Annotated in this window: 51 protein-coding genes and 7 pseudogenes (1 of these 58 running past the window's edge); 34 read left to right on the top strand and 24 right to left on the bottom strand. The window is 48.5% G+C overall.

The window, feature by feature from the left end; all coding sequences use genetic code 11:
• Positions 1-15 precede the first annotated feature (15 nt).
• A complete protein-coding gene (locus ACLD3P_RS05975; protein ID WP_411006412.1) occupies positions 16-723 on the top strand; it encodes an EAL domain-containing protein in 708 nt (235 codons plus the stop codon).
• Between the two features lie 15 nt (positions 724-738).
• Here the strand turns inward: ACLD3P_RS05975 and sapF are convergent, their stop codons facing one another.
• Genes sapF through sapC form a run of 3 tightly spaced genes read right to left on the bottom strand, consistent with a single transcriptional unit; the run spans position 739 to position 3429 of the window.
• Positions 739-1545, bottom strand: coding sequence for a peptide ABC transporter ATP-binding protein SapF (gene sapF, locus ACLD3P_RS05970; protein ID WP_000230462.1), 807 nt, complete (start codon positions 1543-1545; stop codon positions 739-741).
• 1 nt (position 1546) lies between these two features.
• Entirely contained in the window at positions 1547-2539 is a 993-nt protein-coding gene (sapD, locus tag ACLD3P_RS05965; protein ID WP_001128869.1) for a peptide ABC transporter ATP-binding protein SapD, read from the bottom strand.
• Entirely contained in the window at positions 2539-3429 is an 891-nt protein-coding gene (sapC, locus tag ACLD3P_RS05960) for a peptide ABC transporter permease SapC (protein WP_001146150.1), read from the bottom strand. Before sapC ends, sapD begins: the two co-directional genes overlap by 1 nt.
• Positions 3430-3564: 135 nt before the next feature.
• Between sapC and ACLD3P_RS05955 the strand changes: the two are divergent.
• Both ACLD3P_RS05955 and ACLD3P_RS05950 read left to right on the top strand, forming a co-directional pair.
• Positions 3565-3920: pseudogene (locus ACLD3P_RS05955) on the top strand (Arm DNA-binding domain-containing protein); the annotation flags it as partial.
• A 1104-nt stretch (positions 3921-5024) separates the two neighbouring features.
• A pseudogene (locus ACLD3P_RS05950) lies at positions 5025-5228 on the top strand (recombination protein NinG); the annotation flags it as partial.
• A 15-nt stretch (positions 5229-5243) separates the two neighbouring features.
• Here ACLD3P_RS05950 and ACLD3P_RS05945 read toward each other — a convergent pair.
• Positions 5244-5381 (bottom strand): annotated as a pseudogene (locus ACLD3P_RS05945) (IS4 family transposase); the annotation flags it as partial.
• 179 nt (positions 5382-5560) lie between these two features.
• Between ACLD3P_RS05945 and ACLD3P_RS05940 the strand changes: the two are divergent.
• From ACLD3P_RS05940 to ACLD3P_RS05925, 4 genes and pseudogenes are all read left to right on the top strand, one after another.
• Positions 5561-6064: pseudogene (locus ACLD3P_RS05940) on the top strand (pertussis toxin-like subunit ArtA); the annotation flags it as partial.
• Positions 6065-6083: 19 nt separating this feature from the next.
• Positions 6084-6509: a subtilase family AB5 toxin binding subunit gene (locus ACLD3P_RS05935; RefSeq protein ID WP_080094800.1), complete on the top strand. Its 426-nt coding sequence runs from the start codon at positions 6084-6086 to the stop codon at positions 6507-6509.
• A 58-nt stretch (positions 6510-6567) separates the two neighbouring features.
• Positions 6568-6738, top strand: a pseudogene (locus tag ACLD3P_RS05930) (putative holin); the annotation flags it as partial.
• A gap of 158 nt (positions 6739-6896) precedes the next feature.
• Positions 6897-7196 (top strand): annotated as a pseudogene (locus ACLD3P_RS05925) (recombinase family protein); the annotation flags it as partial.
• A 231-nt stretch (positions 7197-7427) separates the two neighbouring features.
• Here ACLD3P_RS05925 and sapB read toward each other — a convergent pair.
• The 3 genes from sapB to pspF all read right to left on the bottom strand — a co-directional run bounded on the left by sapB (position 7428) and on the right by pspF (position 11131).
• Positions 7428-8393, bottom strand: a complete 966-nt coding sequence (sapB, locus tag ACLD3P_RS05920; protein WP_000583298.1) for a peptide ABC transporter permease SapB — start codon at positions 8391-8393, stop codon at positions 7428-7430.
• Positions 8390-10039 carry a peptide ABC transporter substrate-binding protein SapA gene (gene sapA, locus ACLD3P_RS05915; RefSeq protein ID WP_001241628.1) on the bottom strand — a complete coding sequence of 550 codons (1650 nt, stop codon included), beginning with the start codon at positions 10037-10039 and terminating at the stop codon, positions 8390-8392. The genes sapB and sapA overlap by 4 nt, the downstream gene beginning before the upstream one ends.
• 111 nt (positions 10040-10150) lie before the next feature.
• Positions 10151-11131, bottom strand: a complete 981-nt coding sequence (pspF, locus tag ACLD3P_RS05910) for a phage shock protein operon transcriptional activator (protein ID WP_001747565.1) — start codon at positions 11129-11131, stop codon at positions 10151-10153.
• Positions 11132-11301: 170 nt separating this feature from the next.
• Between pspF and pspA the strand changes: the two genes are divergently transcribed.
• The 8 genes from pspA (at position 11302) to tyrR (ending at position 17537) form a co-directional block, all read left to right on the top strand.
• Entirely contained in the window at positions 11302-11970 is a 669-nt protein-coding gene (gene pspA, locus ACLD3P_RS05905; protein WP_000511000.1) for a phage shock protein PspA, read from the top strand.
• Between the two features lie 59 nt (positions 11971-12029).
• Positions 12030-12254 (top strand): envelope stress response membrane protein PspB, encoded by a 225-nt coding sequence (pspB, locus tag ACLD3P_RS05900; protein ID WP_001274953.1) that lies wholly within the window; start codon positions 12030-12032, stop codon positions 12252-12254.
• Positions 12254-12613, top strand: a complete 360-nt coding sequence (gene pspC / locus ACLD3P_RS05895) for an envelope stress response membrane protein PspC (protein ID WP_000508938.1) — start codon at positions 12254-12256, stop codon at positions 12611-12613. Before pspB ends, pspC begins: the two co-directional genes overlap by 1 nt.
• A 22-nt stretch (positions 12614-12635) precedes the next feature.
• The gene (gene pspD / locus ACLD3P_RS05890; protein ID WP_001097607.1) at positions 12636-12854 is read left to right on the top strand and encodes a phage shock protein PspD; all 219 of its coding nucleotides are present in this window, start codon (positions 12636-12638) and stop codon (positions 12852-12854) included.
• Between the two features lie 75 nt (positions 12855-12929).
• On the top strand, positions 12930-13244 hold the full coding sequence (gene pspE / locus ACLD3P_RS05885) for a thiosulfate sulfurtransferase PspE (RefSeq protein WP_001615721.1): 315 nt from the start codon (positions 12930-12932) through the stop codon (positions 13242-13244).
• A 148-nt stretch (positions 13245-13392) separates the two neighbouring features.
• Positions 13393-14790 carry a YcjX family protein gene (locus tag ACLD3P_RS05880; RefSeq protein ID WP_000825858.1) on the top strand — a complete coding sequence of 466 codons (1398 nt, stop codon included), beginning with the start codon at positions 13393-13395 and terminating at the stop codon, positions 14788-14790.
• Entirely contained in the window at positions 14787-15848 is a 1062-nt protein-coding gene (locus ACLD3P_RS05875; RefSeq protein ID WP_001294472.1) for a TIGR01620 family protein, read from the top strand. Before ACLD3P_RS05880 ends, ACLD3P_RS05875 begins: the two co-directional genes overlap by 4 nt.
• Before the next feature lie 147 nt (positions 15849-15995).
• On the top strand, positions 15996-17537 hold the full coding sequence (gene tyrR / locus ACLD3P_RS05870; protein WP_001235493.1) for a transcriptional regulator TyrR: 1542 nt from the start codon (positions 15996-15998) through the stop codon (positions 17535-17537).
• Between the two features lie 88 nt (positions 17538-17625).
• On the opposite strand, the gene tpx is transcribed toward tyrR, so the two are convergent.
• Positions 17626-18132, bottom strand: coding sequence for a thiol peroxidase (tpx, locus tag ACLD3P_RS05865; RefSeq protein WP_000084401.1), 507 nt, complete (start codon positions 18130-18132; stop codon positions 17626-17628).
• A gap of 115 nt (positions 18133-18247) precedes the next feature.
• On the opposite strand from tpx, the gene ycjG reads away from it, so the two are divergent.
• Positions 18248-19213 (top strand): L-Ala-D/L-Glu epimerase, encoded by a 966-nt coding sequence (gene ycjG / locus ACLD3P_RS05860; RefSeq protein WP_001258061.1) that lies wholly within the window; start codon positions 18248-18250, stop codon positions 19211-19213.
• On the opposite strand, the gene mpaA is transcribed toward ycjG, so the two are convergent.
• Complete coding sequence (mpaA, locus tag ACLD3P_RS05855) at positions 19188-19916, bottom strand: murein tripeptide amidase MpaA (RefSeq protein ID WP_000219104.1); 729 nt, start codon at positions 19914-19916, stop codon at positions 19188-19190. The two genes, ycjG and mpaA, sit on opposite strands and share 26 nt — an antisense overlap.
• Before the next feature lie 189 nt (positions 19917-20105).
• Between mpaA and ACLD3P_RS05850 the strand changes: the two genes are divergently transcribed.
• Positions 20106-21719 (top strand): ABC transporter substrate-binding protein, encoded by a 1614-nt coding sequence (locus ACLD3P_RS05850; protein WP_001216559.1) that lies wholly within the window; start codon positions 20106-20108, stop codon positions 21717-21719.
• 59 nt (positions 21720-21778) lie between these two features.
• Here ACLD3P_RS05850 and ACLD3P_RS05845 read toward each other — a convergent pair whose 3' ends face one another.
• Positions 21779-22708 (bottom strand): aromatic alcohol reductase, encoded by a 930-nt coding sequence (locus ACLD3P_RS05845; RefSeq protein ID WP_220569863.1) that lies wholly within the window; start codon positions 22706-22708, stop codon positions 21779-21781.
• 118 nt (positions 22709-22826) lie between these two features.
• Between ACLD3P_RS05845 and ACLD3P_RS05840 the strand changes: the two genes are divergently transcribed.
• Positions 22827-23732, top strand: coding sequence for a LysR family transcriptional regulator (locus ACLD3P_RS05840; protein ID WP_076935234.1), 906 nt, complete (start codon positions 22827-22829; stop codon positions 23730-23732).
• A gap of 277 nt (positions 23733-24009) precedes the next feature.
• Positions 24010-24879, top strand: a complete 870-nt coding sequence (locus ACLD3P_RS05835) for an aldo/keto reductase (RefSeq protein ID WP_000456772.1) — start codon at positions 24010-24012, stop codon at positions 24877-24879.
• Between the two features lie 90 nt (positions 24880-24969).
• Here the strand turns inward: ACLD3P_RS05835 and bdcA are convergent, their stop codons facing one another.
• Positions 24970-25683, bottom strand: a complete 714-nt coding sequence (gene bdcA / locus ACLD3P_RS05830) for an SDR family oxidoreductase (RefSeq protein WP_020839314.1) — start codon at positions 25681-25683, stop codon at positions 24970-24972.
• 77 nt (positions 25684-25760) lie between these two features.
• Between bdcA and ACLD3P_RS05825 the strand changes: the two genes are divergently transcribed.
• Together ACLD3P_RS05825 and ACLD3P_RS05820 are read left to right on the top strand one after the other, a co-directional pair.
• Positions 25761-26351 carry a TetR/AcrR family transcriptional regulator gene (locus ACLD3P_RS05825; RefSeq protein WP_000208472.1) on the top strand — a complete coding sequence of 197 codons (591 nt, stop codon included), beginning with the start codon at positions 25761-25763 and terminating at the stop codon, positions 26349-26351.
• Positions 26352-26478: 127 nt separating this feature from the next.
• A complete protein-coding gene (locus ACLD3P_RS05820; RefSeq protein WP_001168017.1) occupies positions 26479-26715 on the top strand; it encodes a YgdI/YgdR family lipoprotein in 237 nt (78 codons plus the stop codon).
• A 213-nt stretch (positions 26716-26928) separates the two neighbouring features.
• Here ACLD3P_RS05820 and ACLD3P_RS05815 read toward each other — a convergent pair whose 3' ends face one another.
• Both ACLD3P_RS05815 and ACLD3P_RS05810 read right to left on the bottom strand, forming a co-directional pair.
• Positions 26929-28038, bottom strand: a complete 1110-nt coding sequence (locus tag ACLD3P_RS05815) for a hypothetical protein (RefSeq protein WP_411006436.1) — start codon at positions 28036-28038, stop codon at positions 26929-26931.
• A gap of 391 nt (positions 28039-28429) precedes the next feature.
• Positions 28430-29287, bottom strand: a complete 858-nt coding sequence (locus ACLD3P_RS05810) for a GyrI-like domain-containing protein (RefSeq protein WP_077248414.1) — start codon at positions 29285-29287, stop codon at positions 28430-28432.
• Between the two features lie 296 nt (positions 29288-29583).
• On the opposite strand from ACLD3P_RS05810, the gene zirU reads away from it, so the two are divergent.
• The 4 genes from zirU to ACLD3P_RS05790 all read left to right on the top strand — a co-directional run bounded on the left by zirU (position 29584) and on the right by ACLD3P_RS05790 (position 33990).
• Entirely contained in the window at positions 29584-30429 is an 846-nt protein-coding gene (gene zirU / locus ACLD3P_RS05805) for a two-partner-like secretion system exoprotein ZirU (RefSeq protein WP_411006413.1), read from the top strand.
• Positions 30430-30503: 74 nt separating this feature from the next.
• Positions 30504-32486: a two-partner secretion translocator ZirT gene (gene zirT, locus ACLD3P_RS05800; protein WP_411006414.1), complete on the top strand. Its 1983-nt coding sequence runs from the start codon at positions 30504-30506 to the stop codon at positions 32484-32486.
• A 26-nt stretch (positions 32487-32512) separates the two neighbouring features.
• The gene (locus tag ACLD3P_RS05795; protein WP_316970316.1) at positions 32513-33337 is read left to right on the top strand and encodes a ZirS family two-partner secretion-like system exoprotein; all 825 of its coding nucleotides are present in this window, start codon (positions 32513-32515) and stop codon (positions 33335-33337) included.
• A gap of 95 nt (positions 33338-33432) precedes the next feature.
• Positions 33433-33990, top strand: coding sequence for a redoxin family protein (locus ACLD3P_RS05790; RefSeq protein WP_411006415.1), 558 nt, complete (start codon positions 33433-33435; stop codon positions 33988-33990).
• Between the two features lie 105 nt (positions 33991-34095).
• Here ACLD3P_RS05790 and ACLD3P_RS05785 read toward each other — a convergent pair whose 3' ends face one another.
• Together ACLD3P_RS05785 and ACLD3P_RS05780 are read right to left on the bottom strand one after the other, a co-directional pair.
• Complete coding sequence (locus tag ACLD3P_RS05785) at positions 34096-34434, bottom strand: antibiotic biosynthesis monooxygenase family protein (RefSeq protein ID WP_063916796.1); 339 nt, start codon at positions 34432-34434, stop codon at positions 34096-34098.
• A gap of 27 nt (positions 34435-34461) precedes the next feature.
• A complete protein-coding gene (locus ACLD3P_RS05780) occupies positions 34462-35148 on the bottom strand; it encodes a B3/4 domain-containing protein (protein WP_411006416.1) in 687 nt (228 codons plus the stop codon).
• A gap of 43 nt (positions 35149-35191) precedes the next feature.
• Here ACLD3P_RS05780 and ACLD3P_RS05775 point away from each other — a divergent pair, with 43 nt between their 5' ends.
• Positions 35192-35794, top strand: coding sequence for a helix-turn-helix domain-containing protein (locus ACLD3P_RS05775; RefSeq protein ID WP_000163368.1), 603 nt, complete (start codon positions 35192-35194; stop codon positions 35792-35794).
• An 85-nt stretch (positions 35795-35879) separates the two neighbouring features.
• Here ACLD3P_RS05775 and ACLD3P_RS05770 read toward each other — a convergent pair whose 3' ends face one another.
• Positions 35880-36911: a mechanosensitive ion channel family protein gene (locus tag ACLD3P_RS05770; protein WP_000493666.1), complete on the bottom strand. Its 1032-nt coding sequence runs from the start codon at positions 36909-36911 to the stop codon at positions 35880-35882.
• Positions 36912-37149: 238 nt separating this feature from the next.
• Between ACLD3P_RS05770 and ACLD3P_RS05765 the strand changes: the two genes are divergently transcribed.
• Complete coding sequence (locus tag ACLD3P_RS05765) at positions 37150-37404, top strand: DUF2534 family protein (RefSeq protein WP_000605645.1); 255 nt, start codon at positions 37150-37152, stop codon at positions 37402-37404.
• A gap of 54 nt (positions 37405-37458) precedes the next feature.
• Here the strand turns inward: ACLD3P_RS05765 and uspE are convergent, their stop codons facing one another.
• The 3 genes from uspE to ogt all read right to left on the bottom strand — a co-directional run bounded on the left by uspE (position 37459) and on the right by ogt (position 40020).
• Complete coding sequence (gene uspE, locus ACLD3P_RS05760) at positions 37459-38406, bottom strand: universal stress protein UspE (protein ID WP_001262138.1); 948 nt, start codon at positions 38404-38406, stop codon at positions 37459-37461.
• A 150-nt stretch (positions 38407-38556) separates the two neighbouring features.
• Positions 38557-39309 carry a fumarate/nitrate reduction transcriptional regulator Fnr gene (gene fnr / locus ACLD3P_RS05755; RefSeq protein WP_000611914.1) on the bottom strand — a complete coding sequence of 251 codons (753 nt, stop codon included), beginning with the start codon at positions 39307-39309 and terminating at the stop codon, positions 38557-38559.
• Between the two features lie 195 nt (positions 39310-39504).
• On the bottom strand, positions 39505-40020 hold the full coding sequence (gene ogt, locus ACLD3P_RS05750; RefSeq protein WP_023203164.1) for a methylated-DNA--[protein]-cysteine S-methyltransferase: 516 nt from the start codon (positions 40018-40020) through the stop codon (positions 39505-39507).
• A 257-nt stretch (positions 40021-40277) separates the two neighbouring features.
• Here ogt and smrA point away from each other — a divergent pair, with 257 nt between their 5' ends.
• The 4 genes from smrA to dbpA all read left to right on the top strand — a co-directional run bounded on the left by smrA (position 40278) and on the right by dbpA (position 45395).
• Positions 40278-40841 (top strand): DNA endonuclease SmrA, encoded by a 564-nt coding sequence (gene smrA / locus ACLD3P_RS05745; RefSeq protein WP_001046799.1) that lies wholly within the window; start codon positions 40278-40280, stop codon positions 40839-40841.
• A gap of 410 nt (positions 40842-41251) precedes the next feature.
• Positions 41252-42406 carry a methyl-accepting chemotaxis protein gene (locus ACLD3P_RS05740; protein ID WP_411006417.1) on the top strand — a complete coding sequence of 385 codons (1155 nt, stop codon included), beginning with the start codon at positions 41252-41254 and terminating at the stop codon, positions 42404-42406.
• A gap of 145 nt (positions 42407-42551) precedes the next feature.
• Entirely contained in the window at positions 42552-43535 is a 984-nt protein-coding gene (gene zntB / locus ACLD3P_RS05735; protein WP_000387373.1) for a zinc transporter ZntB, read from the top strand.
• Positions 43536-44021: 486 nt separating this feature from the next.
• A complete protein-coding gene (gene dbpA / locus ACLD3P_RS05730; RefSeq protein WP_411006418.1) occupies positions 44022-45395 on the top strand; it encodes an ATP-dependent RNA helicase in 1374 nt (457 codons plus the stop codon).
• Positions 45396-45438: 43 nt separating this feature from the next.
• Here dbpA and ttcA read toward each other — a convergent pair whose 3' ends face one another.
• Positions 45439-46374, bottom strand: a complete 936-nt coding sequence (gene ttcA, locus ACLD3P_RS05725; protein WP_197905891.1) for a tRNA 2-thiocytidine(32) synthetase TtcA — start codon at positions 46372-46374, stop codon at positions 45439-45441.
• Positions 46375-46660: 286 nt separating this feature from the next.
• On the opposite strand from ttcA, the gene ACLD3P_RS05720 reads away from it, so the two are divergent.
• Positions 46661-48205: a P-loop ATPase, Sll1717 family gene (locus tag ACLD3P_RS05720; protein WP_411006419.1), complete on the top strand. Its 1545-nt coding sequence runs from the start codon at positions 46661-46663 to the stop codon at positions 48203-48205.
• A 140-nt stretch (positions 48206-48345) separates the two neighbouring features.
• Here ACLD3P_RS05720 and ACLD3P_RS05715 read toward each other — a convergent pair.
• Positions 48346-48497 (bottom strand): annotated as a pseudogene (locus ACLD3P_RS05715) (tyrosine-type recombinase/integrase); the annotation flags it as partial.
• Between the two features lie 429 nt (positions 48498-48926).
• Here ACLD3P_RS05715 and ACLD3P_RS05710 point away from each other — a divergent pair.
• Positions 48927-52349 carry a DUF4765 family protein gene (locus ACLD3P_RS05710; protein ID WP_411006420.1) on the top strand — a complete coding sequence of 1141 codons (3423 nt, stop codon included), beginning with the start codon at positions 48927-48929 and terminating at the stop codon, positions 52347-52349.
• 274 nt (positions 52350-52623) lie between these two features.
• On the top strand, positions 52624-52962 hold the full coding sequence (locus tag ACLD3P_RS05705) for an SMR family transporter (RefSeq protein ID WP_000159237.1): 339 nt from the start codon (positions 52624-52626) through the stop codon (positions 52960-52962).
• A 52-nt stretch (positions 52963-53014) separates the two neighbouring features.
• Here ACLD3P_RS05705 and uspF read toward each other — a convergent pair whose 3' ends face one another.
• The 3 genes from uspF to ACLD3P_RS05690 form a co-directional block, all read right to left on the bottom strand.
• Positions 53015-53449 carry a universal stress protein UspF gene (gene uspF / locus ACLD3P_RS05700; protein WP_001082296.1) on the bottom strand — a complete coding sequence of 145 codons (435 nt, stop codon included), beginning with the start codon at positions 53447-53449 and terminating at the stop codon, positions 53015-53017.
• A 481-nt stretch (positions 53450-53930) separates the two neighbouring features.
• The gene (nifJ, locus tag ACLD3P_RS05695; RefSeq protein ID WP_079841725.1) at positions 53931-57455 is read right to left on the bottom strand and encodes a pyruvate:ferredoxin (flavodoxin) oxidoreductase; all 3525 of its coding nucleotides are present in this window, start codon (positions 57453-57455) and stop codon (positions 53931-53933) included.
• A 60-nt stretch (positions 57456-57515) separates the two neighbouring features.
• On the bottom strand, positions 57516-57671 hold the 3' end of the coding sequence (locus ACLD3P_RS05690; protein WP_366540699.1) for a reverse transcriptase. The gene runs 156 nt beyond the window's last position; only the last 156 of its 312 coding nucleotides appear in the window; its start codon lies beyond the right edge, outside the window; the stop codon is at positions 57516-57518.

Genomic DNA, 57671 nt, shown 5'->3' with positions numbered 1-57671 from the left:
AAGTGGAGTGGTCACATGCGCTATTTTTTTATGGCAGAGCCGATAAGGGCAATGGAGGGGGATTTACTGGGTGTCGAAATCACTACCCATTTTGCATCGTCGCCCGCTCGTCCGCTACACCCTGAGTTTGTTATCTCGTCATGGGACAATTCGCAGAAGCGCCGTTTTCTGCTTGATCTGTTGCGGACAATCGCGGCCAAACATGGCTGGTTTCTACGCCACGGCCTGTTCTGTATCGTAAATATCGATCGGGGTATGGCGCAGCTTGTCCTTCAGGACAAAGATATTCGCGCATTACTACACGCCATGCTATTTGTGGAGCTGCAGGTCGCTGAACATTTTTCATGTCAAGATAACGTCTTAGTCGATCCTTTAATACACGCGCTTCATAAACAACCTAATCCATTATGGCTGGGCGACCTGGGCGTAGGGAACGCAACCGCTGCGCCATTAGTTTGCGGGTGTTTTAGCGGCGTAAAACTTGATCGCAGCTTTTTTGTCTCACAAATTGAAAAAATGACGTTTCCGCTGCTTGTCAAACATATCCGGCGTTATTGTGACAAGATCGTGGTGGTTGGCCAGGAAAACGCACGCTATTTGCCGGCGTTAAAAACGGCAGGCATTTGGGCAACCCAGGGCACGTTATTTCCTTCCGTTGCGTTAGAAGAGGTTGAAACATTGCTGTTGGGCAGTCGCATGAACACCCTCAGAGAATCGAACTGAGGGTATTTGTTTCGCTTAGCGATCCTTTCGCCATGCGTCAGCGGTCAGCGCCTCGCCAAAATGGCCTGCGATTAAACGACGGGTAAGCTCATGTAGCGGAGAGGCGAGCACATCGGCGGTGCTGCCGCGTTCAACCACTTCCCCCTGATGCATCACTAATACCTGATCGCTAATATGTTTCATCATGCCGATATGCTGCGTGACATAGATATAGGAGATGCCTTGTTTTTCCTGCAATTCAAGCATCAGATTGATGAGCTGCGAGCGCATGGACATATCAAGCGAAGCCAGCGCTTCGTCCGCGATAATGACTTTAGGGCGTAAAATCAGCGCGCGGGCCAGGCCCAGACGCTGTTTCTGCCCCGGCGCCAGCATATGCGGGTAGTAGCTCACGTGATCGGGCAATAGCCCCACCATACGCATCGTCTCGACAATCTGTTTGCGCCGCTGTTCCGGCTCCAGATCGGTATTAAGGCGCAGGGGGAAGTCAAGGATCTGTGAAATACGTTGACGTGGATTCAGTGACGTTGAGGGGTCCTGAAAAATCATTCGAATACGTTGGCTTCGAAACGAATAGTCGCCGTAATGCAGGGGATGATCGTCAATAAGAAGCTCGCCGCTGGTGGGTTCAATCATGCCGGCCAGCATCTTTGCCAGCGTGGATTTGCCGGAACCGTTTTCGCCAATAATGGCCAGGGTCTGACGCTCACGAAGCGTAAAGCTTAATGGTTTCACGGCGTCGACGGTCTGGCGGCGAAACCATCCTGTCCGGTAGCGAAAGGTTTTACTCAGGTTGCGCACTTCAAGCAGAGTTTCCACCATATCACTCTCTCTCCATATTCAGCGGAAAATGACAGGCATAGAGATGATTTTTCGCGCCGGTTAAGCGTGGCGTGATAATGCATTCTCGTTGCGCGTAAGGGCAGCGCGGCCCCAGACGACAACCTATCGGTAACTGCTCCAGTAGCGGGATCGCGCCCGGCAGCGTATTCAGACGGCTTTTATGCGGCATCGCGCTGCCAAAATCCGGAATCGCGCGGATAAGCGCCTGCGTATAAGGATGATGTGGCGTCGTCACCAGATCTTTACTTGGCGCGGTTTCTACCGTCTGGCCGCAGTATAAAACGTTGATTTTGTCAGCCCACTGACTCAGCATTTGCAGGTCGTGGCTAATCAACAGAATGGTGGTATTACTGTTTTGATTCAGTCGGGTCAGCAGGCGAAAAATTTGCGCCTGCGTCGTTGGTTCCATTGAGTTGGTGGGTTCATCAGCGATCAGGAGTCGCGGTTGATTCGCCAGCGCGATAGCGATCATGACTTTCTGACACTCGCCATCGGTCAGTTCATAGGGAAAACTGCGCATCGCGTCTTTATGATCTTTAATTCCCACCCGGTGCAGTAATTCAATTGCACGCCGTTTACGCCAGCCTAAACGCTGCCACCAGCGGCCTTTATAGGTCCAGGCGGGAATATTTTGCATTAACTGGCGGCCGACGCGTTCGGAAGGATCAAGGCACGACTGCGGCTCCTGGAAGATCATCGACACATTATGCCCGACCAGCTTACGTCGTTCACGAGAGGAGAGGCGCAGCAGATCGATATCATCAAAACGCATACGGTCGGCAGTGACTCGCCAGTTGTCTTTCGCGACACCGCAAATAGCTTTAGCAATCAAGCTCTTTCCGGAACCCGATTCACCTACCAGGCCGCGAATTTCGCCTTCGCTTAATGTCATACTGACGCGATCGACCGCTTTTACCCAACCTTCGCTGGTTTTAAATTCAATGGTGAGATTGCGGATATCCAGTAACGGCATTATTCCACCCCCGCAATAATCGCACGACGAATCCCATCTCCGAGCAGGTTTACCAGTAAAACACTGAGCGTTATCGCCGCGCCGGGTAGCATAACGGTCCACGGCGCGACATAGATTAACTCCAGCGCATCCCCCAACATGGCGCCCCATTCAGGAGAGGGAAGCTGCGCGCCGAGATCTAAAAATCCCAGCGCGGCGATGTCCAGAATCGCCATCGACAGCGCCCGGGTAATTTCGGTGACCAGACCGGCGGTAATATTCGGTAAAATGGCGAACCACAGAATATTCAGCGTTGTCGCGCCATCCAGACGGGCGGCAATGACGTACTCTTTTTCCAGTTCATCATGCACCATGCTATAGACGGAACGTACCATTCGCGGCAACAGGGCCAGCCAGACGGCAAACATCGCGTGTGACAGATGTGGGCCGGCAAATGCCACGACGATAATCGCCAGCAAGAGCGAAGGGATGGAAAGCAGCGTGTCCAGAATATGGTTCAGCACGGCAGAGCGTAAACCGTGCGTCGCGCCTGCCACTACGCCGAGGACTAATCCACATAGCGTAGCCGCCAGCGTTACGATAAACGCGCCGCCGACCGTGGGCGCCGCACCGCTTAACAGGCGGCTCAGCACATCGCGCCCCAGATCGTCAGTCCCCAGAAAAAAGGAGACTTCGCCATAGCGTGACCAGGAGGGCGGCAGTAGCTGATAGCCCAGAAATTGCTGATCGATACCATAGGGCGCGATCCAGCCGCCAAAAATACACAGCAACGCCAGACCGGCGCATCCATACAGGCCCACCATCGCAGGCGCGTCGCTATAAAATTTACGCCAGGCAGTGCGCAGGGTGCCTGGCGGGCGCTTTTCGCTGTAGACGCTATCGTAAGGCATATTTACTCGTTTTATTTTTGTTTACCATGCTTTATGTCTTTTGAAATATTCAAACATTATCAATTCGTTATCGAGCGTTGGTGTTTTAATTTTGTGCACTTTGAGGTTATCAATTTATGCAAAATGTGTACACTAATGTGCATATCCTCTCATGGAGTGTACACATTGCTTGCCGATACAAAATTAAGAAAGGCTCCTGGCAAAAAAAGAGACCAAATCAAGGTCATCTCAGACGCTCATGGTCTCAATGTCAGGCTCTCTACATCCGGCAGTATAACATTCTTTTACCAATACAGATGGAACGGGAACGCTGCTCAACTGACGATTGGCGATTATCCAACCATATCACTATCTCATACCAGGGAACGCCGTCAGTACTTTAGATCATGGTTAACTGAGGGACTCGATCCTCGTCGCCAGATGGTACTGGAGAAGAAGAAAAAAACAGAAGCGTTAACCGTAAAAGAACATACGACTACTGGGAGAAGTTTTAGCACTGTACGGAATTTGGGCCAGGGTCATTAAGACCGACAGTGGCGGCTGGCGCCAGTTTGGAGTATGGCGCGATCAGGATGTTGCGGCATTAGTCTCTGGGAGGTTCACAATAAGACAGATCGGAATACTCCGGCATGAGGTGTTGCGTCTTAAACCGCTGCAGCGGGTCAGCAGGGGGAATTATATTTATTAGCTCAGATGTGAGCTGACAGTTACCGATTATTTATACAGTAACTGTCAGTTTACAATATCGTAAAAATATTAACAAAAATATAATTTTGATGATAACCCCTTGATCTACCCAAAAGTAATAGAGCTGAGTTTATGATTTAATCTATAGGACTTTCCAGCGTTACTCTTACGGACTTTCTTTTTACAGTGATAGTTGGCGGGATCGTCGTGCTTCTAAGATGTGTAAATGGGATTTCACCAGCATAAAATACACCAGCACCATGATAACCAGAAACTTTGACATCTGTGTAGCCTCGACTCCAGATCTCATTAGCAACCCTCTCTATAAAAGTATCACGTTCTCCAAACACCATTCGTTCGAAGAAACCAGCATTTCTATTCGCTTTATCTATGTCCTCCTTTTTAAAACTATTAGGCTCTCTTTTATCTGCGGAATAACAGTTGTCCCAGCATATGCAGGCAAGCCGATTTGTTGAAGCCTTTCTCTCCCGTAACTAACAAGAAACCACTTTTTTGCTCAACCTGTGAAATATTATAAGCAATATTAGCTACCCTAATAATATCTTTGGCTAGGTTAGTTGCGCCATTTCCGATAGTGGCAGTGCCGGGGCTGCCCCTCTAATATTGAGGATCGCGGCAGAAATAGGTTCCATCATATTCACCTCTCATGTAGTGATAATGGTTATTATGTGATATTTACTTTTTAATATTTATTTGTTATCACTTATCTACTGTCCAGTCAATATTAATACATGATTACGCCTATTTTTACATTAATTTTACTGGTGCGGGATTGTATGATCTTGTTATTACTCAATGTAAGCCTCTGTTTATATATAATAAAATTGGAGAAATCTGTTGACTGTATTTTATTTACATTAATATAGATATGCTATGAATTATTACGCATGCATAATCTAACGTTATTAGATGCTATATCCGTAACCGGGTCTGAGGTGAGCATGGCTAAATTACCGCGCCGTAAATACAAAGTTTGCCGGGAATGGTTTTCTCCTGCTTACAGCAACGTTGTCTGGTGCTGTCCTGAACATGGCGCTATCTACGCGCTGGAACTGCGTGCCAGGCGTATCAGGGATAAACACCAGGCGGATAAAGCCGAACGCCAGGCGAACGGTTGCATGCTTAGAGAGCGTCAGGCAGTGTTGTATACACTCAGCAGGAAGATGTTCCGCAAACATCTGCGCTGAAGGCGGTGGCATAAGGGGATGATCGCTGAAATCGAGCAGGTCATTGAGAAGTGGCATAACAAAAAGGCTCCCTGTAGGGGAAGCCGTTATAGTGCCGCAGTTTAAGGATAGGCATTGTGCGATTACGGGGATTTTCGTGCCCGTAAACCGGGGAGGTTTGTTTTTCTAATTTTATCCAGCGAGACGTAAAGTATGACTGAGCTATGGTTAGCACTCGGTTTAACACATTAGGTGGTTTGCCTGATAGTTTCTGTGGGAGAGGGTATGATAAAAAAGTAATATTATTTTTAGTGTTTTTCTGGTTATGCAAGTACCGTTGGTTTTGTATATCGTGTTGACTCGAGACCTTCAGATGTGATTTTTCGGGATGGTTTTGCTTCTCACGGTAATAACAGGAATCTTCAGCAACATATAAGAGATGACTCCTGTGCATCCGGTAGTCGAGACAGTACTATATTGCGACCATCTCAGATATTAATGGGTCTTATAATATAGCACGATTATATTACTCCAGAGCAACATTTAGCGGCAGGTTGTACAGATACAGAATCCGTGCAGACAATAGTTTCTACAGCCTTCCGCCGTCTGTTGCTTATATTGAATTATGTGGTATCCAGTTTGGTCATTTTGAGCGAGTGATGATGCGGTTACAAAGTGAGTATGTATCTGTAAATTCTATCCCAATTGAAAATATACATGAGGCAGTTGAGCTTGTTTACGATAGAAATACAAGTATGGTAAATATTGTTGGAGTGGATTATGAAAAAGAAATTAAAGGTTTTGACTCTTGCTCTTGCGTCATTATCCAGTGTTTGTTATGCAGCTATGGCTGATTATGATACGTATGTGAGTAATGTTCAGATTAACAACCTGTCTTATGGTGTGTATACGTCAGGGGATAAGGAAACTCAGTTTTTTTGTATCGGACTGAAGCACGGGAGTGAAGCTATTAGTATCAATGCCATGTGTAAAGTGGATGTGTATGGGAATCATAAACAGGGGTTTGATAACATGCTAAATATAGCAAAGTATTATTATACAACAGGGGGGGATGTAAGGATATATTATAAAGAGAATGTTTGGCGCGACCCCGATTTCAAAAGTGCATTCTCTTCCAGGGAATTAATTGCGATAACTACTTGTAGCTCATCAAGTTATTGTATGGGGCCTACGGTGACAAATTAAATGTTGCTGGGTATTAAACGCTCTAAAGAACAGGCTTAATCTTGTTGGTGAGACGATTATGTCTGAACCTTTATCAGGTTCCTGTATGGCTGTAGCGATCTGTGGGGCAACGATATTCAGACTGTTTACTGGAGCGGATTTTGGGATTGTATTTTGAGCATTTGCGGGAACGTTGTTCGTGGCAACAATGCCGCAGATACTGTCACCCCAAAGCACTCCTTCAAGCTTCTGACAATTGTGGGTGGTTTGTTTGATGGAGTGCCTCTTAAGATTAGAACTCTCACCATAAAGGCTACGCATTTACGTGGCCTTTTTCGTATTCAGCCTCACGGGAAACACTCACTACGCGCTTTGTTGGATAAATCCAGCCCGTGAAGCCTGCTCCTTTTAGTCAGGACGTTATCAGAAGGGGACACACTGGTTGTATGGAAGCTTGATCGCCTTGGTCACAGTATGCGTCATCTGGTCGTTCTGGTAGAAGAATTGCGCGAACGCGGCGTTAATTTCCGCAGCCTGACCGACAGCATAGACTCGTCGACGCCAATGGGGCGATTCTTCTTTCATGTCATGGGCACACTCGCTGAAATGGAACGTGAATTGATTGTGAAAAGAACCCGCGCTGGACTGGAAGCGACAAGGGCGAGGGGGTGTAATGGTGGCCGACGACCGAAACTAACATTGGAACAATAGGCGCAGGTCGGGCGTTTGATTGGGGCAGGAGTACCGCGACAGCAGGTAGCGATACGCAGTGAAACCCGGAGGCGCTGATAGAGAAGATAAATCTCCGGCAATCATCATCGAAGCATGGACTGCCGGAGAAAATAGAAAACAATATGTATATATTTGTGTACTAAAAAACGAACTTATCACAAAAATAAAAGCATAACTTTTTGATTTAATAATATTTTTTATTGTTTCTTATCGTAAGGCATACCATTCCTTATGTTTCAGAGGGTTAGCCATAGCACCCAAAATATCGGAAATCACATTGACCACAATAACCAGCGACCCAATGACCATCACGCCAGCGGAAATAGCGGCATAGTCCTGCTGACGAATGGCGTGAATTAACCATCGTCCCAGCCCTGGCCAGCTGAAAACCATTTCGGTAATCATCGCCAGCGTTAACATGGTTGAAAACTGCAGGCCAAGACGGGGAATGACCGGCGGCAGCGCATTATGCAACACGTGACGACGTAAAATCGTAAAGCGCGACAAGCCGCGCGTGGCCGCCGCTTTAACGTAGTTCTGATCGTAGACCTCAATAGTGCTGATTCGCATCAGGCGGATCACTTCTGTGGTCGGCGCGACGGAAAGCGTGAGCACCGGTAAAACCATATGTCGTATGGCGCTCATCACCATTTCATCACGCCACGGCGAATCTGAAATCCAGGCGTCAATGATGGCGAAACCGGTAACCGGTTTAACTTCATAAAGCAGGTCAAATCGCCCGGATACCGGCAGCCACCCCAGCGTGAGCGAAAAGAACAGTGTGAGCAGAAGCGCCAGCCAGAAAACCGGAATTGAGAAACCTAATAGCGCCAGCGCGCTGATAAAACGATCCGGCCATTTGCTACGCGTCACGCCAGCCAGCATCCCGACCGGGATGCCGACCATTAGCGCAAAACCAAAGGCGAGAATGCACAGCTCCATCGTGGCGGGAAACACCTCTTTAAGCTGTTCGGAGATCAGTTGGCCGTTAATGCTGGACACGCCAAAGTCCCAGTGCAGCAGACCGTTGAACCAGAAAACCCAGGCATTCCATAATGATGCGCCTTGTAGCGGCGCGTGCGGCGTAAAATAGCTCAGGCTAAAGCCGATAAAGGTCAGGAAGAATAGCGTCACCAGCAACAGCAATAACCGACGCAGGGTGAAGATAATCATGGTTTTTTCACCTCTTCGTGTTTTTCGCGGGAGACGCCGGCAAAAGACGCATTGCCGAAAGGGCTTAACACCAGCCCTTTAATATCGTAGCGGTAAGCCTGCAGGCGTAGTGATGATGCCAGCGGCAGTATCGGCAGCTCTTTCTCCAGGATATTCTGCGCTTCCTCATACGCTTCTATGCGCGAAGCCAACTGCTGCGACGACAGTGCCTTACGCAGCACGCTGTCAAATTCAGGGTTACACCAGTGGGCGAAATTGGTTTGCGAATTGATGGCTGCACAGCTTAACAGCGGTCTGAAAAAGCTATCCGGATCGTTGCTGTCCGTGGCCCAGCCGGATAAGGTCAGATCGTGATTCATATCCATCAGGCGCGCCTCCTGAAAACGACCTTCAACCGGCACAATGACCACTTTTACGCCAACCTGCGCCATATCCGCCTGAATAAGCTCCGCCGTTTTTAGCGGACTTGGGTTCCAGGCCTGAGAACTGGTCGGCACCCAGAGATGCAGCGTAAGATTCTCAATGCCCAGCGCTTTTAGCTGTTCGCGCGATTTTTCCGGATTGTACTCCGTAATTTTGGCATCGTTATCGTAAGCCCATGAGGCTCTCGGTAAAATGGAGGCTGCGGTTTCTGCCGTGCCGTAATAAATCGACTGCATCAGGCGCTGGTTGTTGATCGATAAGGCCAGCGCATGGCGCACTGCGGGATTATTCAACGGCGGCTTATCGGTGTTAAAGGCCAGATAGGCGATATTCATCCCCGGGCGCAACGTCAGCCGCAAACGCGGATCGTCGCGTAAAATAGTTAGCTGGCTGGCGGCGGGCCAGGCCAGAACATCGCATTCACCGGTCAGTAATTTTGATAAACGCCCGGTACCGCCGGAGCCTAAATCCACTACTACTTGCGGCATCAGCGGTTTGCCGCGCCAAAAACCATCGTGGCGCTGGAGACGAATAAACTGCCCGGCACGGTACTCCGAAAGCTGGAAAGGCCCGGTGCCGACCGGTTGGCGGTCTAGCAGTTCCTGACGATCTTTTCGGCTAAGCTGCGCGGCGTACTCAGCGGACATGACGGAAGCGTAGTGTGTGGCCAGATGCCATAAAAAGGAGGCGTCTGGCTGCGTCAGGCGAAACTCAACGGTGTTATTGTCCAGCTTACGCACGCTTTTTACATTGTCGGCGAACTGTAGGCTATCAAAGTAGGGGAAGCTACTGCCGTTGATGTTATGCCACGGATGCCGACGATCGAAAATCCGCTGAAAGGTAAAGACGACATCATCAGCATTGAGTTTTCGGGTCGGCGTAAACCAGGCGGTTTTTTGAAAGGAAACGTCGCGGCGCAGGTGAAAACGGTACGTTGCCCCGTTATCCAGCACTTCCCAGCTTTCTGCCAGCTCTGGGACTAAACGATAAGTATAGGGATCGACATCCAACAGGCGGTCATATAACTGGGCGGCCAGGGTATCGACGATGAGGCCGCTGCTCGCTTTTTGCGGATTAAAGGTGTTGACCTGCCCGCTGACACAATACACAAAGCCGCTATCGCGAATATCTGCACTCGCAGTTTGTTCGGGCGCAGTCGCAGCCGTAGCCTGACTACTCAGTAGACCCGCTATCACGATCAGAGACGATAAAACCAGGCGCATAATAGTTAAGTTTTTGAAGTTCAATTTGCAAAGTGTATCGCACTTCGGCCCGCCACGTAAAAATGTCGGTGGATAACTGGCGTAAATGTCGTCAATTAGCCGGAGAAATAGCTAAAGCTGATGCTTTTTAAGCAAGGCGCGAAACTGGTGGTAGGTGAGTGCCAGCAAATCGGCGGCTCGTTTCTGGTTAAATTTCGCCTGCTGTAAGCTACGTTGCAGCAGCGCTTTTTCCTGTTGCAGTTGAAACTCCCGCAAGTTGAGCGGCAGGTCAGGCGTGGCGGATGCCGATGGCAGGGCGGGCGTGGGCGGTTCGGCGGGATGGCGTTGAAAAGGATCGATAACAATTTCATCCAAAGGATGTTCACTGCTGCCGTGGCGATACACTGAACGTTCGACTACGTTTTTCAGCTCGCGGACATTACCCGGCCAGGCGTAATGCAACAACGTTTCTTTTGCCCGATCGGTAAAACCGGGAAATAAGGGCAGACGTAGTTCACGACACATCTGAATAGCAAAATGCTCGGCCATCAGCATGATATCGCTCTGGCGTTCGCGCAGCGGCGGCAGTTGTACAACATCAAAAGCCAGCCTGTCGAGCAGATCGGCACGAAATGTCCCTTCCTTCACCATGGCGGGTAAATCGGCATTGGTGGCGCATACTAATCGCACATTAACCTGTAACGGCTGGCTGCCGCCGACGCGCTCTAGCTCGCCATATTCAATCACCCGCAGCAGCTTTTCCTGTACCAGCATCGGCGCTGTCGCCAGTTCATCCAAAAACAGCGTGCCGCCATCGGCGCGTTCAAAGCGACCGGGATGACGTTTTTGCGCCCCGGTAAAAGCGCCCGCTTCATGACCAAACAGTTCGGAGTCCAGCAGATTTTCGTTAAGCGCTGCGCAGTTAAGCGAGATAAGCGGCCCCTGCCAGCGTGAAGAGAGATAGTGCAGGCGATTGGCGATAAGTTCTTTACCCGTACCGCGTTCGCCAATAATCAGCACTGGCTTATCCAGCGGCGCGAGCCGGGAGACTTGTTCCAGTACTTCAAGAAAACGGTTTGCCTCGCCGAGCAGGTTATCTTTAAATTCAGCCATGATGAAAATCGCCACTTGTTAGTGTTTTTCACCACTTTATCCTTTTTTGCTGGCGAGGTAAAACGAAACAATTTCTTTATTATCAGTGGCATGAAAAGTTGGCACGCAAATTGTATTAATCATGTAGCAGGGCATTGCCCGTTATCAGAACATTATGTGAGGATTGAATTATGGGTATTTTTTCTCGTTTTGCCGACATCGTGAACGCCAATATCAATGCGTTGTTGGAAAAAGCGGAAGATCCGCAGAAGCTGGTGCGCCTGATGATTCAGGAGATGGAAGATACGCTGGTGGAGGTTCGCTCGAACTCCGCACGTGCTTTAGCGGAAAAGAAACAGTTATCCCGTCGTATTGAACAGGCCACGGCTCAGCAGACCGAGTGGCAGGAAAAAGCGGAACTGGCTCTGCGCAAAGATAAAGACGATCTGGCGCGCGCCGCATTGATTGAAAAACAAAAGCTGACCGATTTAATTGCTACGCTTGAACAGGAAGTCACGCTGGTGGATGACACGCTGGCGCGCATGAAGAAAGAGATTGGCGAGCTGGAAAACAAACTCAGCGAAACACGCGCTCGCCAGCAGGCGCTGATGCTGCGTCATCAGGCGGCGAGTTCTTCCCGTGATGTCCGTCGTCAGCTTGATAGCGGCAAACTGGATGAAGCCATGGCACGGTTTGAATCCTTTGAACGTCGTATCGATCAAATGGAAGCGGAAGCGGAAAGCCATCGTTTTGGTAAGCAGCAATCGCTGGACCAACAGTTTGCCAACCTGAAAGCCGATGATGAAATCAGCGAGCAGCTGGCGCAGTTGAAAGCCAAAATGAAGCAAGATAATCAATAATGACAATGGCGGCGCCGGTACGCGCCGTCGCTCATCAGCTTTAGGTGTAAGGAGAACGCATGAGCGCGCTATTTCTGGCCATCCCGTTAACCATTTTTGTGTTGTTTGTGTTACCGATTTGGCTGTGGCTGCATTACAGCAACCGCGCCGGTCGGGGAGAACTTTCGCAAAGCGAGCAGCAACGCTTACTGCAACTCACAGACGATGCGCAACGTATGCGCGAGCGCATTCAGGCGCTGGAAGACATTCTTGATGCAGAGCATCCGAACTGGAGAGAGCGCTAATGGGTGGAATCAATCTGAATAAAAAACTATGGCGTATGCCGCAAAAGGGCATGGTGCGTGGCGTTTGCGCCGGGATCGCCGACTACCTTGATGTACCGGTAAAACTGGTACGTATTCTGGTCGTGCTGTCGATTTTCTTTGGGCTGGCGTTTTTTACCGTAGTGGCCTATATCGTTCTGTCTTTTGTACTGGACCCTATGCCGGATAATCTGGCCGCAGGCAAACCGCAGCCGACCAGCGGCGAACTGCTGGATACCGTAGACCGAGAGCTTGCCGCAGGCGAAAAGCGTTTGCGAGAAATGGAACGCTACGTCACGTCAGATACGTTCACACTGCGTAGTCGTTTCCGTCAACTTTAAGTGTTATATCGGGGAGGTGAAGATGAATACTCGCTGGCAACGCGCCGGGCAGAAGGTGAAGCCCGGCTTCAAAATAGCAGGTAAGCTGGTTCTGTTGACCGCGTTACGTTACGGGCCTGCCGGCGTGGCGGGATGGGCGGTAAAATCCGTCGCCCGTCGTCCGCTAAAAATGTTGCTGGCGTTTGCGCTGGAGCCAGTACTTCGTAAGGCGGCGAATAAAATTTCGCAGCGTTACAAATAGCGAGTCTGGTCATAATATTTCGTTAAGCTCTGGCGTATAGTGTGTGCGAAATACATTACGTGTCAGGACGGAAGTATGTTGAAAAAAGGAATATTTGCGTTAGCGTTATTCGTAGCCATGCCGCTTTATGCCGCAGAATACTGGATAGATGTCCGCATTCCGGAACAATATCAACGTGAGCATATTCAGGGCGCGATTAATATCCCATTGCAGGAGATTAAATCTCATATCGAAACGGTAGTTCCAGACAGGAACGATACGGTAAAGTTATATTGCAACTCCGGGCGACAGTCGGGCATGGCAAAACAAATGTTGCTTGATATGGGGTATACGCACGCGATGAATATGGGCGGTATCAGTCGTCTTGATATGCCGAAAGTAAAAAAATAGATAATCTATTGCTCAATACTCATACTAACCGCGGCGCTTAATGCGCCGTTGTTGATCTCTCCGGGTAGTTGATAATAACGTTTTTGCACATATCTATAACGCAGGCTCGTTATTATTTTCTCTTCTCTTCAGGCTCAACAGGATGTCAATGAAGCGACTTAAAACTGAACTCAACGCGCTGGTCAATCGTGGGGTAGACAGGCATTTGCGTCTTGCCGTAACCGGGTTGAGCCGCAGCGGTAAAACAGCGTTTATCACGGCGATGGTTAACCAGTTGCTTAATGTCCACGCGGGCGCGCGCTTACCGTTGCTCAGCGCGGTACGCGAAGAACGCCTGCTTGGCGTAAAGCGCGTGCCTCAACGTGATTTTGGTATTCCCCGTTTTACCTACGACGAGGGGATACTTCAGCTTTATGGCAATCCTCCCGCATGGCCCACACCAACGCGCGGCGTGAGTGAGATTCGGCTGGCATTGCGCTATCGCTCAAACGACTCGCTGCTGCGCCATTTTAAAGATACCTCGACATTGTATCTGGAGATTGTGGACTATCCAGGGGAATGGTTACTCGATCTGCCCATGCTGGCTCAGGATTATTTAAGCTGGTCCCGTCAGATGAACGGCTTGTTACAAGGACAACGCGCTGAGTGGGCCGCAAAATGGCGGCAACTTTGCGACGGGCTCGATCCGCTGGCGCCCGCCGATGAAAACCGGCTGGCGGAGATTGCCGCCGCCTGGACGGATTATTTGCATCAGTGTAAATCGCAGGGATTGCACTTTATTCAGCCTGGACGGTTTGTTTTGCCGGGCGATATGGCGGGCGCGCCAGCGTTGCAGTTTTTCCCGTGGCCGGATGTGGACGCCTTCGGCGAGTCAAAACTGGCGCAGGCGGATAAGCAGACCAACGCTGGAATGCTGCGCGAACGCTTTAACTACTATTGCGAAAAAGTGGTCAAAGGGTTCTACAAAAATCATTTTCTACGCTTTGATCGCCAGATTGTGCTGGTGGACTGTCTGCAACCGCTTAATAGCGGGCCGCAGGCGTTTAATGATATGCGTCTCGCTTTAACGCAGCTGATGCAAAGTTTTCACTATGGTCAGCGAACTCTGTTTCGCCGCCTGTTTTCGCCGGTGATTGACAAATTGCTGTTCGCCGCGACGAAAGCCGACCATGTCACCCTCGACCAACATGCCAATATGGTGGCCTTGCTCCAGCAGCTTATTCAGGATGCGTGGCAAAATGCCGCGTTTGAAGGCATTAGTATGGATTGCCTGGGGCTGGCGTCGGTACAGGCGACTACCAGCGGCGTGATTGAGGTCAACGGCGAAAAAATCCCGGCTTTACGTGGAAACCGTTTGAGTGACGGCGCGCCGTTAACCGTGTACCCCGGCGAAGTGCCTTCGCGTTTGCCGGGACAAGCGTTTTGGGATAAGCAGGGTTTTCAGTTCGAAGCCTTTCGTCCGCAGGTAATGGATGTTGATAAACCATTACCGCATATTCGTCTGGACGCTGCGCTGGAGTTTTTAATAGGAGATAAGCTGCGATGAGCGAACCGTTAAAACCGCGTATTGATTTTGCAGAACCGCTAAAGGAGGAGCCTACGTCGGCCTTCAAAGCGCAGCAAACTTTCAGCGAAGCGGAGTCGCGTACATTTGCGCCTGCAGCTATCGATGAGCGCCCGGAAGACGAAGGCGTGGCAGAAGCGGCGGTCGATGCCGCGCTGCGTCCCAAACGCAGCCTGTGGCGTAAAATGGTGATGGGAGGGCTGGCGCTGTTTGGCGCGAGCGTGGTCGGGCAAGGCGTACAGTGGACAATGAATGCCTGGCAAACTCAGGACTGGGTCGCTTTAGGCGGTTGTGCCGCAGGCGCGCTGATCGTTGGCGCTGGCGTGGGATCGGTGGTCACGGAGTGGCGGCGATTATGGCGCTTGCGCCAGCGGGCGCATGAACGCGATGAAGCGCGTGAACTGTTACATAGCCATAGCGTCGGGAAAGGTCGCGCATTTTGCGAAAAACTGGCGCAGCAGGCGGGGATTGATCAATCACATCCGGCATTACAACGTTGGTATGCCGCTATTCACGAAACGCAAAACGACAGGGAAATCGTCGGTTTGTATGCGCATCTGGTACAGCCGGTACTTGACGCGCAGGCGCGACGTGAGATTAGCCGTTTCGCCGCGGAATCGACTCTGATGATCGCCGTCAGTCCGTTAGCGTTGGTGGATATGGCGTTTATTGCCTGGCGTAATTTACGCCTGATTAACCGTATCGCAACGCTGTATGGCATTGAACTTGGTTATTACAGCCGCCTTCGTCTGTTCCGTCTGGTGTTGCTGAATATCGCGTTTGCGGGAGCCAGTGAGCTGGTGCGTGAAGTCGGTATGGACTGGATGTCTCAGGATCTGGCCGCACGCCTGTCCACGCGCGCGGCGCAGGGGATTGGCGCAGGTCTCCTTACCGCTCGACTGGGAATAAAAGCGATGGAGCTATGTCGACCATTGCCGTGGATCGACAACGATAAACCACGTCTCGGTGATTTTCGTCGTCAGCTTATCGGTCAGCTAAAAGAGACGCTGCAAAAGAGTAAGTCGTCGCCTGAGAAATGACCTTCCACAGGGCGCTGATTGCCTGGCTTTACGCTGCAGCGCCCGTTTTTGCGCCATGCTGTCAATATTTGTTGACAGAATCCTTCCTGCCAGCCGAATAGTGGCTTATCATCTATTTAATGGTTCATTATTCAGGTGAAGGTTCCCATGCGTCTGGAAGTCTTTTGTGAAGACCGACTTGGTCTGACCCGCGAATTACTTGATTTACTGGTGTTACGTAGCATTGATTTACGCGGAATCGAGATTGATCCCATTGGGCGAATTTATCTTAATTTTGCTGAGCTGGAATTCACCGACTTTAGCAGCCTGATGGCCGAAATCCGCCGTATTTCCGGCGTAACGGATGTCCGTACCGTTCCCTGGATGCCGTCCGAACGTGAACATCTGGCCCTGAGCGCGCTGCTTGAGGCGTTGCCGGAGCCGGTGCTCTCATTGGATATGAAGAGTAAAGTGGAGATGGCGAACCCGGCGAGTTGTCAGCTTTTTGCCCAGAGCCAGGAGCGAATGCGGCACCATACCGCCGCACAATTAATCAATGGCTTCAATTTTCAGCGCTGGCTGGACGGTAATCCGCAAAGCTCCCATAACGAACATGTCGTGATCAACGGGCAAAACTTCCTGATGGAGATTACGCCGGTACATTTACAAAACGAAAATGACGAATACGTGTTGACCGGGGCGGTCGTGATGTTGCGTTCCACTATTCGTATGGGGCAGCAGCTACAGAATTTGTCCACGCAGGATCTGAGCGCGTTTAGTCAGATTATTGCCGTGAGCGCAAAGATGAAGCACGTCGTTGAGCAGGCGCGCAAACTGGCGATGCTCAGCGCGCCGCTGCTGATTACCGGCGATACGGGAACCGGCAAAGATCTTTTCGCCTATGCCTGTCACCAGGCAAGCCCTCGTTCAGCGAAGCCGTATCTGGCGCTCAACTGCGCTTCAATCCCGGAAGATGCGGTAGAAAGCGAACTATTTGGCCATGCGCCGGAAGGTAAAAAAGGCTTTTTTGAACAGGCGAATGGCGGTTCGGTGCTGCTGGATGAAATTGGCGAAATGTCGCCGCGTATGCAGGCGAAGCTGCTACGTTTTCTCAATGATGGTACGTTCCGTCGCGTCGGCGAAGATCACGAAATTCATGTTGATGTCCGCGTTATCTGCGCCACGCAGAAAAATCTGGTGGAGCTGGTGCAAAAAGGACTGTTCCGCGAAGATCTCTATTATCGACTTAACGTTCTGACGCTTAATTTGCCGCCGTTGCGCGATTGTCCGCAGGATATTATGCCGTTGACCGAACTGTTCGTGGCGCGTTTTGCCGACGAACAGGGCGTTCCGCGACCGAAACTGTCTGCCGATCTGAGTACGGTTCTCACTCGTTACGGCTGGCCGGGTAACGTTCGCCAGCTTAAAAATGCGATTTACCGGGCGCTGACGCAACTGGAAGGGTATGAGCTGCGTCCGCAGGATATCCTGCTGCCTGACTACGATGCCGCGACGGTGGCAGTCGGCGAGGATGCGATGGAAGGTTCGCTGGATGACATTACCAGTCGTTTCGAACGTTCTGTCCTGACCCAGCTTTATCGTAGCTATCCGAGTACGCGTAAACTGGCGAAACGGTTGGGGGTATCGCACACCGCGATTGCCAATAAGCTGCGTGAATATGGTCTGAGCCAGAAGAAGGGTGAAGAGTAGGAAAAAGAAGGCCTCTGGATAGAGGCCTTCTTGTGACAAAAGAGCACCACCTGTAGCACTGACAAACGTAGCACCAGCAGGCGCTGGCTTATGCCTTCAGGACATTAAGCGCGGCGTCGTAATCCGGCTCGTGGGTGATTTCATCCACCAACTGGCTGAAAATAACGTTGTCGTTTTCGTCAAGCACGATGACTGCGCGCGCCGCCAAACCTTTCAGCGGACCGTCAACGATTTCGACGCCGTAGTTTTTCAGAAACTCGTTATTACGCAGAGTGGAAAGCGTAATAACGTTGCTCAGGCCTTCCGCGCCGCAAAAACGCGACTGTGCAAAAGGCAGGTCAGCAGAAACGCACAATACGACGGTATTCTCCACTTCTGTGGCCAGTTGATTAAACTTACGAACTGATGCGGCGCATACGCCAGTATCAATGCTTGGGAAAATATTCAGCACTTTGCGTTTGCCTGCATATTGGCTGAGGGAAACGTCAGACAAATCTTTTGCGACAAGAGTAAAAGCCTGTGCTTTGCTACCAGCCTGCGGAATAACGTTGGCAACGGTGACCGGGTTACCCTGGAAATGTACAGTCTGTGACATAATTATGTTCCTATTTACTTATAGTTAACGTCGAAATCCAGTTTAAGTCATTATTCATTAACACGGCAAATACTATTTGTAGCAAGCCGCGTCCGGCGCTATCAGAGGGGAAGAGATGAGATCTGTTAAGGTATATGAGGAAACCTGGCCGTTACATACGCCTTTCGTTATTGCGCGTGGTAGCCGAAGCGAAGCGCATGTTGTCGTTGTCGAACTGGAAGAAGAGGACGTAAAAGGCATCGGGGAATGTACGCCATATCCACGTTATGGTGAAAGTGATGCCTCGGTCATGGCGCAAATCATGAGTATTGTGCCTCAGTTAGAAAACGGGCTGACTCGCGAAGCATTGCAGAAACTGTTGCCGGCAGGCGCGGCGCGCAACGCGGTGGATAGCGCCTTATGGGATTTGCAGGCCCGCCAGCGGCAGCAAAGCCTTGCCGGGCTGCTCGGCGTGACGCTGGCCCCGGTTTTTACTACCGCGCAAACGGTAGTGATAGGCACGCCGGAACAGATGGCAGCCAGTGCGGCGGCACTATGGGAAAAAGGGGCGACGTTGCTGAAAATCAAACTTGATGCTCGTCTGATTAGCGAACGTATGGTGGCGATCCGCTCGGCGGTGCCGGAGGCGACGCTCATTGTGGACGCCAATGAATCGTGGCGCCCAGAAGGGCTGGCGGCGCGTTGCCAGTTACTGGCGGATCTGAATGTCGCGATGCTGGAGCAACCGCTGCCCGCGCAGGATGACGCCGCCCTGGAAAATTTTATTCATCCGTTGCCTATCTGTGCAGATGAGAGCTGCCATACTCGCAGTAGTCTGAAAGCCCTGACGGGGCGCTACGATATGATCAACATTAAGCTGGATAAAACCGGCGGTCTGACCGAGGCGCTGGCGCTGGCAACGGAGGCGCGGGAGCAAGGATTCGGCCTGATGCTGGGCTGTATGCTCTGTACATCAAGAGCGATTAGCGCCGCGCTGCCGCTTATGCCGCAGGTGAGCTTCGCCGATCTTGATGGCCCAACATGGCTGGCGGTTGATGTTGAGCCCGCGCTACGCTTTACGACGGGTCAACTCCATCTTTAGGATGCCAGCGGAGCAGATTCGACATAGCCAGCAAGTATTTTTCGCTGGCTTCATCGGCGGAAACAGGGGGAAACTCGGCGGTGATGCAGTGCAGGTTGAGGTCGGCGCACCAGCTGCCAAACGAACCGGGCGTTTCGTAACCTACGCTGGTTACCAGCGGCAACGCAAACGCATCGGCCAGCCACTCGCCTAGCTCGCTGCGACGTGGATCTTCAATGCAGGCTAGCGGATCGTGAAAAGAGACGACCCAGGCGGGTTGGAGTCGATGTATTAACTGGCAAAGCGCCTGGGTTTCCGGTTCTGAGCCGGGATGGTCGCCGGTTAGCAGCACGACATCACGCTCTTGCGCGCGGCTATTCCAGCGATAAACTGTCTCACCCGCTTTCCAGTTGGCGGCGGGAAAGTTACGGTTTAAATCAATGCCATTCGCATTTGCCCTTAACCCCAGTTGACAGCCATCAGGATTAACGGCAAGTACGACATGATGACGGCGAAGGGAAGGATTTAAGGTGCGTAACGCACAGGAGAGCGTCACCACGGATGAGGTTTCATCCCCGTGGGTGCCAGCCAGTATCAGGCCGCTTTCGCGATCGGCGGCAGGCGCCGGAAACCAGATTAGCGGTGCGCCTAGTAGCGAACGTCCATAATGTTCAGTGCCTGGCGGAAATGCGCCGCGCTCGGCACGGGGGCGGGTGACAGTCATACATGTTTCCCGAAGCTGAGACCAGTAGGGTAATCATCGTAGTGTTGTGTAAAACCCGCCGATTATCAAATGGTTTCTATTTACCCTCTTGTATGGCGCAATATCAACTTTCTGGCGGAAGATAATTGCATTTCTTTCTGCTGAAACAAATAATTACGTTGTTATTTAACTCATCTTTGAGGAACTTCTATGAGGCATTCTGTTTCAGTAACCTGTTGTGCGCTGTTGGTTAGCAGCTTTTCCCTGGCATATGCTGCGGATGTTCCCGGTGGAACGGTACTGGCAGAGAAACAAGAACTGGTGCGTCATATCAAAGATGAGCCCGCTTCGTTAGATCCAGCGAAAGCCGTTGGGCTGCCTGAAATTCAGGTGATCCGCGATCTATTTGAAGGGCTGGTTAACCAGAACGAAAAGGGTGAAATTATCCCTGGCGTCGCCAGCCAGTGGAAGAGCAATGATAATCGTATCTGGACGTTTACGTTGCGGGATAATGCGCAATGGGCCGATGGAACGCCGGTGACCGCCCAGGATTTTGTCTATAGCTGGCAACGTCTCGTTGATCCCAAAACGCTTTCCCCCTTCGCCTGGTTTGCCGCTCTGGCTGGCATCACTAATGCGCAAGCCATTATCGACGGTAAAGCCACGCCGGATCAGCTTGGCGTCAGTGCCGTGGACGCGCACACTTTGCGTATTCAGCTTGACAAGCCGTTGCCCTGGTTTGCCAGTCTGACCGCCAGTTTTGCCTTTTATCCGGTCCAAAAAGCGAATGTTGAAAGCGGTAAAGACTGGATGAAGCCGGGAAAACTGATCGGCAATGGCGCGTATGTGCTTAAAGAGCGCGTGGTAAATGAAAAACTGGTGGTCGTGCCTAATACGCATTACTGGGATAACGCGAAAACGGTACTGCAAAAAGTGACATTTTTACCCATTAACCAGGAGTCGGCTGCGACGAAACGTTATCTTGCCGGTGATATTGATATCACCGAATCTTTCCCTAAAAATATGTACCAGAAATTATTGAAGGATATTCCAGGGCAAGTTTATACGCCGCCGCAATTAGGGACTTATTATTATGCGTTTAATACGCAGAAAGGGCCGACGGCGGATTCCCGCGTTCGTCTGGCGCTAAGTATGACCATTGATCGCCGTTTGATGGCGGAAAAAGTCTTAGGTACCGGTGAAAAACCGGCCTGGCATTTTACACCGGATGTCACGGCAGGATTTAAGCCCGATCCTTCACCGTTTGAACAAATGAGCCAGGAAGAACTTAACGCCCAGGCGAAAACATTGCTGCGTGCAGCAGGCTACGGATCGCAGAAGCCGCTTAAATTAACCCTGCTTTACAATACCTCAGAAAACCATCAGAAAATCGCGATTGCGGTGGCGTCAATGTGGAAGAAAAATCTGGGGGTGGATGTGAAATTGCAAAACCAGGAGTGGAAAACGTATATCGACAGCCGGAATACCGGTAATTTTGATGTTATTCGCGCCTCCTGGATGGGTGATTACAACGAACCGTCGACTTTCTTATCCTTATTAACGTCCACGCATACGGGGAATATTTCACGCTTTACTAATCCGACTTATGACAAAATCCTGACGCAAGCGACGATGGAAAATACCGCCGAAGCGCGTAACGCGGATTACAATGCAGCGGAGAAAATTTTAACGGAACAAGCGCCTATAGCGCCTATTTATCAGTATACCAATGGCCGGTTAATTAAACCGTGGGTAAAGGGATACCCCATTACTAACCCGGAAGATGTGGCCTATAGCCGTACGATGTATATTGTGAAGCACTGATGCGTACTGGTTGCCTTTTGATGAAAGGTAACCACGCCCGCCGCCTGATGCCGCCGTTCTCATTGCTGTGTTTTCAGCCAGGCGGCAATATCCTGTGTCGGCAGATGATGTTGTGCATTCCAGGTGTCACTCATCGGCCACCACATACCGTCACCACGCGCGAAGGCGACGCGATAGCGCAGCATTGGGTCATGCGGATGTAAACGGAGCTGCTCCTGTAAGTCAGGTAGCGTCAATACGCCTCGGGTAAAAGTTTGCTGCGTCACGCGTTCGACCGTTTCCGCCAGTTTTGCATAAGAGGTCGTTTCCCCCGCAACAAAGACGACTTCGTTAGTGATACGCGGCTGATGCAGATAAATTTCAGTGGTCAGGCGACCAATATCCGCAGGCGACGTGACGGTGACCTGCATTTCCCATCCGCCGAGGGCATTGATGGTTTTTTGGGCTAAGTTGACCACATCAAAGGCCGGTTCGAAGAGAAAAGAGGTAAATATACCGGTTGAAACAATCACCCACTCTGTGACGTTTTGCTCGCGCAAAAACGTCCTGACGTCATACTGTTCGTCCCACACCGGCTGGCCGCTGCCTTTGCCGACCACATCGTAATTCACGCCAAACTGCCAGGGGAAATAGCGCTTAACGCCCGCCTCCAGTACCGCGCGGGTGATTTTTATCTGGGTACCCGCACCGGCGACAAACCCCATACAATTGATGATCGTATCAAAAACGCGGAATTGATCTTTTAACGCTGCAACCGAACTGCCCGCGATGTCGACCGGGATAAACCGCGCACCGGCATCTGCCAGTTGTTGATGAATGCTGGAACGTCGTTTGCTCTGTTTATCCCTCGATCGCCCTGACACAATAACGCAAACGGAACCATTACGCTGTGTGACCGCCGGAACCAACGACGCCAGCACTGACGCCCCCAGTTGTCCCGCGCCCAGCACCAATACTTTTTCACCCACCTGATTATTGGATTGTTTCATTTGCCCCTCTCTGTGTTGATTCACCTGTAGATAGAGATTACGTCAGGGATCTGCGTTCGATAAGACGCCGAAGACGGGTTAGACTGTTCTGATAAATGGGATAATTGGCGGGGGGAAAATGGACAAGCTGGAAGCGATGCAGGTCTATGTTTGCGTAGTGGATACTCATAGTTTTATCAGAGCCGCCGAAGTGCTGGGCGTGCCGCGCTCAACGGTATCGCGGGTGGTTAAAGAACTGGAATCCTGGCTTAAGATTCAGCTTTTGCAACGTACAACTCGCAAACTTAGTGTGACCGCAGAGGGGCGGCGTTACTACGAAGAGTGCAAAAGAGTGCTGGCAGATATCGCGGCCATGGAGTCGTCATTTCCCGGCCGGGCGGCACAACCCAAAGGGCGTTTTAAAGTGGGGATGCCGCAATCTCTCGCCCGGCATTGCATTATTCCCATGCTCCCGGCCTTTTTGCGCCAGTATCCGGAGCTGGAGCTGATACTTTGTTCCAGCGATAGCGTGGAGGATATTATCCTGCAAGGGTATGACTGCGTAATTCGGGCCGGCAGGATCGATGATTCCACCACGCTGGTTGCCCGTCCGCTCGCCAGTTTTAACTGGGTGATAGCAGCATCGCCCACTTACATTGAGCGTTACGGTAGCCCTGAAAATTTAGATGATCTGCAAAAACACCATGCGGTCGGCTACCTGAACCACCGCACCGGGCGTACCACCGACTGGTTTTTTACGCGTGAGGGGGAGGATTACGCGATGCGGATGCAGGAGACGCTGGTTGTCGATGATACGGACGCTTATATTCAGGCCGGAATACAGGGGCTGGGGTTAATTCGCGTCGCCAGCTATCTGGTTGCGCCGTATCTGCACAGCGGGGCGCTGGTGACCTGCATGGACAACCATTCTTATGATTTGCCGCTTGCGCTGGTCTATCCGCAAAACAGGTTTCTGCCGCCTGCGGTACGCGCTTTTTATGACTGGTGCAAAACGGCGCTGAGCCAGCCGGAGCCTCTTCGCTAAAAAATATTATTCCGGATATCGCATTGCCTGTTCAGAAAACTTTTTCACAGACGGTCAAAATGACGGTACTGGTTTTTGACGCATAAGTAAAAGGCATTATCAAACAGGGGGCTACACGGCGAGTATATAGCAAGCACTGAACGTTTGGATGCAATAAAAAATCTGTACAACTGTTATTAATGAACTTTTTGTATAAATATAATCGGATTTAACAATACTCATTGTACCTGTCTTTTGCTCTTATCATGGCGTCTTTACGACGAAAGGGTGCTTTAGCGTGGAATATTCAATATTAAGTAACAACCTTAAAATGCCTATGGTGGGTTTTGGCGTTTTTAAGGTAACCGACAAAGAAGAATGTCAGCAGTCAGTGTTAAGCGCTATTCGCAGCGGTTATCGTCTTATCGATACCGCTGCGGTATACGGCAATGAAGATGCCGTTGGTGACGCTGTTCGTGAAGCCATCGCGACAGGCCTGTGTACCCGTGAGGAGTTATTTATTACTTCTAAACTGTGGGTGCAAGATATGGCTAACTACGATCTGGCCAAAGCAGGTATTGAAGCGTCGCTGAAAAAATCCGGGTTAGATTATTTTGATCTCTATTTATTGCATCAGGCAATGGGCGATTATTTTAGTGCGTGGCGCGCGCTGGAAGACGCTTATGAAGCCGGTAAACTAAAAGCCATTGGCGTGTCCAACTTCTATGCGCATGTGTTAGCCAACTTCTGTGAAACCGTCAGAATTACGCCAATGGTAAACCAGGTCGAATTGCATCCATACTTTGCACAACCCGCTGCGCTGGAAACCATGAAGCATTATAACGTTCAGCCTGAAGCGTGGGCGCCGTTAGGCGGCGGGAGACATAAACCGTATGAAAATGAAATGCTTCAAAGGATTGCCGATGCCCATCAAAAAACCATCGCGCAGGTTGTCCTGCGTTGGAACGTGCAGCGTGGCGTCACGGTTATTCCTAAATCCACTCGACAGGAACGTATTGAAGAGAACTTTGCCATCTGGGATTTCTCACTAACGGATAACGAAATGGCTCAAATCAACACACTTGATTTAGGCTATGTTGGCGAAGCGGTGAAGCATTTTAATCCCGAATTTGTTCGCGGTTGTCTTGGCGTTAAAATCCACGATTGATCCCGGCGCTTGCGGATGTTTTCTCGCATGAACAGCTTCTAACACGGTTGCCGGAGCGTAGACGGCAACCGTATGATATTCGCCTGGCCGTCAGGCGCCGAAGGCACCATCGATGGTGTGCATCGCGCCGGTGACGAAAGAGGCTTCCGGACCGGCAAGCCATGCCACCATTCCAGCCACTTCTTCAGGTCTTCCGTGTCGTTTGATCGCCATGAAACTGTGCATCAGCTCTTTCATGGGGCCATCTTCCGGATTGATGTCGGTATCAATGGGGCCTGGCTGCACCACATTTATCGTAATCCCGCGGGGGCCAAAATCACGGGCCAGGCCGCGCGCCAGCCCTTGCAGGGCTGATTTACTGGCGGCGTACGCGGCCATTCCCGGTACGGGCATCCGATCGCCATTCACGGAACCGATAATAATAATGCGTCCACCTTCCGGCATGTTGCGGGCTGCTTCGACTGACGCATGGTAAGGCGCATGGATATTAATGCGGAACAAACGATCTATCGCATCGCTATCTTGTTCCAGCGCATCGCCGAAGAGAGCGACGCCCGCATTGACGACCAGAATATCCAGCGGTCCGTACTCACGCACGAGGCTGATGACGGCATCACGATCGGCGCTATCCGTCTGGATGGCGGTGCTTCCAGTTTCCGCTGCCAGTTTTTCGGCGGCTTCACGCGATCCGGCGTAGCTGAAAACGACCGATGCGCCGTCAGCGCTAAAGCGTCGTACAATAGCCGCGCCGATACCACGACTTCCCCCTAAAACCAGTACAGATTTGTTGCGAAATAGCGTCATCAGGATGTCCTTTATGATATTGTAGTAGTCACTACAATATGCGTAATGAAATCATGCCGTCAAGGAGTTATGTAGTAATGACTACAAAACATAGCCGAACGCCGGGTCGCCCTCGCCAGTTCGATCCGGAGCAAGCCATTGAAACCGCTCAACACTTATTTCATTCGCGCGGCTACGACGCGGTGAGCGTAGCGGATCTGACAAAAGCGTTCGGGATCAATCCTCCCAGTTTCTATGCGGCGTTTGGTAGCAAGCTGGGGCTGTATACTCGCGTATTAAAACGTTACAGGATGACCGACGCGATTCCGCTCGGGGCGCTTCTGCGTCACGATCGCCCGACCGCGAAGTGCCTTATCGATGTGCTAATGGAAGCGGCAAGACGTTACGCTGCCGATCCTGATGCCACCGGATGTCTGGTTCTGGAGGGCGCTCATTGTAACGATAAACCGGCACGAGAGGCCGCCTGCGAGTTTTACATCGCTGCTGAAAACCTGATTCGCACTTATGTCGCCATGCGGTATCCGCAAGAGGCTGACCGGATGACTGACTTTATGGGGACGCTAATGGCGGGACTTTCCGCCAAGGCGCGAGCGGGGTATAGCCTGGAGCGTCTTCAGGAGAGTGTACTTCTGGCTGGAGATGTGCTGGAGCGATTACTGCCGGATTAACGCAGCGCATCAAAAAACCTGAGCCAATCAGTACGGGCAAACAGGGAGCAATAGCCCTAATCATCCATCTTGCCGTTGCGGTATTCGGTAAAGTACATCAAAAATAGAGGTGTCAGGGAAACGAGAGATGCAAAAATGTAGTCTTATTACGGTACTTAGCTTATCAGTGTTGATGCTAGCCGGATGTACAACGACCTATACCATGACGACCCGGACGGGAGAGATTATTGAAACGCAGGGTAAGCCGGAGGTTGACACCGCAACCGGAATGACGAAATACGCTGATGTTTATGGTTATCATCGCGTTATTAAAACCAGTGAAATAGTGCAGACGACAGAAGGCGCATCGAAGCTGGACTGGTAATGCGCTAAAGCAGTTGGGAGGCCGTGTCCAGTATGGGTACCGGACTGTTTCTGGGCCAGAATTGAATAGAGCGCCTGTATAGCCGAATTCCGGGTATCGGCTTGATTTGTGTTGTCAGTTATTTGGTTGTTCCCTGTATAGTGAAGATAAACAGTACTCATGGCTAACGGTCTGTTTTGGATTGCTAACTATCCCGGATTCTGCGCGTTTTATTTAGTCACAACCATGGTTAAGAATATTTTGGGTCAGACTTACACGCCGGGTATTAAGATAATCCGTCGCATAGAGAGCTTGATCGGCATCATTCGGTTCAAGAAGAAATGGCGTGACTTTAGGTATGAGATCAGCAAACAGGTTATATTGATCCACAGAAGCAAAATGCTGGGTAGCGCTGGCCCAGGGAATTCGCATCAGCTCCGCGTAAGAAGGGGATAGTTGAACAGGCAAATCAAATTCTTTCAGATTAGCAAGCATCTCCTTACTCATATAAAATGTGACCCTGTTTCGCGAAAAGGTGTTAAGCACTGCCTTCAGTCGTTTAACTTTTGCTTCTTTACTCATGCTATTATCAAAAAAACGTGGTGAAAGCATAATAGCAATCGATGCGTTTGATGAAATAACATTATGTAGTGGTTTCAGGGCTACAACAATCTGATCGTTTGTGAAGATACGCTGCGTACCAAAGGAGGTAGTATAGTTTCCACCCAGCCAGATCACATAATCTGTTGTTTTGAGGGGAAGGGCTTTTTCCGGTATATTACCCCTGTCAGGTGCCACTGTTTCAATTGCTAGTGAGTCTTGTCCCCAGACATTATTTACTTTAGAACTCAAAAAATTATATTCTGAAATGTTCCTTAGTTTTAGTAGAGTTATCTGCGAGCGGGTAAAAAAGAGATTGAATCTCACTTTGTTCTGCAATTTCCGAAGTAATCTGAGCGTGTTCTGATCGATCAGATGAGTATAAAGACCAACAGTTTTTCCGGAAAGTATTGCTGAGGCATTGTTCGCATGAAGCATCTCTTTTATAGCTCCTTGCCCAATAATCAGTACGCAACGGTATTTTTCTGGTCTGATTTTATCTATGGGGATATCGGTAAGATTGACCAGGTCAGGAGTGCCATGCCGCCAATTATCATGAATGACTGTGGCTCCGGAGGCGTCTCCTCCGGCTCCCCTGGTGATAATAAGAGGAGGGTGGGTACTGGCATGTGCGATATACGAAAAACAAGCTACCATTGCTAGCGTTGTGTTTCTGATGGTTGTATACATATCGTCTGCCCTGATTTCGAAAATATGAATAATGTCTCCTCTTATAATGTACATCAAAAAGAGAGCATTTTAATTAAACGTTATCTCAACGAGATAAAAGGTTAGCACAGTAAAGTATAGAGAGAATGTAATCATACCAACATTGTAAATGTGGGAGCATGAAGGCCCCGCAAGCCGCCCGGCCAGCATACTCCCATTAATAGTTAAAGTATGGACTTTGCTTTTACCGTAAACTGTAGCCAATATTACCTGATCACTACACCGTACAGTACTGTCAGTAATCTGTCTCCGGTGTCGCGTGCACGCAATTTATTTTTTTTCAATTCTTTCAAAACGTTAACTATATTAATAGTCACTTATTTTACCAGAATCAATACTGAGAGTTTTATTACCGCTCTGAAAAGAGAAGGCTTTTCAGATGAAATGCGTGGATGGTACGAAGTCATTACAGTACAGGGATGTAATAATAAAGATCGACAATGGATTCATTATTCTGTTGCTTTTGGACGGATGCCAAATGGAAGTATTCAATATCTTCTCCTTCTCTCCTGATAAGATTCAGTTTTGGCAATATACACATATATATTGTATTGGAAAATTGTTGATATTGTTCCTTATGACCAACGAAATGGAATTTTGCATATTTACCACATTTTATTACCCTCGACATGGGTATTTTGCCTCCATCGACGGAATTATGTTCCATACCAAAAAAACTGCTTACGGCGATGACCTGGTCTTTGGTATTATCCGGCTTAAAAGACGAGAGACAATACACATTTTCGCCCCACGTTCTGAGCGTCTCATGAATGATTTTCCATTTTATAGGCGACGCTTTTTTAGGAAGGTCATTTGTTGCGATCTGATGAGATGTTTGAAATCCGAAAATTTCTTTTGACGTAAGCTGACAAATTTCGAACTGATAATGCTCATCACAGTCAAGCCAGTAGGGAGGCCGTAGGTTTCTGAGATCCCAGAAATCAGCCTTGCGATAGTTATTGGGATTGACGCCAAATGTTTTTTTGAACTCTCGACTATAGGACTGCACTGAATCAAACCCCATTCTGAACGCGATATCTGTGACCGACTGAGAGGTCAGCTTTAGCAGAGTGGCGCTTCTGCTCAACTTGCGTTGTCTGATATATTTTCCGATAGAGACGCCACACTTTTCTTTAAAAAAATCCTGCAAACTCCTTCGCGAATAACCTGTTATAACAACCAACTTTTCAATATCAATCCTCTCTTCAAGATTTTTTTCTATTTGCTCTAATACTGAGACTATTATGGCTCTTTTCATCATCATTCCTCTTTATTGAAGCCGAAAATATAAACATTTAAGGTGTTTGACATACTGTGTTATTAAACCAGTGGGGGGTTGTTAGCTTTTCTGGCAAAACAAGAAAGATTTAAATTGCTTGACGTTTCTGAATAAACTTTACACTTGGAGATCGGCTTTTGCCAGTAAAGCTAAGTAATTGGCATGGCGAAGGGCATAATTTCACAGGCGGTTAAAATGATTGAATAATCCTGAATTTTTAGCCCGTGAGATTATAAATCTCATAATTATTTCTAATGATTTAATAAAAGGGATGAATTGTTTTGTACTTCAAAAAATCTTTATTAGCTTTAGCGATTTGTGCATCCGTGGTCTCAGTAGAGGCGGTGGCGAATATCAGAGCCAATGATATGGCTTCTTCTGCTACGCCTGCTTCTGTTGGTCACCGTCCTGTGGCAACTACTAATGCAAAAAAGATAGAAGTGTCTGGGGAACTGACGACCGGTTCAATCCTCCAGATAGCGGATGTTTTTATTGAGGATGAGGATGGGGATCCCTTATCGCTGGATAAAATGAATAATGCCGACGATATTAAATGGTATCTGGTGGATAATGAGGCCGCCGATCCTTCTGGAACCCCGGTGGCAACCGGGACGGCTTTTACCATTCCTGCTGATGCAGGCGGTAAAAAAATTAAAATCGTTTACCGAATTAAGACGGCAACGGGGACGCCGGATAGTGCATTCTTGCCTGCCACTGTCTTATTAACTTCTGCATCTTCTGGGGTGGGCGGCGACTCCGCCGCAGACGGTACAATTTCTAATAAGCTACGTTCTGTCACTATCAATGTGGTGAATGAAAGTGGTAAACCAACTGATGAACTCAACGGTACCAATGACGCCAACACCCCAGTGGTGGGCGGCACCCTTGAAGCGGTACTGGAATGTGCCGCCACAGCGGCGGCTGAGTGTGAGGTCAGTAATTATAACTTTACCTGGCAGATGGCGGATGCCGGGACACCAGATAAGTTCACCGATCTGAATAATACCAACGCTGAAAAACATAAATATATTATTAAGGGAACTGAGCAGAATAAACTGTTCCGTGTCCACGTTACGCCTAAAACGACGAAAGCCACGCCGGAGAATAAACGCGCTATCCGTCGCTGATGGTTATCGCCAAATAAACATCTTATTTAAATACTCCCTCTGCCAGGCAGGGGGATATAGCAGGAGACAATAAAGTGGTTTTTTCTAAAAAACCCATTACTAAATATATAACCTGGGCCATTGTTACCAGTCAGATTTCACTCCCGGTCATCGCTGATAGCGATAATGAAATTCAGTCATGGATTGCAGGAACGGCATCGTCTATTTCTCCGCATCTGCAGGAGGGGACGCTGGAGGATTATGCCAAAGGAAAAATAAAGGCATTACCAGGGCAAGCCGCTAATCATTTGGTGAACGAGGGGATGAAGAGCGCTTTTCCGGAGATTATTTTCCGTGGTGGCGTCAATCTTGAAGATGGCGCGAAATATCGTTCATCAGAGTTCGATATGTTTATTCCCGTCCAGGAAACGACATCGTCTTTACTCTTTGGCCAGCTTGGCTTTCGCGACCACGACAGCAGCAGTTTCGATGGCCGCATCTATGCTAACGTTGGTGTGGGTTACCGCCAGGAGGTCAATGGATGGCTGCTCGGCGTCAATACGTTTCTGGATGCCGACATCCGTTATTCCCACTTACGTGGCGGCATTGGCGGGGAAGTCTATAAAGACAGTCTGGCCTTTTCCGGCAACTATTATTTCCCTCTCACCGGCTGGAAAACGTCAGCAGTTCATGAATTACATGATGAGCGTCCGGCATATGGCTTTGATCTGCGAACAAAAGGCACGCTCCCCGATTTTCCCTGGTTCAGTGGCGAGCTGACATATGAACAGTATTACGGGGATAAAGTTGATCTATTGGGTAACGGTACATTAAGCCGGAATCCCCGCGCCGCAGGTGCGGCTCTGGTCTGGAATCCTGTCCCCTTGCTTGAGGTCAGAGCAGGATATCGGGACGCCGGTAACGGCGGATCGCAGGCTGAGGGCGGTCTGAGAGTCAACTATTCCTTCGGTACGCCGTTACATGAACAGCTTGATTACCGCAACGTTGGGGCGCCGTCAAATACGACTAATCGGCGTGCCTTTGTCGATCGTAATTACGATATCGTCATGGCGTATCGGGAGCAGGCCAGTAAAATCCGCATTACGGCAATGCCAGTGTCAGGCCTGTCCGGGACGCTGGTGACATTAATGGCGACGGTAGATAGCCGTTACCCGATTGAGAAGGTTGAGTGGTCGGGTGATGCGGAGCTTCTCGCCGGACTCCAGCTTCAGGGGAGTCTGGGCAGCGGCCTTATCCTTCCACAACTTCCGCTGACGGCGACCGACGGTCAGGAGTATAGCCTTTATTTAACGGTGACTGACAGCCGGGGTACTCGCGTGACCTCCGAGCGTATCCCGGTAAGGGTGACACAGGATGAGACCAGTTTCCGTTCATGGATAAATGTTATCAATGACGATGTTCAGGTTGAGGACGGCAACTTTGTTATCAGTACGCCGCTTCCTGCCGGAGAAGAGGGGAAGGTTATTGAGTGGCACTACGTGCGCGAGCGTTCTGAAGAGGAGTGGGCGTCGCTCAAACCACGTAATATTAAGTATCAATCAGATACGCCGGGTCTGGCATTTAAAGCGCTCGGTGGTAGAGAGCGTGACGGCCATTGGGTTGAACGGGTTCTGGTGACCCATATTGGCGATGATGCCCGCTCGCTCAAATTACATATTGAAGCAAGCGGACCAGACGATAAACATCCGGTGAAGGGTACCGTACTACTACAAGCGCAGTCAGACAGTATTGCGCAGAAGGTCACTTCTGTGGAGGTGCTTTTTACGCCGGGTACTGAAGAAGCCAACGGAAGCGTTACTGCGCCAGTCGTCGGAACAGAAATGCGAGCCAGAACGCTTTGTGTAAATAACACGGACTGTACTGATGCGTTTAATTATCAGTGGGAAATCTCGGATGAAATGAAATCCTGGCAATCCGTACCGGGGGCGACAAAAGCCACCTGGCTTCTTCCTTATAGTCTTAATGGGGAATCGCTTCAGAATAAATATATCCGGGTCAGAATTATTTCTGATAAGGAAAATGCTAAGGGTAATACCGCAGCATCTGATGCGAATTAATGTTTTAAAAAGGATCAACAGTGCGTATGTCGAAACATAATCTTATTATCTATAGCCTGCTTCTGGCGACTGTGCCGATAAGCGTCTTGGCGGATTCGTCGACAACGTCCGCGGCAACCGTCGGGATGTTTTCTCCACCTACGGCGCCGAGCGTTGGGCACAGGCCTAGCTCGCCGATGAGTGATTATGGGTTGGAATTGAATGGATATTATGGATATTTTGAATCATATATACCTATACCAGGCATGCTTTTAAAAGCAAGAATGGTTGGGAGAGTCAGTGATCTTGATGCTGAAAAATATCAAGCTAATGAAACGGCTACCACAGTATGTACGTATTATCGCGTTGAGAAAGATGACTCACAGCATGAGCTTCTACGTGAAAAACCGTGTAAATATGAAATTGTTATCAGCGAGGATAATGTAGGTTCGAAGATAAGAATTGAGCATTATAACGAAACAGATATGGTCTCAGCACCAGGATATACGCCTGTGCCGATGGTTTCTGAACTCCATTCTATTGAAACAAAACGTATAGTTAAATTGAGTAAAGATTTATCTGTCATTAGTGCAGATAAATCTTTACTGATGCCAGGAGAGAGTGCTGTTGTGAAAATTATTGTTAAAGATATAAATAATAACCCCATATCTAATCTCAATCTCCAGTGTGGGCATTTTTCAACAGGAAGTTGGAATAGTCGATGCGATATCAAAGCCGGGGGTAATCCCGGAGAGTATCTGCAGACGGTAACTTATAATGGAGGTTCAAATGGAGAGTTGAAATTGACATATAAATATTTTGGGGAATTGATTAAAGATAAATTTACTATCTCCGGGACAATAAAAAAGTAGAGTAAAAACAGCAATGAATAATGGGTTGGCTTTTATCTCACTGCTCTTATTATGGATGTTCACTTGGTTCTTTTGTAGATTGCTAAATAATTATTATGGCTAAAATAATACAAACATTAAAAGGAGAGGTTTTTATGACACCAGCAACAACACAGGATTATATCTCATTGGGTCAGGAACACGCTGTGACCTTTGGCAAAACGCAGCTGACCCTCAAACCCGGTATACTGGCTGAAGGCGAACCATTACCCTGCACAAAGGGGCTGGTGAGCCATAATTTATTACCGGGTTACTGTATCCCGGGGATAAAAAAGCGGATTATTGTCGTTCCGTCACTGGATACGCCAGTTTGTGAATGGCAGGTAAAAGACTATAGTGACCGCCTTAAATCAGCGGGTAGCCACTCAAACCGGGCGGTATATGTGCTGAGTATGGATACGCCATTTGCTCAGGCCCGTTTTATTCGGGATCATGATATTCATCCCGGCATAACCTTTGTTTCTGACTACGCTTGCCGCCAGTTTTTGGATAATTCCGGGCTGAAAATTAATGAGCTCAGTATTTTTGCCAGAGCGTTGATAGAGTGCGATGAAAATAATGTGGTTACGCGTGTTATTGTACCACGAGATATCACTCATCTTCCTGTTTACTAATCACTTATATCAGCACCGTCCCTGCACAGAGAACCGAATAACCGGCAATGCAGGGGCGCAGGCATCCTCTTGTGTGCCCCCACATTTAATACATATACTATTGCATCACGCATAAGGAACTGAAAATGATGCCAGCGGATGGGACAGGTTAACGTTATGGCACCCCTGAATTTCTGCAATAATCGTCTGGTAACCGGAAAGCCACTTATGACTTTGTGATTTGGCCTGCTGGTGCTGTAAATTATTTATCAATAGCTCCATTGATTCGCGGGTCTGCCAGTAATAATTATTAACCATTCTTCCGCTGGCGGCATCGGTATAGCTTTCCATCCCAATATAGCCATCAATAGACTGCGTATAGCGCTCAATCCAGCCATCCAGTTGATAAAACTCTTCGTCGTACTCTTTTTTTTCGAAAATAAAACTTGTCAGAAACAGCGACATGGTATTTCTCCTGTTACGCAATATCAATCAAACACCCATCAACGTGGATTCAAAACGTAAACCTGGCATCATTTTTTCAAGGCCGTCAGTCAGCATGTTTCCTGCCGCGTACAATTCATCAACCGGCATTTCCGGCAAGCTTTCAAGGATAAACCACATCGCTTTATCTGAAACGCTTAGTCGGGTACGTACTCCCTGGCGCCAGTTCCAGCGCCGACAGGTGACGCCTCTGTCATCGCGCCAGATAACTTCGCCCGGTTCTGGCGACTCGGTGACGGGTTGTCCTTCTTTCAGGGTATCAAATGTTTCACTTCCGTCTGCGAAAACCAGCCGCGGCGATCCACAATAAGCCGCGCTATTTTCGCCGCCTACCGGTACGGCATAGCGCAGGCTCACGGCGTTATAAAGATCAACGACCGGGTCCAGCGCCGCCATTGTTCCATCCTTCAACACGCGTTTTCGTAGCGCTTCAGCCGAGCAGGGGGTGCGCTTTGGTTTTGCGCCGAATGCTTTAAACACCACATTCCAGGCGTCTATATGCGCCTGTGCCCACGCCGGTTGTCCGTTGATTACGGCCTGACAGGCCTCTTTTAACGCGATTTCTCCGACCTGCGCATCGCGAACCGGAGCGGCAATAACATTAATACTTAATGCACGAAAGCCGGGAGCGATACGGGCCAGTTCCGGGCTGATTGACGGTAACATAGAAGACATCGCATAATCCTGTAATGACTATTTTCTTCTATGATATCGACCAATGACCAAAAAAGTCAACTTATCGACCACGGCGGGCGCCGACGTCAGCACGATAAATGAAGCTGTTTCCCAACGTATCAAACAATTTCGTAGCCAAAAAAAGATGTCGCTGGATGAGCTTGCGCGGCGTTCCGGCGTCAGTAAAGGAATGCTGGTGGAAATTGAAGGCTGTAAAGCCAATCCAAGCATTGCGCTGTTATGTAAGATCGCGGCGGCAATGGGAGTGTCCGTGGCGGATTTTGTCAACGTCGCCAGCGAGCCGATGGTCCATCTTATCGACCGGGATGCTATTCCGGTGTTGTGGCGCGGCGAGAAAGGCGGCAGCGCAAAACTGATGGCGGGAACCAGCGGGCCGGATATGCTGGAACTCTGGCAATGGATAATGCATCCTGGTGAACAGTTTGAATCGGCAGGGCATCCGGCAGACACCTGTGAATTACTGTTTGTTAATCAGGGAACACTGACATTAACAGTCAACGGTAGACGCTTTATTATTCGGGAGGGCTGCTCCGCTGTAGCCAGAACCGACATGCCTCATGCCTACGTTAACGACACTAATGAGGTGCTTGAATTTACCATGACGGTGAATGAAAAGAGCCGTTGATCACCGTGAGGAAGGCGCTAACAACCCGTCATCCGGACAGAGAAGCCTCGGTGCCCGATAAGCGTTATCGGGCACCGGCTATCTTTTATTTTGTCGCAGGCGCGGTCTCCGGGTCATCGATATAGAGCGTCTGGCTTGGGAAGGCGAAGTCAGCGCCGTTTTCCTGGACAATCGCAATAATTTTCAGGTAAACATCCTGCTGTACGGCAAGCCATTCCTGCCATACTGTTGTTTTGGTAAAGCAATACACCATAATATTCAGCGAAGAGTCGGCGAATTCATTAAAATAGACCAACAGCGTCTGTTTCTGATCGATATCTCTGTGCGCCTGCAACATGTTTCTGATAGCGTCAACAATGAGGCCAATTTTGTCGGCATCTTCGTAACGTAATCCAATAACCGTTTTTATTCGACGGTTGGTCATCCGTCCCGGATTCTCAACGCTAATGGATGAAAAGACGGAATTAGGCACGTACAACGGGCGGTGGTCGAATGTGTTAATTCGCGTAATTCGCCAGCCGATTTCGGCGACCGTACCTTCGATATTTCTGTCAGGAGAACGAATCCAGTCTCCGATACTGAAGGGGCGATCGAAATAGAGCATAATACCGGAGAAAAAATTGCTCAGGACATCTTTGCCCGCCATACCAACAGCGATACCGCCGATACCGCCAAAGGTCAGCAGACCGGACAGACTCATGCCAAAATGTTCGCCATACAGTAAGACAATCGCGACAATAATGGTTATTTTTATGACCCGTGCCAGAATACGGGTACTGGTGACATCTCTACCTTTATTGACCTGTGCTTTTTCAAATTGGTTAATAATCAGGAAAAGTTTTATCGTCAGAATAAGCGCAATGAGCGAGGTGCAGATAAAATCAATGACCCCGGAAGAGATAAAACGCAAATTATAATCTTCAATAGCATTATTCAGGATGCTCCCGATGGTCCCAATAATAATCGCGTAAATAAAAAACTGTGCCGCATGGAACGTGAATCCTTTCTTCCACTGTACGTTACGACTGAGCCAAAATCTCACGACCAGCAACGCCATACCGCAACTGAAAAGTATCGCCAGATTAAATGCGTTTTTGAGAAAAAATTCAGTGAACATTATTGTTTTCCGCTCCTTCCTACGATAACAGCTCAGAATGACCTGATTAACAGGTATTTTACCCAGGATAAACGCGTAGATCATCGATAAGTAAAAAGAAGAAATAGTGCTATTAGCTTTAATCTCAGCGGTTTACTTTTTATGTAAATACAATGTCACGTTTTATGGAGCAGACATCGCGTGATTGTCATGGTATTGTTGCTATCAGGTAACAAAGTCATCTGTAAAGGACAATACTATGATCATGATGAAGCTGAAATCGGCGAAGGGGAAAAAATTTCTGTTATGCCTGCTGGCAGTGTTTATCGTTGCGGCATCGGTGGTAACGCGCGCGACTATCGGCGGTGTGATTGAGCAATATCATATTCCACTGTCCGAATGGACAAGCTCTATGTATGCCATTCAGTCGGCAATGATTTTCGTTTACAGTCTGGTGTTCACTATTCTGCTGGCGATTCCTTTGGGGATCTATTTCCTCGGCGGAGATGAGTAACAGGAATAGGGTATTGGCCGGATGGCAGTGCCATCCGGCAGGACGCAAGAGGGATTAATCGTCCTCGTCGTCCAGTTCAACCGGTGTTTGATACTCATCAGGCTTAATGACTAACAGGTCGCAGCGCAGATGGTCAATGACCTGTTCGGCCGTGTTCCCCAGAAACGCGGCTGAGAGTCCGGTACGTCCAACGGTGCCAAGCACAACGATCCCCGCCTGGAGATGTTCGGCAAGATCCGGGATAACTTCTTCCGGCAAGCCTTTTTCTACATGCGTAACTTTTTCATCAATGCTGAATTTCTGGCGCAGCGCTTTCATCGCCAGTAAATGCTGGCCTCTGATGGCGTCGTTATACACGCTGGGATCAAATTCCGGCAGCTCAATGGCGATATTGATTGGCGTAACGGGGTAGGCGCCGACCAGGTGTACTTCGGTATGATTAACCTGCTCCGCCAATTGTAAGGTCTCTTTTACCAGCTTTTCGTTGAGAGCATTGTGATAGGGCTCTTCGCTTGCCAGGTTCACGGCGACCAGGGCTTTGCCGCCTTCTGGCCATGGCTGATCTTTGACCATCCACACGGGGCTTGGGCATTTACGCAGCAAATGCCAGTCGGTAGGGGTAAAAATGACCGCTTCCAGTCGATCGTGCTGATGCGCCATTTTCAACACCAGATCGTGACTGCCGGCGATAACCTCCTGGATGATGGCCTCAAAGGGACGATTGTGCCAGACCACTTTAATTTCAATGGGGACACCGGCTTCAAGATAATATTTCGCCTGCTCACGTATCCAGGCTGTGCGTTGGCTTATTACGCCCTGACGCATTGCGGTGCGTTCGTCAGGAGAAAGCAGGGTGGTCATCTCATACGAGAAATCGTAAATAGGCAGGAAAGCTTTAATTTTGCCGCCAATCCGTTGATGCAAATAAACTGCTCGCCGTAATGCGGGTTGGTCGTCCTGATTGGGATCGATGACCACCAGCATATTTTGATACATAGCCATACAGGGTCTCCTTACAACTGTCATCGCAGTTTGTAACTAAAGAGTAACTCAAATATGGTGAATGAAACAGAGGAAGCGCTTCTGCCAGATCAATAAATGAGAAAAATTTAACGATATGGCAGAAGATAACATCAATGGTTTAGCTGACGTTTAAGCGACGTTGCGGGTATGACCGGCGAGGGCCGCCAGCGCATCGCTGTTTTCAATAGTAATATACTTACCTTTCACCGCCAGCATACCGCTTTTCTGGAAACGCCCCAGCAGACGGCTAATGGTTTCGACTGTTAAGCCCAGATAGTTGCCGATATCGCCACGGGTCATCGTCAGGCGGAATTCACGCGGTGAAAAACCACGCTGCGCAAAGCGGCGGGACAGGTTGTAAATAAACGCAGCCAGACGTTCTTCGGCGTTTTTCTTCGACAATAACAGGATCATATCCTGATCGCCTTTAATTTCACCGCTCATCAGACGCATCATTTGCTGACGCAGGTTAGGCATTTTGCCGGACAGGTCATCCAGCGTCTCAAAGGGGATTTCACATACCATTGAGGTTTCCAGCGCCTGAGCAAAGCTCGGATGATGACCGCTGCCAATAGCGTCAAAACCCACCAGGTCGCCTGCTAAATGGAATCCAGTAATCTGCTCATCGCCTTGCTCGGTAATGGTGTAGCTCTTAATCGTTCCGGAGCGGATAGCATAGAGCGATTTCAATTCATCACCTGCTTTAAACAGAGTTTGCCCTTTCTGAATGGGCTTTTTGCGCTCGATGATATTATCAAGCTGATCAAGCTCATGCTCGTTAAGTGTGAACGGGATGCAAAGCTGGCTGATACTGCAATCCTGGCAATGGATAGCACAACCGCCAGACTGAATGCGCCGTATAATTCGCTTTTCCGGGATCATAGGTCTGCTCAAGCCGTAATTGATATTTGTCAATTTTAACATCTTTTTGGTGAGCGCGTAAGTCTGAGCTATCCCGGAGAAGGAATAATTCAAGTATAAGTTTGATGAATATTTTTATCTATTTGAAAATACGAAATTTATTTGTTGTTGCTTTACATAAAAGTGTGACCGATAAGGCACTTTTTGCCTGTATATTCATAATAAAAGATAGCCTTCATGGCGTAATAGCCACTCTTTTCGCTGCACGCCACCGGCGTATCCGGTCAGAGTGCCGTTACGCCCGATGACGCGATGGCAGGGAACAACAATACTGATGGGGTTCGCGCCATTCGCAGCACCGACTGCGCGTGCGGCGCCCGGTCGTCCCAGTTGCGCCGCCAGTTGACCATAGTGCATCACCTGCCCGCAGGGGATAGCGCGCAACGCCTGCCATACTTCCCGTTGAAAAGGTGTGCCCCCCGTGGCGGTTTCCAGGGTATCAATTACGGCGAGATTGCCTGCAAAATAATCTGCAAGCTTATCGCTGAGTCCACCGGGGTTAGTCGCAGAAACGCGTTCATAGCCTTCGTGACGGTAGTGGATATTTAGCAGTTGCTCCATACGATTGCGGTACTGTTCCCACTCAATGGCCCGCAGTCGAAACTGCTCATCGCAAACCACCCATAACGGTCCTAATGGCGTGGCTATCTTCTCTTCAAGTAATCTCAGCATCCGTTCTCTCACATCGTCTTAATCTAACGTAAGAGACAAGATATCATGCCAGGAATACCCGCAACCATACTCCTTAAAAGATAGTCAGGGATAACACATTTAGCGACAGTAATATCGTTGGCGGAGAAAAAGAGAGCCGGGCGAGGCGGTTAATTGCCTTACATTGTCGCTGTTATTGGAAATAACTGTAAACCGTTGTCGCTATAACAGGGCACGGTTATGATAACGGCAGTCGCAAAAACGCTGGAGGATGAACCATGAACCTTGACGATAAAGCGCTGTTTCTTGACGCCATGGAGGATGTCCAGCCGCTGAAACGCCATACTGATGTACACTGGCAGCCAACGCGTAATCTTAAAACGCCCCAGCGTATCGACACGCTTCAGCTTGATAATTTCCTGACGACGGGCTTTCTGGATATTCTGCCGCTGAATGAACCGCTGGAATTTCGTCGGGAAGGATTGCAGCAGGGTGTCATCGACAAGTTACGCAGTGGGAAATACCCTCAGCAGGCCAGCCTCAATTTGTTACGCCAGCCGGTCGAAACGTGCCGAAAAATGCTGTTTCGTTTTATCCTGGAGGCGCAGAAAGAGGGGTTGCGTAATGTCCTGATCATTCATGGTAAAGGGCGAGAGGCGAAGTCGCATGCCAATATCGTCCGAAGCTATGTGGCCCGCTGGTTGACAGAGTTTGAGGATGTACAGGCTTATTGTTCGGCGCTGCCGCACCATGGCGGCGGCGGGGCATGTTATGTCGCGTTACGTAAAACGGTGCAGGCTAAACAGGATAACTGGGAGCGCCATGCGAAGCGTAGTCGGTAAATCGTTGCCGCTGGCGGACAGGACCGCCAGCGCAAGCTCGCGCGAACCCGATTTTATGCCTGACATAACGCCTCATCCAAATGTTCAGGATTCTGCAAGAGAACGGGCGATAACGCTGTCCGCGGTAATAATACGGAGAAACAGTCATTCGCTTATTTAAGCGTCTATTAAAATATACTAGCTTTCGACTTAACTGTTAAGCAGAAAATGGTGACAAGTACATCACTTGTCAATATGGATGGATGAATATCCTGGCATAGCGAATATAGGTGATTTTATCTGTTGCACTAAGGGAAATGGCGATGGTCTGGTATTGAATATGGAGAATGTCAAAGAAACGAATGGCAATAGGTATCTGAAATGCTATAAAAATAAAACCTGTCTCCTATCCTGGTTGTAGGCCGTCAAAAATGTTGAGAAATATCAGCGTCAGGACATGCATTATTCTATTCATGGTATGTACGTTTCTTTTGGTGGATACTTTACAAATAGCTTTTCTGCACGATCTCCCTATTTTAATTACGTGTAATATCATTTATCTGATCTCGGCATTACTGCTTTGGTGGTATATGACCTGCTATCTGGTAGTGCCAATTAATACCGTGAAGAAAAGTATTGAAGAGGTCGCAGCAGGAAACTTGTCTATTCATATCTCCGAATTTGGCAATAATTGCGCCGGGCGACTCATCCCCGGGATTAATAGCCTGTCGGAGAATATTTCCGCGCTGGTACGTGAAATCAGATCCTCTTCGCAAACGGCAATGACCCTTTCCGAACAACTGGCGGCGCGCAGTATGTCGCTATCCGTAAAGACGGAACAGCAGTCGGCCTCGCTAATTCAAACTGCCGCCAGTATGGATGAAATGGCGGCGAGTACCAAAAACAATGCGGATAATACCCGAATGGCGAGCATACAGGCGGATTGTGCAACCCAATGCGCCCGTAAAGGCGGGGAGTTAATGGGGCGGGTTACAGAAAATATGCGTTCTATTACCGACTGTGCCTCGCAGATGACGGAGATTATTTCATTGATTGACGGTATCGCATTCCAGACTAATATTCTGGCGCTTAACGCGGCGGTAGAGGCTGCGCGGGCGGGCGATCATGGAAAAGGTTTCTCCGTGGTGGCCGGGGAAGTGCGTAACCTGGCGCATCGTAGCGCCGAGGCGGCAAAAAATATCAAGGCGCTGATCGACGTTACGCATGACAATGTGCGGCAGGGGGCCGCCATAGTGCAGGAGGCTGAAAAAAATATGCAGGAGATTGTTGGCGGCTCCGGGCAATTAAACGTGCTGATGAGTGAAATTTCCACCACCACGCGGGAGCAGGAAAAAGGCATTAACCAGATAACACTGGCGTTGAGCGATCTGGAAAGCGCAACCCATAGCAATGTCTTAATGGTTGAAGCGCTATCTGCTTCTTCGGATGTTTTAAAGGCGCAGGTGATCGAGTTACAGACTAAAACCGACAAATTTCGTTTAAGCCCGCCGGGTTACAGTGAACATGCGCTGTCGCGCTCTCATGTATCACCTCTTTCGACCATCACCAGGCGCGGCCAGGCCTGATAATACATGTTTGGTAAGCGCCTGTTGCTAAGGTACTTTTTTCGCACGTTCCCGTCATTCTTTTTGCGCAATGAGAAAATGAGAGATTGCTTAACCTTTCCCGAAAGCTAGACTAACGGCATGAGAGTTGTAACGTGGAGGCGCTGTGGAAGCCATTAAGGGATCGGATGTGAACGTGCCGGATGCCGTTTTCGCATGGCTACTGGATGGTCGTGGTGGAGTAAAACCGCTCGAAGATAATGATGTGATCGATAGTCAGCATCCCTGTTGGCTACATCTTAATTATACCCACCCGGACAGCGCCCGCTGGTTGGCTTCAACGCCTTTACTCCCCAATAACGTGCGTGATGCGCTGGCTGGTGAAAGCTCGCGCCCGCGCGTAAGTCGTATGGGGGAAGGGACGCTCATTACGCTGCGATGTATTAATGGCAGTACTGACGAACGCCCGGATCAATTAGTAGCAATGCGTTTATATATGGACGAGCGATTCATTGTGTCTACCCGTCAGCGAAAGGTTCTGGCGCTCGACGATGTGGTCAGTGATTTGCAGGAGGGCACCGGGCCCGTAGATTGCGGCGGCTGGTTAGTGGATGTGTGCGATGCGTTAACCGATCACGCCAGTGAATTTATTGAAGAGCTACACGATAAAATTATCGATCTGGAAGATAATCTTCTCGACCAGCAAATCCCACCGCGCGGTTTCCTCGCATTGCTACGTAAACAGCTAATTGTTATGCGCCGCTATATGGCGCCGCAGCGCGACGTCTATGCCCGGCTTGCGAGTGAACGGCTGCCGTGGATGAGCGACGATCACCGGCGCAGAATGCAGGATATCGCCGACAGGCTGGGAAGGGGGTTGGATGAAATTGACGCTTGTATCGCGCGTACTGGCATCATGGCGGATGAAATTGCCCAGGTGATGCAGGAGTCTCTGGCGCGCAGAACTTATACCATGTCGCTTATGGCGATGGTTTTTCTGCCCAGCACCTTCTTAACGGGGTTATTTGGCGTTAACCTGGGCGGTATTCCCGGCGGCGGATGGCGGTTCGGCTTTTCTCTGTTTTGTATTCTGTTAGTTGTCCTGATCGGTGGTGTTACTTTATGGTTGCATCGCAGTAAATGGTTGTAACAAAAGCGCTTTTCAGGCCATTTCGTATGAAAAAACGCCGAGAAATTTGAGCGAAGTCAATAAACCATCTACCTATTCGGGGCAATATCTCTCTCGCAGGTGAATGCAACGTCAAGCGATGGGCGTTGCGCTCCATATTGTCTTACTTCCTTTTTTGAATTACTGCATAGCACAATTGATTCGTACGACGCCGACTTAGATTAGTCGGCTTTTTTTTGCCTGTAGGATATCAGCGTCTACCCTTTAAGAGTCTGATTGACAATCTGGAGGGTAATATGAGCTGTCTTTTGACCTTATTATATCTACACTCGTCCTTGTCGGACCCGGTTCCGACTGACCCTGTTCCCATTCCTGAGCCGCTTCCCCGTCCTCAGCCGATGCCCGACCCGCCGCCGGACGAAGAACCGATTAAAATGTCGCATCAAACGCCCGGATCTGCGAGGATACGCGCCTGCTGACTATGAGTCGTTACCGCGAGAGTAAATTGTGACCGCTTTTTCAACCCTGAATGTTTTGCCCGCCGCCCAGCTCAATAACCTTACTGAGCTGGGCTATCTTGAGATGACGCCTGTTCAGGCCGCAGCATTACCCGTCATTCTGGCGGGAAATGATGTGCGTGTGCAGGCCAGGACCGGTAGCGGCAAAACGGCGGCGTTTGGTCTTGGGCTCTTGCATCGAATTGACGTCACTCTGTTCCAGACACAGGCGTTAGTGCTGTGTCCGACGCGGGAGCTGGCGGATCAGGTTGCCGGAGAGTTACGTCGCCTGGCCCGTTTTCTGCCAAATACCAAAATTCTGACCTTGTGTGGCGGGCAACCCTTTGGCGCACAGCGCGACTCGCTTCAGCACGCTCCGCATATCATTGTCGCGACGCCGGGGCGCCTGCTGGATCATTTACAAAAAGAAACCGTATCGCTGGATGCGCTGCACATTCTGGTAATGGATGAAGCAGACCGAATGCTGGACATGGGATTCAGTGACGCCATTGATGAGGTGATCCGCTTTGCGCCTGCGACGCGCCAGACGTTATTGTTTTCAGCAACCTGGCCTGAGGCCATTGCGGCGATTAGCGGTCGTGTACAGCAGCAGCCAATACGTATTGAAATCGATACGCTAGATGCGCTACCGGCTATCGAACAACAGTTCTTCGAAACGTCTGCGCATGAAAAGATTTCGCTGCTACAAACGTTGCTTAGCCAGCATCAGCCAGCGTCCTGCGTGGTGTTTTGCAATACCAAAAAAGATTGTCAGGCCGTTTGTGATGCGCTTAATGCGGTAGGACAAAGCGCGTTGGCGCTCCACGGCGATCTGGAACAACGCGACCGCGACCAGACGTTGGTGCGTTTTGCAAATGGTAGCGCGCGCATTCTGGTTGCCACCGACGTTGCCGCGCGAGGATTAGACATTAAATCGCTCGAACTGGTGGTTAACTATGAACTGGCCTGGGACCCGGAGGTGCATGTCCATCGTATTGGCCGTACGGCGCGCGCGGGAAGCAGCGGTCTGGCGATCAGTTTCTGCGCGCCGGAAGAGGCGCAGCGGGCGAATATTCTTTCAGAAATGCTGCAACTCAAGCTGAACTGGCTGAATGCGCCCGCCCGGCAGCCGTTACTCCCTCTGGCCGCAGAGATGGCTACCCTATGCATTGACGGCGGCAAAAAAGCGAAAATGCGTCCGGGAGATATTTTGGGCGCGCTGACCGGCGATATTGGATTAGACGGGGCGGATATCGGCAAAATTAACGTGCATCCAATGCACGTTTACGTCGCCGTACGTCAAGCAGTAGCGCAAAAAGCCTGGAAGCAGTTGCAAAACGGGAAGATCAAAGGCAAGTCATGCCGGGTACGGCTATTAAAATGATCGATAGTATGGCGTCTCAGCGGAGTGCTGAGACGCCTGCAGATTATTTCACTTCGATAACATCAAGCCGCAACGCCTCTAAGGAGGTGTCATCTTCTTCCGGCTGCCAGCCAGCGGGCTGCAATGGAATCTCTTCACGATCGAACGCTAAATCGCCGCCGTCGACGACCTCGGAACCGTGAGTGATCCCTTTGAAATCGAACAGGTTAGTGTCACAAAGGTGAGACGGCACGACATTCTGCATGGCGCTAAACATCGTCTCGATCCGTCCAGGATAGCGCTTATCCCAGTCGCGTAGCATGTCGGCAATCACCTGGCGTTGCAGGTTGGGTTGCGAACCGCACAGATTACAAGGAATGATAGGAAAGGCTTTGGCCTCAGCAAAACGGATAATATCTTTCTCGCGGCAGTAAGCCAGCGGGCGGATCACGATATGTTTGCCGTCATCGCTCATCAGCTTCGGCGGCATCCCTTTCATTTTTCCGCCATAGAACATATTCAGAAACAGGGTTTGCAGAATATCGTCGCGATGGTGGCCCAGGGCGATTTTGGTCGCGCCCAGTTCAGTCGCCGTACGATACAGGATACCCCGACGCAAACGCGAGCACAGCGAGCAGGTGGTTTTTCCTTCCGGAATCTTCTCTTTCACAATGCCGTAGGTGTTTTCTTCGACGATTTTATATTCTACGCCCAGCTGCTCAAGGTAGGCTGGCAGGATATGCTCCGGAAAACCTGGCTGCTTTTGATCGAGATTGACGGCGACCAGTGAAAAATTGATCGGGGCGCTTTGCTGCAAATTACGTAAAATTTCCAGCATCGTATAGCTATCTTTGCCGCCAGAAAGGCAAACCATAATGCGATCGCCTTCTTCAATCATATTAAAATCGGCAATCGCTTCGCCAACGTTACGGCGCAGGCGCTTTTGCAACTTGTTCAGGTTGTATTGTTCTTTCTTTGTAACTTGTTGATTATGTAGCATTGTTTTTTGTCTCAAGACCCTTCTGGGACATATAAGGGGCAAATTTTAGTAAAGTACTCATCCAATGTTAAGCGAAAATTATGTAGTTTTTCATAGTTTGAGCATCTTTAAACTGTTGCGTAAGTATTTTAACATTGCTGATAAAATCTGCAGTTAGTTCACTTATACATGAGTTTAAATTAAAATGTGTTAAGATATTCGCTTAGTTTAAGATGATTATTTTTTATATTTTGTAGCGGGATTCACATTCCATTGTAAAGATAAGTTGACATTTATTGGGGGCGAAGTGAGTGATATTCTGTCGTGGATCGAGGTTGGTAAACTTTCAGCTGAAAGAGATGATAATCTTGTAAATTACTTCTTTGATAATGGAGTACTTCAAAGTGTTATTAACACACCATCTTCTTTTTTAATTCTTGGAAGAAAAGGTGCCGGTAAAACAGCCCTTTTTCGTTATCTAACAAATAACCCTAGACAATATTTAAAAGATAATGAAGTATTAGTATCTTTATCTTTTGAAGACTATAATTGGCGAGTTCATTCACTGCTTAGTAATGAATATGCAGCTGAGTCTTTGGCATATAAACAGTCTTGGAAATTTGTAATTTTAGTTGAAGTGATTAAGGCTTACTTAAAATATTTAGAAGAAAATAGGCTAACTATACCTAAGCCATTAAAAAATGCTAAAGTTGCACTGGAGAAAATTTTTGACACGCCATTCCCTTCTATTTCTGTATTGGTTGGGAGGAAATTATTAGGGTTAGGAAAAATTTCACTGCCAAAAGCTGGGTTAGATATATCTGACGGTGACTTGAATTCTCTTGAATTAAATGGGGGGGAAGTAAATTTCGAATCCGCCTCAAGTGATCCCGATTTACGTGATAAGTTGTGTAATAATATTGATCATTTAATTGATTATTTTGAAAGTTGTCTCCGAAGCAGTCAGCCAATGCATGCAAAAGTTTTTGTTTGCTTTGATCGTATAGACGAAGCATGGGATGATATTTCAGTAGATGTATCCAGAAGAGTTATAGCAGGGTTAGTCACCGCTGCTGATGCCATAACACCAAAATATAATGGTAACATTAGGCCTTTGATTTTCCTGAGGGAAGATATATTCGAAGTATTAAGCCTAAATGATTCTAATAAACTGCGAGAGGATTGCGGAGCTCTTCTCCATTGGAGTAGAGATACTTTAATGAAGATGCTTCTCCAAAGAATAAATTATTATGGCGCCAATGTAAATAAAGAGCCAGTACATGATGTTGATGACCTTTTTGATCGTCCTGAGATGCGGCAGCGTGCAAAACCTTTTAATTACCTGATGAAACGCTCGATGATGCGTCCTCGCGATATGATATGTTTATTGACTAAAACAATTAGTTCCATGCGTGATGATAAAAACGATCCGTTCTCAGATAATGATCTTGTTGGTGATAAGTTGGAAGTCGAATATATCTATCAGGCTGAACCAAGTTATTCAGAGTGGTTAAAACAGGAAATCAATGATGAATGGGCGGTTCAGCGCCCTGAAATAAAAATACTTATGTCTGCTATACAGAATCATTCGTCTACAATATTTACTAAGAATGAATTGGTTGCTGAATTGCAAAAAATAGATGCCACCTATAATACTGAATTAATCAATGAACAGATACGCTTTATGTTCGATATATCATTGATTGGGTTTAAAGTTGGTCAGTCGACAATTTGGCGTTACAAATGTTTTTATCCTTCACAGGGGTTTATTGATTCTGATGAATATAAAATTCATGATGGATTGATCCGAGTTCTGAATCTAAAGGAACCTCGGGATAAGAGTGATGCCTGAAATTATTGCAGGTGACATTTTGTCACCTGCTTAAAATATAATATTTTGTATTCTGGATAGTTTTTTATGATTTTTTTAAATATTCTACGATGATAGCTTTCTGTTCAAAAATATATTTTTTCGTCATTCAAGTCTTCTATTCACTGAGTATACACTTCATACACCATCTGTGCAGTTTCATGCCCCATTTGGCTGGCGATAAATGCCGGTTCGCTCCTGCCGTCAACAGCCAGCAGGCAAAAGTATGTCGCGTATGGTACGGATTACGGCGACGAATGCCAGCACGTTTTAATAGAGATAGTACCTTCGGATATTGTCAACTGTATACATCATGCAGACAGGCCCGTTAAGAAGTGACGGGCTCAACTGAAATTCAGGCGCTGCTGCGTCCTGATGATGGTACGTTTCAAGTGGTTCCGTGGGGTGAACCGGGACAGGTGTAAAGTGATATTCGGCACACCCTTTTTGCTCTTTTATTGGCGATATAAAATACGGTATCAGTATTTTATTATCTAATAAGATAATGCAGAGTGTTTAATTATCGTTGGGTAAGATCAGTTTACCGTATGCTATTTAAAATTTTCTTGCCTATTCTGGTGGTCGTATTGAATTAAAAATAGCCTGTTTCATATATACAGTTCAGACAAATGATTTGCGATGAGAATTGCTACCTGATATCTACATCTTATGATGTATACCATAATTCTGACTGGAGAACGTAATGCGTATAACAGTAAGTGATATATCAACCAGAGAATCACAGCAGACGGTACAGATACAAGCTATCAGAAGTTGGGATACCATACCGTACCTTTCAATGTTGGATGGACTTTATCAGGACGATATCTTTCATGAACAAGTGTCTAATTTACCAGTAGAATATATTAAGCTGGATGAGATGGCCAAAGATGAAGAAAAGAACAGCGTAAATATTTATGACTTCTTCTTTGAGCCAATACATGAAATTATATGTGAAGATATTAAATCAACATTGGATTTTTATTATTCAAATAGTGCAACCTTCCGTAGGTTGGTTAATTATAAAGTAGAGCGCAGCATAAATGACGATGTAGACACCAATAAATGTGAGGTAAAGATATCTCCAGATTATAGTTACGAAAATATTGATGAGGGGCGAGGATATTTATCGCTTCCATTTGATAAAAACGGCTATCCAATTTCCCCTGACTTTCACAACTGTGTAAATGGAATCACATCAGAAAAATTGTTGTTAGATCTATTTCTAAAATATATTTTGCACGATCATTTAAATGCAAACGGTGAAGTTACAAACATTTACGCCAATGTTATTTATAAAGAGATTGATCCCGCTGCAATTGCACATACATCGGCGTGTTTTTCTCAGGTAACGATGAGTGGTGAACATGAGCTATTTAATGTGGATAGCGTAACTGTTCCACCTAAAAGTACTGAGCAAATTATATCTGAGGGAAAGGAAATTCAAAGGCAAATTTTCTTATCTTCTCATAGCCGCAATCATGCTCAGTCAGTAACTGTTCATAAAATGGACAGGAGTATTAAAAAAATTGCAGTAACTGGTTTGTTATTATCATCAAGATTAGCAGTAACATCTGGTGATTATAGGATAAAAAATGGTAATTCAGAAGGTGAGAATGATTTTTTACCCGTTAAAGAATTACAGAGATATGAAAGGGCTCTCCCGGAGGACCATACTGCCCCAAATACGGAGCCTCATCCGCTAGGTAAGGTGTTAGATGGCATATTTGATCATTTGACATCTGTAGCAGGAGGACCTCTTATCGCAATACTCAAACTACTTGGAAAAGAACAAGAGGCCAATAGTTATAAAAGAGGCTATCATGAATTACTTGCATTTTCTCAAACTGGGCAGTGGACGCATGATGGAAGAGCTATTGCTGCTGAATATATGTTTAAAGGTCTTTTAGTTCATTTAAGTGATCGTCTCATTGTTCTCGGTGAGGGAAGTTTCGTTTCTTTTTTCTCTTTTGTAAGAGAAAACATTCAACACCAATATAAAATATATGAGCTAATGGCGCGTGATATGCTGGTTCATCCTTTGCCTTTCAGCACTGATTCTGCACCACCCATGATAGACAGGCCTTTATGGACAAGGGAAAGCCATTATACGAAAGTCCTGTATGAAAAGTTTCCTGACATTTCTGGTTCAAGTTTTGAGGTTTTCTATGGTAAGGAGGCTATTATTACAGCGTTAGAAATAGTATCTTTCAATAGACAAGAAAGAGGAAAGAGCGCTTTTAATAAAAAAAGGATGAGTCATCTTTATAAGCTAGTTCAATTAGTGATACACCATTTATCCAGCAATGGTGGTGATAGAGTATTGCTTAGCCCTAAAGGCATAAAAAATAATTTTATTATTATGCGTCATATTATTTTTTGGTGTGCAAAGATAAAGGTACCGGTTGATGATAAAAAAATAAACACAATAGCAAGAAAAATTGTAGTTAATAATAAATTTTCCAACGGTGTTAAATCAATACTTCCCAAAAGCAACGATCCTTTAATTTCGTTAATGAAAGCCGCGATCAATAAGCAGCTAAACTGGGCGGAGAAATATTATCGAGCAGAGACTCATATGAAGGAACATATGCAGGAGTGTGATATTTTAGGACTAATGGACACCAACAAAATGGTGCGAGAGGCCGTTATTGGGCTTATTCATGAGATCAGTGATATTGCGCAAAGCAGCTGGCTGACATTAGAAGAACAACATGAGAAACAGGCTCAGTCTCTCGAATCGTTCAAGGAGAAAGTTTCCTCCATGAATGGCGGTCAACAATTCGTTTATGGATTTAATAAGATTATTCAGGAGGGGTTGGGAGGATTAATTGAGCTGAGTTTTGATCTTGATGATACTATACATCATCGCACAACTTCCTCATTAAGTCCGGCTGCAAGAGCAGGACTTCACCTCTTAGGAACGGTCTGGAATATTGTAATGAGTATTGTCCCTGGCTTTAACGCACTGGCTGGTACCAGCAGTATTCTTAACCGGGCTGTTGTGGAAAACTCTGCGGATGTATGCGGTTACGTACAGGATATTATTCGTATCGGTATGGAGGCTGTTCCTGTTGCAGGAGCGAAGTTCACAGAAAGAGCGGCAAATGCAAAGTATACGGGTCTCCGATTTGTTGAAAATAAAATACAAAGAGGTGTAATACGAGCGCCGATTCAAAAAGGGAGTAATTATAAAATTATAGAGTCAATAGAAAATACAGATTTTATTTATCAAAAAAGTAGTCAGAAAGTTCTTGAGTTAGGTCCAGCGGGAAACGATGGGCTCCATCGCGCTACCGGTTTTGATAAACAAACGTATGGTTATTACAAACCGTCAGGAGAAGGCTTTTACAGAAAACAAGCCTCATATCCACCGCTGTCAACGGAAGCGCCTAATACGATAAAATATGGCGATAGAGAGCTCGTTTTAACTAAAGAACCAAATTCACAAACGTATCAGGCAACCTATTCGGATAGCGGAAAAAATTCAGCTATGACATTTTACCGATCTTCTGATGGACGATTTTATCAGGCGTCAGGGCTGAAAGGTGGGGGGCTTATTCGCCATATTGATAAGCCTTATTCAGAGTTAAGAGAAGGAGACGTGGGTTATGATGAAGAACTTCTGGAAATTTCGGATGATTCACCCCTACTGGAAGATATACTGGCCTCCCTGTCAGAAGATTTATACCCTACATCAGAAGAAAATGTACAAAGTATTTATAAGAAATACCAGAGTGGGGATGCTGCAGCAGGGGAGACTGAAGTTGTATTATGCCGAGGTACAATAGGTCAGCAGGCTGAAAATATTGTTAGCTTTAAAACTGCAGGAGGTATTGAGGGGACCGATGTAGAGGTATTGCCTGTCTCTGCTGAAATAGCCAAAGAGCAGGTTCGAAGTGGAAGAATCGTACCTGAATATACCACGGATCTTAGTGTTGCAGACAGGTTCAGCAGGGAACATTATCTTATTATCGTTAGGGCAAAAGTCAAATATCTTACACGAGGTAGCGTCAGTGAAAGCGGCTGGGTTATGCCAAAAAACACACCAGTGGACCCTGTTGGTATAATTGACAGGACATATGGTAATGCAGAAAATATAGGGCAGGCAAACGCTTCTAAGTAATCATAAATCCTGAACGGGTTTATTGTAGTTATCTCTCGTGTATGAAAGATTGCTTTTATATTCTAAATAATTCGAGTTGCAGGAAGGCGGGAAGCGAGTGAATCCCCAGGAGCTTACTCAAGTAAGTGACTGGGGTAAGGGAACGCAGCCGCAGCACATGCAACTTGAAGTATGTTACTGCAAGATACGCAATGGTTCAAAAGCGTCTTTATTCTGTCATCCGTATTAATTAAGATGTCACCACGACCAGAAAAATATCGGAACGAAGAGATGTATGACTAAAGAAGCTGTAATCTTTCTATTTATCGCCATCGTGGTAGAAGTTATCGCCACGATCTCATTAAAATTATCGGATAGTTTTACGCGTCTGGTACCGAGCATCGTTACCATCATCGGATATTGTATCGCGTTCTGGTGCCTTACCATCCCTATGCGAACCATCCCTGCGGGTATCATTTATGCCATTTGGTCTGGGGTAGGGATTGTTCTTATTGGATTGATAGGATGGTTGTTTCTTGGCCAAAAACTGGATGTGCCGGCTATTATTGGCATGTTGCTTATCATCTGCGGCGTAATCGTAATCAATCTATTTTCAAAAAGCGTCAGTCACTAGGCGATGATGATGGTTGATTTGAGCCCGCACTCTCTTATGCGGGCTCGGGTATTTAGCGCACCACCAGTACGGAGCATTCCGCATGACGCACAACGGCTGCGGCGTTGGAACCCAACAGATAGGTAGTAATATCCGGACGATGCGAGGCGATAATCACCATATCGGCCGGTAATTTTTTTGCCATTTCCAGAATCTTATCTTTAGGAGAGCCTTCTGCAACGTGCGCCTGCACGCGGTCCGCGGGAAGGTTGAATTTCTTGATAATCGCTTCCAGTTGAGATTTGGCTTCGGCTTTCAAATCGTCCATTGCGGGGAGCTCTGCTGAATAAGCCAGTCCCAGGGAAGCGTAATAGGGCAAAGACGGGATTACAGTCAAAAAGTGCACTTTAGCGTCGTCAATCTTTGCTTCGGCTTCAACATGCGAAATCACGCGTTGAGTTAATTCTGAATCTGAAATATCGATGGGTACAAGAATCGTTCTGTTCATAAAACCTCCTGTTTAAGTATCCACTGAAATTCTACTCCCTAAAGGCACTTTATGTACAATGACATACGTCACATTTTAGGTGCTGCTCCACGATACTCTGCGGGGACTACCAACAGGGGAGGACGGCGTAATATTAAGCGCATTCCCCGTAAATAATCAGCGAGTTGACGTTAAAACGTTATTTATGCCTTGTCAGGAAAGACCTAAAAAGAGATGTTACCGTTTAATTCAATAATTAATGAAATAATTCGCAGTGAAATAGATATAATTTATACGAATGCTTTTGGGGGTATTATACGAAATAAAAATTATACAATATCATTCGGTTACGATATTCTACGCCTGTTATATGCCTTTATTGTCACATATTCATTTTGTCGCTGGGCCATTGCGTTAACCTTTGCTTTCCAGCGTATAAATTGACAAGCCCGAACGAATGTTCGGGCTTTTTTTGTTTCCAGGTTAATCCTTAGAATATTTTTTAATCTGCGCCGGGTTTTTCCGCTTTTCCTGCCAGCAAGGCAAGAAAGTCATAGCGTTTTTGCAAATCCAATGCGGCATCTCGCCATAATTGTTCAGCTACTTCAGGCTGTTGCGCATTCAGGCGACGGAAACGCTGTTCATTAAGCAGCGTTTCCGCCAGGGCATCAGACGGTGGCCGAGAGTCCAGCGCCAGCGGCGGCTTGCCTTCATCCGCACGGCGGGGATCAAAGCGGTATAACGGCCAGAAACCGGTCGCCGTTAACTGGCGCATCTGGTCATGGCTTAGCGCCAGATCGTAGCCATGTTCTTCACAGGGGCTATAGGCAATGATCAGCGACGGTCCTGGCCAGGCTTCGGCCTCCTGGATGGCTTTCACCGTCTGGTTTAACTGCGCGCCCAGCGAGATTTGCGCGACATAAACATGACCATACATCATCATGCTGACACCAAGATCTTTACGGGCTTTACGCTTGCCATGTTCGCCAAACTTAGTGACGGCGCCAAGCGGCGTCGCCTTCGACGCCTGGCCGCCAGTATTGGAGTAACACTGCGTATCCAGAACCAGAATATTGACATTCTCCGTCAGGCTTAACACATGGTCTAAACCGCCAAAGCCGATGTCGTATGCCCAACCATCGCCGCCAATCAGCCAGATTGATTTTTCTACCAGCGCATCAGCATCCTTTAACAGTTCCTCTGCGCCCGCAACCGATTTCAGATGTTGGCGTAATGCGGCGACCTGTTCACGCCGAACGTCAGGCGTTGCTTCGGTATGCAGAGCATCGTTTAATTCCGCCGGAATGCGATCGGCGAATTGCGCCAGTAAACGCATAACGCGCGCCCGGTGCTGATCCACGCTCAGACGGAAACCGAGACCAAATTCCGCGTTATCTTCAAATAACGAATTCGCCCATGCCGGGCCGCGTCCGTTGGCATCGGTGGTATAAGGCGTTGAGGGCAAATTACCGCCGTAAATAGAGGAACACCCCGTGGCGTTAGCGATTAACATTCTGTCGCCATATAACTGAGTCAGCAGTTTAATATACGGCGTTTCACCGCAGCCGGAACAGGCGCCGGAATATTCAAACAGCGGCGTAATGAGCTGCGACGTGCGGATATCAATTCGTTCCAGTTTGCTGCGTTCGATTTCCGGTAAGTCGAGGAAAAAGTCATAATTCACTTTCTCTTCCTCCACATGCTCAAGGCGCGACATCATGTTAATCGCCTTGATCTGTGGATTTTGCCGATCTTTAGCCGGGCAGACCTCTACGCATAAATTACAGCCAGTACAGTCTTCCGGCGCGACCTGCAGCACATATTTCTGGCCGCGCATATCGCGGGACTTCACGTCCAGCGAATGCAGACTGGCTGGCGCGTTCTCCATCGCCTGCGGGGAAACGACTTTTGCACGAATCGCCGAGTGAGGGCAGGCGGCGACGCAGTGATTACATTGTGTACACAGTTCCTCTTTCCAGACAGGAATCTCTTCGGCGATATTGCGTTTTTCCCAGCGGGTGGTGCCCATCGGCCATGTTCCGTCCGGCGGCAGGGCGGAAACAGGCAGTGCGTCGCCGAGGCCCGCCAACATGGCGGCGGTAACGGTTTTCACGAAATCTGGCGCGGCGTCGGAGACAACCGGCGGGCGATGCGCGCTGTGCGGATTAACCGCCTGCAACGGCACTTCCGCCAGCGATGCCTGCGCCAGAGCCAATGCCTGCCAGTTACGCTCAACCAGATCCTGTCCTTTGCTGCTATAGCTTTTGGCAATCGCGCCCTGCAGCTCAACCAGGGCGCTATCGCCCGGAAGAATATGCGTCAGGTGGAAGAAAGCCATTTGCATGACGGTATTGATGCGGGCGCCAAGTCCACATTCGCGGGCGATTTTCGCCGCGTTAACCACGTAAAAACGCGCCTTTTTCTGATTCAACACCGCCTGAACTTCTTGCGGCAGACGCGACCAGACCTCGTCGGCACTGTACGGCGTATTAAGCAGAAAGATTCCGCCTGGCTTCAGACGTTCCGCCATCTGATATTTATCGATAAACTGTAATTGATGGCAGCCGACAAAATCCGCCTGAGCAATTAAGTAAGCGGAACGAATGGGTTTCTCGCTGACGCGCAGGTGCGATACCGTGAGCCCGCCAGCTTTTTTAGAGTCATAAACGAAATAACCTTGCGCATACCACGGTGTAGAATTACCGATAATTTTAATATTATTTTTCGTGGCGGATACGCTGCCGTCGCTTCCCAGACCGTAAAATAACGCTTCAAGTTTAGCGCTGCCGGGCAGGGTATTTTCCGGTAACGGCAGCGAGAGGTTAGTAACGTCATCATAAATGCCCACCGTAAACCGTGGCTTGGGTTTCGCATGGCTGAGTTCATTAAAGACCGCCAGTACGCACGCCGGGCCGAACTCTTTGGATGATAGCCCATAACGGCCGCCAATGGTGCGCGGCAACGTTTCGCGCTCGCCATTATTAAAGGCTTCCGCCAGTGCGGTCATCACGTCCAGATAAAGCGGCTCGGCCTGCGCGCCAGGCTCTTTGGTGCGATCCAGCACGGCGATAGCGCGAACGGTTTCCGGTAATGCCTGTAACAAATGTTTGGCGGAGAAGGGGCGGAACAGACGGACTTTCAGAACGCCGACCTTTTCTCCGCGTATCAGTAGCTCGTCCACGACCTCTTCGCAGGTGCCGAGGGCGGAGCCCATCATAATGATGACGCGTTCAGCCTGGGGATGGCCATAATATTCAAATGGCTGGTACTGACGGCCCGTAGCGTCGCCAAATGCCTTCATCGCCTCTTCAACATGATCATAAACGGCGTTGTACCACGGGTTGGTCGCTTCGCGAGACTGGAAGTAGGTATCCGGATTCGCTGAAGTTCCACGAATCACCGGATGTTCCGGATTCAGCGCGCGGGCGCGGTGAGCGTCGATCTCCGCCTGCGGCATCAGGTTCAGAATGGTTTCATCCGTTAGCGGTATAATTTTGTTGATTTCATGCGATGTACGGAAGCCATCAAAAAAATGAATAAACGGAACGCGGCTTTTCAGCGTAGCCCTGTGTGCGATCAGCGCAAAATCCTGCGCTTCCTGAACGCTGGCGGCGCATAACATCGCGCAGCCTGTCTGGCGGACCGCCATCACATCGGAATGGTCGCCAAAAATAGAAAGCGCGTGTGTGGCGACAGTGCGCGCGGCAACGTGCAGTACAAACGGCGTGAGCTGCCCCGCCAGTTTATACAGCGTTGGAATCATCAGCAGCAGCCCCTGCGATGATGTAAATGACGTAGAAAGCGAACCGGTTTGTAACGCACCGTGAACGGCGGCGATCGCGCCGCCTTCCGACTGCATCTCTACCACACGCGGCGTATCGCCCCAGACATTTTTAAGCCCATTGCCGGCCCAGGCATCCGCTTGTTCAGCCATTGTTGAACTGGGCGTAATCGGGTAAATGGCGATAACCTCGCTGGTACGGAACGCCACCGACGCTACTGCGCCATTACCGTCAATTGTTTGCATATGACACCCTTACATTGCGCAAAAAAGAGGGACACGCATAATCGTGAGCGCATCCTGTAGTTATCCTTTTATTTTAGCAAAGCCCTTCAAGCCCCATTTTCGCTTTTGTGTCCCTGGCGGGAGGAGAATGACGATTTCTTGCCGAAAAGACGTAAAAAATTGCCAATAAATGTTAATGAAGCGCATAAATGCGCGCTTTGCCTCTCGACGCGTCAG

This window comes from Salmonella sp. 741265073_HBA, assembly GCF_046569105.1.
Lineage (GTDB): Bacteria > Pseudomonadota > Gammaproteobacteria > Enterobacterales > Enterobacteriaceae > Salmonella > Salmonella enterica.
The sequence above is the reverse complement of the archived record's forward strand: the minus strand, read 5'-3'. Positions and strand labels throughout refer to the sequence as shown.

Bases quoted from the DNA above. Each gene is read 5' to 3' on its own strand.
- ycjG (WP_001258061.1), top strand. From the start codon at position 18,248: ATGAGATCTGTTAAGGTATATGAGGAAACCTGGCCGTTACATACGCCT.
- ACLD3P_RS05810 (WP_077248414.1), bottom strand. From the start codon at position 29,287: ATGATGATGAAAAGAGCCATAATAGTCTCAGTATTAGAGCAAATAGAA.
- bdcA (WP_020839314.1), bottom strand. From the start codon at position 25,683: ATGACGCTATTTCGCAACAAATCTGTACTGGTTTTAGGGGGAAGTCGT.
- pspA (WP_000511000.1), top strand. From the start codon at position 11,302: ATGGGTATTTTTTCTCGTTTTGCCGACATCGTGAACGCCAATATCAAT.
- sapF (WP_000230462.1), bottom strand. From the start codon at position 1,545: ATGGTGGAAACTCTGCTTGAAGTGCGCAACCTGAGTAAAACCTTTCGC.
- ACLD3P_RS05975 (WP_411006412.1), top strand. From the start codon at position 16: ATGCGCTATTTTTTTATGGCAGAGCCGATAAGGGCAATGGAGGGGGAT.
- sapB (WP_000583298.1), bottom strand. From the start codon at position 8,393: ATGATTATCTTCACCCTGCGTCGGTTATTGCTGTTGCTGGTGACGCTA.
- ACLD3P_RS05795 (WP_316970316.1), top strand. From the start codon at position 32,513: ATGTCGAAACATAATCTTATTATCTATAGCCTGCTTCTGGCGACTGTG.
- ACLD3P_RS05820 (WP_001168017.1), top strand. From the start codon at position 26,479: ATGCAAAAATGTAGTCTTATTACGGTACTTAGCTTATCAGTGTTGATG.
- mpaA (WP_000219104.1), bottom strand. From the start codon at position 19,916: ATGACTGTCACCCGCCCCCGTGCCGAGCGCGGCGCATTTCCGCCAGGC.
- ogt (WP_023203164.1), bottom strand. From the start codon at position 40,020: ATGCTGAGATTACTTGAAGAGAAGATAGCCACGCCATTAGGACCGTTA.
- ttcA (WP_197905891.1), bottom strand. From the start codon at position 46,374: ATGCTACATAATCAACAAGTTACAAAGAAAGAACAATACAACCTGAAC.
- ACLD3P_RS05785 (WP_063916796.1), bottom strand. From the start codon at position 34,434: ATGTCGCTGTTTCTGACAAGTTTTATTTTCGAAAAAAAAGAGTACGAC.
- ACLD3P_RS05790 (WP_411006415.1), top strand. From the start codon at position 33,433: ATGGCTAAAATAATACAAACATTAAAAGGAGAGGTTTTTATGACACCA.
- ACLD3P_RS05840 (WP_076935234.1), top strand. From the start codon at position 22,827: ATGGACAAGCTGGAAGCGATGCAGGTCTATGTTTGCGTAGTGGATACT.
- pspB (WP_001274953.1), top strand. From the start codon at position 12,030: ATGAGCGCGCTATTTCTGGCCATCCCGTTAACCATTTTTGTGTTGTTT.
- tyrR (WP_001235493.1), top strand. From the start codon at position 15,996: ATGCGTCTGGAAGTCTTTTGTGAAGACCGACTTGGTCTGACCCGCGAA.
- pspF (WP_001747565.1), bottom strand. From the start codon at position 11,131: ATGGCTGAATTTAAAGATAACCTGCTCGGCGAGGCAAACCGTTTTCTT.
- uspF (WP_001082296.1), bottom strand. From the start codon at position 53,449: ATGAACAGAACGATTCTTGTACCCATCGATATTTCAGATTCAGAATTA.
- ACLD3P_RS05850 (WP_001216559.1), top strand. From the start codon at position 20,106: ATGAGGCATTCTGTTTCAGTAACCTGTTGTGCGCTGTTGGTTAGCAGC.
- nifJ (WP_079841725.1), bottom strand. From the start codon at position 57,455: ATGCAAACAATTGACGGTAATGGCGCAGTAGCGTCGGTGGCGTTCCGT.
- ACLD3P_RS05815 (WP_411006436.1), bottom strand. From the start codon at position 28,038: ATGTACATTATAAGAGGAGACATTATTCATATTTTCGAAATCAGGGCA.
- ACLD3P_RS05935 (WP_080094800.1), top strand. From the start codon at position 6,084: ATGAAAAAGAAATTAAAGGTTTTGACTCTTGCTCTTGCGTCATTATCC.
- uspE (WP_001262138.1), bottom strand. From the start codon at position 38,406: ATGGCTATGTATCAAAATATGCTGGTGGTCATCGATCCCAATCAGGAC.
- ACLD3P_RS05875 (WP_001294472.1), top strand. From the start codon at position 14,787: ATGAGCGAACCGTTAAAACCGCGTATTGATTTTGCAGAACCGCTAAAG.
- tpx (WP_000084401.1), bottom strand. From the start codon at position 18,132: ATGTCACAGACTGTACATTTCCAGGGTAACCCGGTCACCGTTGCCAAC.
- pspE (WP_001615721.1), top strand. From the start codon at position 12,930: ATGTTGAAAAAAGGAATATTTGCGTTAGCGTTATTCGTAGCCATGCCG.
- ACLD3P_RS05765 (WP_000605645.1), top strand. From the start codon at position 37,150: ATGATCATGATGAAGCTGAAATCGGCGAAGGGGAAAAAATTTCTGTTA.
- ACLD3P_RS05770 (WP_000493666.1), bottom strand. From the start codon at position 36,911: ATGTTCACTGAATTTTTTCTCAAAAACGCATTTAATCTGGCGATACTT.
- sapC (WP_001146150.1), bottom strand. From the start codon at position 3,429: ATGCCTTACGATAGCGTCTACAGCGAAAAGCGCCCGCCAGGCACCCTG.
- ACLD3P_RS05740 (WP_411006417.1), top strand. From the start codon at position 41,252: ATGTTGAGAAATATCAGCGTCAGGACATGCATTATTCTATTCATGGTA.
- ACLD3P_RS05780 (WP_411006416.1), bottom strand. From the start codon at position 35,148: ATGTCTTCTATGTTACCGTCAATCAGCCCGGAACTGGCCCGTATCGCT.
- ACLD3P_RS05710 (WP_411006420.1), top strand. From the start codon at position 48,927: ATGCGTATAACAGTAAGTGATATATCAACCAGAGAATCACAGCAGACG.
- sapD (WP_001128869.1), bottom strand. From the start codon at position 2,539: ATGCCGTTACTGGATATCCGCAATCTCACCATTGAATTTAAAACCAGC.
- ACLD3P_RS05705 (WP_000159237.1), top strand. From the start codon at position 52,624: ATGACTAAAGAAGCTGTAATCTTTCTATTTATCGCCATCGTGGTAGAA.
- ACLD3P_RS05845 (WP_220569863.1), bottom strand. From the start codon at position 22,708: ATGAAACAATCCAATAATCAGGTGGGTGAAAAAGTATTGGTGCTGGGC.
- fnr (WP_000611914.1), bottom strand. From the start codon at position 39,309: ATGATCCCGGAAAAGCGAATTATACGGCGCATTCAGTCTGGCGGTTGT.
- sapA (WP_001241628.1), bottom strand. From the start codon at position 10,039: ATGCGCCTGGTTTTATCGTCTCTGATCGTGATAGCGGGTCTACTGAGT.
- ACLD3P_RS05825 (WP_000208472.1), top strand. From the start codon at position 25,761: ATGACTACAAAACATAGCCGAACGCCGGGTCGCCCTCGCCAGTTCGAT.
- smrA (WP_001046799.1), top strand. From the start codon at position 40,278: ATGAACCTTGACGATAAAGCGCTGTTTCTTGACGCCATGGAGGATGTC.
- ACLD3P_RS05775 (WP_000163368.1), top strand. From the start codon at position 35,192: ATGACCAAAAAAGTCAACTTATCGACCACGGCGGGCGCCGACGTCAGC.
- pspC (WP_000508938.1), top strand. From the start codon at position 12,254: ATGGGTGGAATCAATCTGAATAAAAAACTATGGCGTATGCCGCAAAAG.
- pspD (WP_001097607.1), top strand. From the start codon at position 12,636: ATGAATACTCGCTGGCAACGCGCCGGGCAGAAGGTGAAGCCCGGCTTC.
- ACLD3P_RS05880 (WP_000825858.1), top strand. From the start codon at position 13,393: ATGAAGCGACTTAAAACTGAACTCAACGCGCTGGTCAATCGTGGGGTA.